Source organism: Streptomyces poriferorum (genome assembly GCF_019399235.1).
Taxonomy (GTDB): Bacteria; Actinomycetota; Actinomycetes; order Streptomycetales; family Streptomycetaceae; genus Streptomyces; species Streptomyces poriferorum.
On record NZ_JAELVH010000124.1, the window covers coordinates 1 to 44633 of the forward strand.

At 70.7% G+C, this 44633-nt stretch carries 48 protein-coding genes, 1 pseudogene and 1 riboswitch; of the genes and pseudogenes, 26 read left to right on the top strand and 23 right to left on the bottom strand.

The window, feature by feature from the left end; translation table 11 throughout:
* From JGS39_RS21535 to JGS39_RS21545, 3 genes are all read right to left on the bottom strand, one after another.
* Positions 1-895: ABC transporter permease (locus JGS39_RS21535; protein ID WP_308120585.1), on the bottom strand; the 895-nt coding region annotated here is incomplete at its 3' end.
* Positions 892-2424, bottom strand: coding sequence for a sugar ABC transporter ATP-binding protein (locus tag JGS39_RS21540; RefSeq protein WP_219570930.1), 1533 nt, complete (start codon positions 2422-2424; stop codon positions 892-894). The genes JGS39_RS21535 and JGS39_RS21540, both read right to left, overlap by 4 nt.
* Complete coding sequence (locus JGS39_RS21545; RefSeq protein ID WP_236063902.1) at positions 2421-3014, bottom strand: carboxymuconolactone decarboxylase family protein; 594 nt, start codon at positions 3012-3014, stop codon at positions 2421-2423. Before JGS39_RS21545 ends, JGS39_RS21540 begins: the two co-directional genes overlap by 4 nt.
* A gap of 187 nt (positions 3015-3201) precedes the next feature.
* On the opposite strand from JGS39_RS21545, the gene JGS39_RS21550 reads away from it, so the two are divergent.
* From JGS39_RS21550 to JGS39_RS21560, 3 genes are all read left to right on the top strand, one after another.
* Complete coding sequence (locus JGS39_RS21550; RefSeq protein WP_219570931.1) at positions 3202-3606, top strand: cupin domain-containing protein; 405 nt, start codon at positions 3202-3204, stop codon at positions 3604-3606.
* Between the two features lie 28 nt (positions 3607-3634).
* Positions 3635-4618: a sugar ABC transporter substrate-binding protein gene (locus JGS39_RS21555; RefSeq protein ID WP_219570932.1), complete on the top strand. Its 984-nt coding sequence runs from the start codon at positions 3635-3637 to the stop codon at positions 4616-4618.
* A 200-nt stretch (positions 4619-4818) separates the two neighbouring features.
* Positions 4819-5532 carry a lysophospholipid acyltransferase family protein gene (locus JGS39_RS21560; RefSeq protein WP_219570933.1) on the top strand — a complete coding sequence of 238 codons (714 nt, stop codon included), beginning with the start codon at positions 4819-4821 and terminating at the stop codon, positions 5530-5532.
* 81 nt (positions 5533-5613) lie between these two features.
* On the opposite strand, the gene JGS39_RS21565 is transcribed toward JGS39_RS21560, so the two are convergent.
* From JGS39_RS21565 to JGS39_RS21600, 8 genes are all read right to left on the bottom strand, one after another.
* Positions 5614-7191, bottom strand: a complete 1578-nt coding sequence (locus JGS39_RS21565; protein ID WP_219570934.1) for an alpha/beta hydrolase — start codon at positions 7189-7191, stop codon at positions 5614-5616.
* A 155-nt stretch (positions 7192-7346) separates the two neighbouring features.
* Positions 7347-8144 (bottom strand): urease accessory protein UreD, encoded by a 798-nt coding sequence (locus tag JGS39_RS21570; protein WP_219570935.1) that lies wholly within the window; start codon positions 8142-8144, stop codon positions 7347-7349.
* Positions 8141-8818, bottom strand: coding sequence for an urease accessory protein UreG (ureG, locus tag JGS39_RS21575; protein WP_219570936.1), 678 nt, complete (start codon positions 8816-8818; stop codon positions 8141-8143). Before ureG ends, JGS39_RS21570 begins: the two co-directional genes overlap by 4 nt.
* A gap of 49 nt (positions 8819-8867) precedes the next feature.
* A complete protein-coding gene (locus JGS39_RS21580; protein WP_219570937.1) occupies positions 8868-9530 on the bottom strand; it encodes an urease accessory protein UreF in 663 nt (220 codons plus the stop codon).
* A 13-nt stretch (positions 9531-9543) separates the two neighbouring features.
* Positions 9544-11265 (bottom strand): urease subunit alpha, encoded by a 1722-nt coding sequence (locus tag JGS39_RS21585; protein WP_219570938.1) that lies wholly within the window; start codon positions 11263-11265, stop codon positions 9544-9546.
* Positions 11258-11569 (bottom strand): urease subunit beta, encoded by a 312-nt coding sequence (locus JGS39_RS21590; RefSeq protein ID WP_219570980.1) that lies wholly within the window; start codon positions 11567-11569, stop codon positions 11258-11260. Before JGS39_RS21590 ends, JGS39_RS21585 begins: the two co-directional genes overlap by 8 nt.
* A 13-nt stretch (positions 11570-11582) precedes the next feature.
* The gene (locus tag JGS39_RS21595; RefSeq protein WP_148015252.1) at positions 11583-11885 is read right to left on the bottom strand and encodes an urease subunit gamma; all 303 of its coding nucleotides are present in this window, start codon (positions 11883-11885) and stop codon (positions 11583-11585) included.
* A 138-nt stretch (positions 11886-12023) separates the two neighbouring features.
* Positions 12024-12653, bottom strand: coding sequence for a TetR/AcrR family transcriptional regulator (locus tag JGS39_RS21600; RefSeq protein WP_219570939.1), 630 nt, complete (start codon positions 12651-12653; stop codon positions 12024-12026).
* A gap of 110 nt (positions 12654-12763) precedes the next feature.
* On the opposite strand from JGS39_RS21600, the gene JGS39_RS21605 reads away from it, so the two are divergent.
* A complete protein-coding gene (locus JGS39_RS21605; RefSeq protein WP_219570940.1) occupies positions 12764-13756 on the top strand; it encodes an ABC transporter permease in 993 nt (330 codons plus the stop codon).
* A gap of 64 nt (positions 13757-13820) precedes the next feature.
* On the opposite strand, the gene JGS39_RS21610 is transcribed toward JGS39_RS21605, so the two are convergent.
* The gene (locus JGS39_RS21610; protein WP_219570941.1) at positions 13821-14105 is read right to left on the bottom strand and encodes a type II toxin-antitoxin system Phd/YefM family antitoxin; all 285 of its coding nucleotides are present in this window, start codon (positions 14103-14105) and stop codon (positions 13821-13823) included.
* A gap of 98 nt (positions 14106-14203) precedes the next feature.
* Between JGS39_RS21610 and JGS39_RS21615 the strand changes: the two genes are divergently transcribed.
* From JGS39_RS21615 to JGS39_RS21625, 3 genes are all read left to right on the top strand, one after another.
* Positions 14204-14839 (top strand): ATP-dependent Clp protease proteolytic subunit, encoded by a 636-nt coding sequence (locus JGS39_RS21615; RefSeq protein ID WP_219570942.1) that lies wholly within the window; start codon positions 14204-14206, stop codon positions 14837-14839.
* 7 nt (positions 14840-14846) lie between these two features.
* Positions 14847-15155, top strand: coding sequence for a hypothetical protein (locus JGS39_RS21620; RefSeq protein WP_219570943.1), 309 nt, complete (start codon positions 14847-14849; stop codon positions 15153-15155).
* Positions 15156-15483: 328 nt separating this feature from the next.
* Positions 15484-15654: riboswitch (cyclic di-AMP (ydaO/yuaA leader) on the top strand.
* 3 nt (positions 15655-15657) lie between these two features.
* Complete coding sequence (locus JGS39_RS21625) at positions 15658-16131, top strand: C40 family peptidase (RefSeq protein WP_219570944.1); 474 nt, start codon at positions 15658-15660, stop codon at positions 16129-16131.
* A 28-nt stretch (positions 16132-16159) separates the two neighbouring features.
* Here the strand turns inward: JGS39_RS21625 and JGS39_RS21630 are convergent, their stop codons facing one another.
* The gene (locus JGS39_RS21630; RefSeq protein ID WP_219570945.1) at positions 16160-16807 is read right to left on the bottom strand and encodes a LysE family translocator; all 648 of its coding nucleotides are present in this window, start codon (positions 16805-16807) and stop codon (positions 16160-16162) included.
* A gap of 72 nt (positions 16808-16879) precedes the next feature.
* Here JGS39_RS21630 and JGS39_RS21635 point away from each other — a divergent pair, with 72 nt between their 5' ends.
* Positions 16880-17797, top strand: coding sequence for a LysR family transcriptional regulator (locus JGS39_RS21635; protein WP_219570946.1), 918 nt, complete (start codon positions 16880-16882; stop codon positions 17795-17797).
* Between the two features lie 22 nt (positions 17798-17819).
* On the opposite strand, the gene JGS39_RS21640 is transcribed toward JGS39_RS21635, so the two are convergent.
* Complete coding sequence (locus JGS39_RS21640) at positions 17820-18251, bottom strand: ATP-binding protein (protein WP_219570947.1); 432 nt, start codon at positions 18249-18251, stop codon at positions 17820-17822.
* Positions 18252-18460: 209 nt separating this feature from the next.
* Here JGS39_RS21640 and JGS39_RS21645 point away from each other — a divergent pair, with 209 nt between their 5' ends.
* Together JGS39_RS21645 and JGS39_RS21650 are read left to right on the top strand one after the other, a co-directional pair.
* On the top strand, positions 18461-19321 hold the full coding sequence (locus tag JGS39_RS21645) for a helix-turn-helix domain-containing protein (protein WP_219570948.1): 861 nt from the start codon (positions 18461-18463) through the stop codon (positions 19319-19321).
* 24 nt (positions 19322-19345) lie between these two features.
* The gene (locus JGS39_RS21650) at positions 19346-19552 is read left to right on the top strand and encodes a DUF397 domain-containing protein (protein ID WP_219570949.1); all 207 of its coding nucleotides are present in this window, start codon (positions 19346-19348) and stop codon (positions 19550-19552) included.
* A 169-nt stretch (positions 19553-19721) separates the two neighbouring features.
* Here JGS39_RS21650 and JGS39_RS21655 read toward each other — a convergent pair whose 3' ends face one another.
* A complete protein-coding gene (locus JGS39_RS21655) occupies positions 19722-20864 on the bottom strand; it encodes an 8-amino-7-oxononanoate synthase (RefSeq protein WP_219570950.1) in 1143 nt (380 codons plus the stop codon).
* 143 nt (positions 20865-21007) lie between these two features.
* Here JGS39_RS21655 and bioB point away from each other — a divergent pair, with 143 nt between their 5' ends.
* From bioB to JGS39_RS21675, 4 genes are all read left to right on the top strand, one after another.
* On the top strand, positions 21008-22195 hold the full coding sequence (gene bioB, locus JGS39_RS21660) for a biotin synthase BioB (RefSeq protein WP_219570951.1): 1188 nt from the start codon (positions 21008-21010) through the stop codon (positions 22193-22195).
* Positions 22188-23492 (top strand): adenosylmethionine--8-amino-7-oxononanoate transaminase, encoded by a 1305-nt coding sequence (locus JGS39_RS21665; protein ID WP_219570952.1) that lies wholly within the window; start codon positions 22188-22190, stop codon positions 23490-23492. Before bioB ends, JGS39_RS21665 begins: the two co-directional genes overlap by 8 nt.
* Before the next feature lies 1 nt (position 23493).
* The gene (gene bioD, locus JGS39_RS21670; RefSeq protein ID WP_219570953.1) at positions 23494-24183 is read left to right on the top strand and encodes a dethiobiotin synthase; all 690 of its coding nucleotides are present in this window, start codon (positions 23494-23496) and stop codon (positions 24181-24183) included.
* 135 nt (positions 24184-24318) lie between these two features.
* Positions 24319-25017 (top strand): class I SAM-dependent methyltransferase, encoded by a 699-nt coding sequence (locus JGS39_RS21675; RefSeq protein WP_219570954.1) that lies wholly within the window; start codon positions 24319-24321, stop codon positions 25015-25017.
* 142 nt (positions 25018-25159) lie between these two features.
* Here the strand turns inward: JGS39_RS21675 and JGS39_RS21680 are convergent, their stop codons facing one another.
* Positions 25160-25552, bottom strand: a complete 393-nt coding sequence (locus JGS39_RS21680) for a fic family toxin-antitoxin system, toxin component (RefSeq protein WP_219570955.1) — start codon at positions 25550-25552, stop codon at positions 25160-25162.
* A complete protein-coding gene (locus JGS39_RS21685; RefSeq protein ID WP_030921856.1) occupies positions 25549-25776 on the bottom strand; it encodes a hypothetical protein in 228 nt (75 codons plus the stop codon). The genes JGS39_RS21680 and JGS39_RS21685 overlap by 4 nt, the downstream gene beginning before the upstream one ends.
* A 353-nt stretch (positions 25777-26129) precedes the next feature.
* On the opposite strand from JGS39_RS21685, the gene JGS39_RS21690 reads away from it, so the two are divergent.
* The 7 genes from JGS39_RS21690 to mug all read left to right on the top strand — a co-directional run bounded on the left by JGS39_RS21690 (position 26130) and on the right by mug (position 33680).
* The gene (locus tag JGS39_RS21690; RefSeq protein WP_236063606.1) at positions 26130-27410 is read left to right on the top strand and encodes a cytochrome P450; all 1281 of its coding nucleotides are present in this window, start codon (positions 26130-26132) and stop codon (positions 27408-27410) included.
* Positions 27411-27616: 206 nt separating this feature from the next.
* Complete coding sequence (locus JGS39_RS21695) at positions 27617-28036, top strand: GNAT family N-acetyltransferase (RefSeq protein ID WP_219570957.1); 420 nt, start codon at positions 27617-27619, stop codon at positions 28034-28036.
* A gap of 222 nt (positions 28037-28258) precedes the next feature.
* On the top strand, positions 28259-29596 hold the full coding sequence (locus tag JGS39_RS21700) for a hemolysin family protein (protein ID WP_219570958.1): 1338 nt from the start codon (positions 28259-28261) through the stop codon (positions 29594-29596).
* Entirely contained in the window at positions 29593-30612 is a 1020-nt protein-coding gene (locus tag JGS39_RS21705) for a hemolysin family protein (protein ID WP_219570959.1), read from the top strand. Before JGS39_RS21700 ends, JGS39_RS21705 begins: the two co-directional genes overlap by 4 nt.
* Before the next feature lie 64 nt (positions 30613-30676).
* On the top strand, positions 30677-31519 hold the full coding sequence (locus JGS39_RS21710) for an SGNH/GDSL hydrolase family protein (protein WP_219570960.1): 843 nt from the start codon (positions 30677-30679) through the stop codon (positions 31517-31519).
* Between the two features lie 135 nt (positions 31520-31654).
* Complete coding sequence (gene purB / locus JGS39_RS21715) at positions 31655-33097, top strand: adenylosuccinate lyase (RefSeq protein ID WP_219570962.1); 1443 nt, start codon at positions 31655-31657, stop codon at positions 33095-33097.
* 19 nt (positions 33098-33116) lie between these two features.
* Positions 33117-33680: a G/U mismatch-specific DNA glycosylase gene (mug, locus tag JGS39_RS21720; RefSeq protein WP_219570963.1), complete on the top strand. Its 564-nt coding sequence runs from the start codon at positions 33117-33119 to the stop codon at positions 33678-33680.
* 101 nt (positions 33681-33781) lie between these two features.
* Here mug and JGS39_RS21725 read toward each other — a convergent pair whose 3' ends face one another.
* The 4 genes from JGS39_RS21725 to JGS39_RS21740 all read right to left on the bottom strand — a co-directional run bounded on the left by JGS39_RS21725 (position 33782) and on the right by JGS39_RS21740 (position 36692).
* Complete coding sequence (locus JGS39_RS21725; RefSeq protein WP_219570965.1) at positions 33782-34219, bottom strand: hypothetical protein; 438 nt, start codon at positions 34217-34219, stop codon at positions 33782-33784.
* 187 nt (positions 34220-34406) lie between these two features.
* The gene (locus tag JGS39_RS21730; protein WP_219570967.1) at positions 34407-34874 is read right to left on the bottom strand and encodes an SAM-dependent methyltransferase; all 468 of its coding nucleotides are present in this window, start codon (positions 34872-34874) and stop codon (positions 34407-34409) included.
* A gap of 133 nt (positions 34875-35007) precedes the next feature.
* Positions 35008-35745 (bottom strand): ABC transporter permease, encoded by a 738-nt coding sequence (locus tag JGS39_RS21735; RefSeq protein ID WP_219570969.1) that lies wholly within the window; start codon positions 35743-35745, stop codon positions 35008-35010.
* A 2-nt stretch (positions 35746-35747) separates the two neighbouring features.
* The gene (locus tag JGS39_RS21740) at positions 35748-36692 is read right to left on the bottom strand and encodes an ATP-binding cassette domain-containing protein (RefSeq protein WP_219570970.1); all 945 of its coding nucleotides are present in this window, start codon (positions 36690-36692) and stop codon (positions 35748-35750) included.
* A 106-nt stretch (positions 36693-36798) separates the two neighbouring features.
* Between JGS39_RS21740 and JGS39_RS21745 the strand changes: the two genes are divergently transcribed.
* The 3 genes from JGS39_RS21745 (at position 36799) to JGS39_RS21755 (ending at position 39919) form a co-directional block, all read left to right on the top strand.
* The gene (locus JGS39_RS21745; protein WP_219570971.1) at positions 36799-38007 is read left to right on the top strand and encodes a sensor histidine kinase; all 1209 of its coding nucleotides are present in this window, start codon (positions 36799-36801) and stop codon (positions 38005-38007) included.
* A gap of 4 nt (positions 38008-38011) precedes the next feature.
* Entirely contained in the window at positions 38012-38662 is a 651-nt protein-coding gene (locus JGS39_RS21750) for a response regulator transcription factor (RefSeq protein WP_136326275.1), read from the top strand.
* Positions 38663-38761: 99 nt separating this feature from the next.
* Positions 38762-39919 carry an ROK family transcriptional regulator gene (locus tag JGS39_RS21755; RefSeq protein WP_219570972.1) on the top strand — a complete coding sequence of 386 codons (1158 nt, stop codon included), beginning with the start codon at positions 38762-38764 and terminating at the stop codon, positions 39917-39919.
* Positions 39920-39965: 46 nt separating this feature from the next.
* On the opposite strand, the gene JGS39_RS21760 is transcribed toward JGS39_RS21755, so the two are convergent.
* Entirely contained in the window at positions 39966-40733 is a 768-nt protein-coding gene (locus JGS39_RS21760; RefSeq protein WP_219570974.1) for a GntR family transcriptional regulator, read from the bottom strand.
* A 551-nt stretch (positions 40734-41284) separates the two neighbouring features.
* On the opposite strand from JGS39_RS21760, the gene JGS39_RS21765 reads away from it, so the two are divergent.
* Complete coding sequence (locus JGS39_RS21765) at positions 41285-42115, top strand: alpha/beta fold hydrolase (RefSeq protein ID WP_219570975.1); 831 nt, start codon at positions 41285-41287, stop codon at positions 42113-42115.
* 489 nt (positions 42116-42604) lie between these two features.
* Here JGS39_RS21765 and JGS39_RS42100 read toward each other — a convergent pair.
* Positions 42605-43066: pseudogene (locus JGS39_RS42100) on the bottom strand (EamA family transporter); the annotation flags it as partial.
* Positions 43067-43068: 2 nt separating this feature from the next.
* On the opposite strand from JGS39_RS42100, the gene pdxR reads away from it, so the two are divergent.
* The gene (gene pdxR / locus JGS39_RS21775; protein WP_219570976.1) at positions 43069-44526 is read left to right on the top strand and encodes a MocR-like pyridoxine biosynthesis transcription factor PdxR; all 1458 of its coding nucleotides are present in this window, start codon (positions 43069-43071) and stop codon (positions 44524-44526) included.
* The last annotated feature ends 107 nt before the right edge of the window (positions 44527-44633 follow it).

Consider the following 44633-nt stretch of genomic DNA (forward strand, 5'->3'; position numbering starts at 1 on the left):
GGGCGCCAGCGCACCCAACACCGGAGGCCCCCAGCTCCAGCGCACCGCCGTGGCCGCCGTGGTCATCGGGGGCACGCTGCTGGCCGGCGGCCACGGCGGTGAGCTGGAGCTGGAGGCCTCCGGTGTTGGGTGCGCTGGCGCCCAGGCGCGAGAGAAGCATCAGGCCGGCCAGTCCGGACAGCCCGCCGGCCAGTGCGTAGAGGGCGAGCTTGCGGGCGGGCACGTTGATGCCGCTCAGCCGGGCGACGTGTTCGTTGCCGCCCATCGCGAAGGCGTCGCGGCCGAAGGTGGTGAACCGCATCGCCAGGCCGACGGCCACCAGAACCACGACGGCCACGATCAGCAGCCAGGGGATGCCCAGGAGCTTGGAGTTGCCGAGCGCGGACATCCTGTCGCCGATGGAGATGCTCATGCCGTTCAGGACGAGCAGGGCGACACCGTCGAGGAGCATGGCCGTCGCCAGGGTGGCGACGAACGGCGCCACCCTGGTGAAGGTCACGACCATGCCGTTCACCAGGCCGATCAGGGTGGCCAGCAGCAGGGTGGCGATCACGGTGACGGTCGTGGACTGTCCATGGGAGAGCAGTTGCGCGGCCACCGCGGTGGTCACGGCGGCGTTGCTGCCCATGGAGAAGTCCATGCCGCCCGCCGTCATCAGCAGGGTGAGACCGCCCGCGATGACGGCGGTCACGCTGATCTGGCGGAGGATGTTGAGGAGGTTCTGCGAGGTGGTGAAGGAGTCGGCCCGCAGAGCGGTGAAGACGATCATCAGGATCAGCACGGCGATCAGTCCGCCGTGGGGTATCCGGCCCAGCGAGCTGAGCGACGGGCGGGGCCGGGCGGTGGCCGGCGCGGTCGCCCGGTCAGGGGCGACGGAGGGGGATTTCAGGCTCACTGCGGCGCTCCTCCGAGGGCGGTGGCGACGAGTTCGTCGCGGGTGATGGCGGTGGTGTCGTACTCCGCGACGGTGCGCCCCGCCCGGACCACGAGGATCCGGTCGGCCAGGCGCATCGCCTCCTCCGCGGACGAGGAGGCGAGCAGAACCGCTACTCCCCGCGCGGCGAGGGCGTCGATGAGGGTGTGGATGTCCGCCACGGCGGCGACGTCCACACCGTTGGTCGGGTCTTCGAGGAAGCAGGCCGTGGGGGCCGTCTCCAGCCACTTGGCCAGCAGGACCTTCTGCTGGTTGCCGCCGGACAGGCTGCCGACCGGCGGGTCACCGCCGAGCGTCACGACGCCGTAGTCCTTGCGGCGGGCCGCGGAGCGCCGGGCCAGCTCTCCCCGTCGGTGCAGCCTCCTTCGGTGGAACCGGTCGTCGGCCAGCATGAGGTTCTCGTCCACGGACAGTCCCGGGACGAGTCCCAGGGCCCGGCGGTCCCCGGTGACGCATCGCAGCCCGCTCCCGAGAGAGGCCGGCACCCGCCCCATCGGAACTGGCGTGGCGTCCACGTGCAGCTCCCCGCTCAGCGGACGCCGCCGTCCGGAGAGCAGGTCGAACAGGTACGACTGGGCGTCCCCGGCGGGACCGAGCACGGCGACGACCTCGCCCTTGCGGACCTGAGCGGTGAAGTCGCGGATGGACCGTCCGTGCGTGAGACCACGGATCGCCAGTCCGATCTCGTCGGCGGGTGCGGGCCGCTCCGGCCGGTGCGACACCACGTCCCGGCCGGCCATCGCGCGTACGAGCTCCCCCGCGTCGAACCCCTCGGCCGGTGCGCTGCGCACCACACGTCCGTCGCGCAGCACCGTCACCCGGTCCGCGAGGCCCAGTACCTCGTCGATGTAGTGCGAGATGTAGACGACGGCGACGCCTTCGTCGCGCAGTCTGCGGACCAGAGTCCTGATCCGGCCGGCGGCCTCCGCGCCGAGGCATGCGGTCGGCTCGTCGAGGATGAGCACGCGTCCGCCGCGCCGGACCTCCCGGGCGACCTCGACCATCGTCTGCTCTGCGACGGTGAGTTCGCCCGCGGTACGCCGTACGTCGATCTCGATTCCCAGACCCGCGAGAGCCTCCCGGGCCCGGGAGAGCATCTGGGGCCGGCTCACGAAGCCGCCGCGTCGGGGCAGGTCGCCGAGCATGATGTTCTCGGCCACGCTCAGGCCCATGACCAGCTCGCGGCGCTGTGGAACGAAGGCGATGCCGAGGTGGCGGGCCTTGCGCACCGTGAGACCGGAGCGGTCGTGCCCGTCGACGCCGATGCTGCCGCCGTCCGCCTGGTGCACTCCGGAGAGGACCTGGACGAGTGTCGACTTGCCGGCACCGTTCATGCCCATGAGGGCGTGGATCTCCCCCGGATACAGGTCCAGGTCGACGTCCTTGAGCGCCGCGACCCCGCCGAAGCCCTTGGTGACCCCGCGGACCCGGACCAGGGGTGCGGAGCGGTCGGCGCCGTGCCCGGTGCCCGTTTCGGTCCGCCCGGTCACGGCCGGTGCCCGTCTCCGTCGCGGGCGACCCGCTCGAAGCCGCGGATGTCCGGGAAGGGGGGCTCGCGGTCGGCCTGGAGGTCTACCTGGAAGGCGTTGAGACACATGCCGAGCATGGTGAAGTTGCCGAGCGCCCCGATGGTGTCGACCAGTCCCTGCGAACCGAAGTGCTCGTGGGCCCGGGCGAAGGTCTCGTCGGACACGAAGTGGTCCTGGAGGATCTCCCGGCAGAACTCGTAGAACGCCTGGTCCGGCTCGTTCCCGAAGACCGGCCGGCGCTGTTCGGCGATCGCCCGGACCGCCTCCTCGGGCACCCCGGCCTCTATCGCGGTGCGCACGTGCGCGTTCCAGGAGTACTGGGCGTCCCAGTTGCGGGCGGCGAGCAGCAGGGTGAGTTCGCGCAGATGCTCGGGAAGGCTGCAGTCGAAACGGGCGAAGGCGCCGAGTGACTCGGCGCGCTCGCACATCTGCGGGCTGTGCAGCCAGACCCGGAACGGCCCCCGTACCGCACCGCGGCGGGCCGTGATGCGCTCGGCCAGCTCCTTCTGGGGCGGAGTCATTTCGTGTTCGGTGAGTACGGGGAGCCTCATGTCGGCGATCCGCCTTTGCCTCGGGCACGGTCCGGTTCCGCCGTGCAATGGTGGCCGACCGTACCCCCGTATCCGGCAACCACATCCCTCCTGACGTGCAAGGTAAAACTGCATGCCGGAGGGCATCACATCCCGGTTCCTGGCCCTAGCCTCGTTCGGCGCAGCCCTGCCGAAAGGAACCTCTCCCATGTCCACCGTCATCAAGGTCGCCGATGTCCCCCTGCTCGACCGTGGCGGCGCCGTCGTCACCACGCCCCTGATCACCACGGTCTCCGCCCGTGGTGAGAACCGGATCACCAGCGGGATCAGCGTCTACCCGGTCGGCTCCGGGGCGCCTCTGCACTCGCACAACTGCGATGAGCACGTCACGGTCCTGGACGGTGACGCCGAGGTGGTCATCGACGGCGAGGTGACCCGACTGGAGCGGTACGACACCACGTACGTCCCCGCGCCCGTCCCGCACCTGTTCCGGAACGTCGGTGACACGCCGTTGCGGATTCTGTGGGTCTACAGCTCGGGACATGTGACCCGGACGTTCACCGGTACCGGGGTGACGGTGGAACACCTCTCGCCGCAGGACCAGATGGGCTGAACAGCCCCACGAAAGGCGGTACTCCCCCGTGTCCCTCCCCTCTGACAGACCGAACGAGCCGGTCGGACCCGGCAGACGCCGCAGATGCCGGAGATCCCTCACCGCATCGGCCGTCGGCGCGGCACTCGTGCTGAGCGGATGCGGTGACAGCTCGGACGCGGACGACCACGCCGTCCGGCTCGGTTTCGTCAACGGCGCCCACACCGACTTCCACACCTGTCTCCAGGGCGCCGTCGAGCTCGCCGCCGAGAACGAGGGCGTCAAGCTCTTCACCGCGAACTCGCAGCAGGAGGCGTCGAAGGAACTGGCCAACATCGGGAAGATGACGTCCTGGAAGGTGGACGCGCTGATCGTTCAGCCCGTGGACATCGGTGCCCTGCCGGCCGACATCTCCCGGGCCCGGAGCGCCGACACGCCCGTATTCCTGACCTCGGTGGTGCCGGAGGACACCTCGGACATCCTCGGGGCGGTCGTCGTGGACCTCGAAGAGGCGGGGCGGCTGGACGCCGGGTGGATCGGCAGGGACGCGAACGGGAAGCGGTCCGAGATCGGTGTCGTCGCCGGCGCGCCGGGCGCCGCCTCCGATCTGCTGGTCGCCGGTTTCGCCGCGGCGCTGCCCGGCAACGCCGAGATCGTGGCGAGCCGGCCCGGCATGTTCGACCCGGCGGTGGCACGGGACGCCGCAGCCGCCATGATCCGGGAACACCCGGGACTGGACTATGCCTTCGTCGCCAACGAGGAGATGGCCTTCGCGGTCCGCGAGGCCTTCGACGCGGCCGGGGCGAAGGGGGTCCGGATCGTGACGGTGAACGGCACCGACAAGGGCCTGGCGGCGATCAGGGCCGGGAAGCTGTCCGCCACGGTCACCAACTCCCCTCTGGTGAACGGGACCATGGCCGTCAGGAACGTCCTGGCGCTGCTCGCCGGGAAGGAAGCGGACCGGATCGACTCCGTGCCCCTGGTCCTCGTCACGAAGAACAACCTGGACCAGGCACCGCAGTACTGCCCCTGAGCCACGACGGTCCCGGACAGGGCGCCCCCGCCGCGTACCATCGGGGATCCAGGTCCGATCCGACGCGGACGACATCACCCCGGCCCGCTCGCGGACGGTTACAGGACGCGCCGCCCGGCCCTAGGCTGTGCACGTCAAGACATCCGCTGACCTGGGAGAACTCAGCCCCGGAGCCGATCCGGCAGAGCTTGGAGCCGCCTGTGTTCTATTACGTGCTCAAGTACGTCGTCCTGGGGCCGCTGTTGCGGTTGTTCTTCCGCCCCGTCATCAAGGGGATGGAGCACATTCCGGCGGACGGCGCGGCGATCATCGCCGGCAACCATCTGTCCTTCTCCGACCACTTCCTGATGCCCGCCATCATCAAGCGGCGGATCACCTTCCTCGCCAAGGCCGAATACTTCACCGGCCCCGGTGTGAAGGGCCGGCTGACCGCCGCGTTCTTCCACAGCATCGGTCAGATCCCCGTGGACCGGTCGGGGAAGGACGCGGGGCAGGCGGCGATCCGGGAGGGGCTCGGGGTACTGGGCAGGGGTGAGCTGCTGGGCATCTACCCGGAGGGCACCCGTTCGCACGACGGCCGGCTGTACAAGGGCAAGGTGGGCGTCGCGGTGATGGCCATCCGGGCGCAGGTGCCGGTGGTGCCGTGCGCGATGGTCGGCACCTTCGAGATCCAGCCGCCCGGAAAGGTCGTGCCGCGCATCAAGCAGGTCACCATCCGCTTCGGCGAACCCCTGGACTTCTCCCGCTATGCCGGTCTGGAGAACGAGAAGGCCGCCATCCGGGCGGTCACCGACGAGATCATGTACGCGATCCTCGGTCTGTCGGGTCAGGAGTACGTCGACGAGTACGCGGCCAAGGTGAAGGCCGCCGAACAGGCGGACAGTGCGGAGAAGCCGCCGAAGCGGAAGCGCTGACGGGCGGGATCGCGACGCACGCGGGGACGGGCCGCCGGTGACATACCGGCGGCCCGTCCCGTCATCCGGATGTTCCGGGTGCTACGGCTTCGGCGTGGCGTGCGGGGCGCACGTCACGTCGCGCCGGTCGGTCTTCCCGGTGAGCAGGTAGCTGTCCACCCGCTCGTTGATGCAGGAATTGACCAGCCCGGTGACGCCGTGCGAGCCGGCGCCCTCCTCGGTGATGAGCCGCGAACCCCTGAAGCGCTTGTGCAGTTCGACGGCGCCCTCGTAGGGAGTGGCGGCGTCACGCGTGGACTGCACGATCAGCACCGGCGGCAGTCCCTTGCCGGTGCGGACGTCCAGCGGGGTCTGCTGCTTGGCCCGCCAGGTCGCGCAAGGCAGGTTCATCCAGGCGTTGGCCCAGGTCATGAACGGGTGGTCCTTGTGCAGCCGGGTGTTGTCGCGGTCCCACGTCCGCCAGTCGGTGGGCCACTTGGCGTCCGCGCACTCGACCGCGGTGTACACGGCGTTGCTGTTCTCGGACCGGATGTTGCCCGCCGTGTCCGACAGGTCGGGGGCGGCGGCGTCGATCAGCGCCTGGGTGTCGCCGGCCCGGTAGGCGCTCCAGGTCCGGGCGGTGGGTGCCCAGGCGGAGTCGTAGTACGGGGCGCTCTGGAAGAAGCCGATGAGCTCGGCGGGGCCGAGGACGCCACCGATTGGGCTCTTCTTCGCGGCTGCGCGCAGCTTCAGCCACTCCTGCTCGACCTTCTGCGGCGTCGTGCCGATGTGGAAGGTGGCGTCGTTCGCGGCGACCCAGGCCTTCCAGTCGTCCCAGCGCTTCTGGAAGGCGATGTCCTGGTTGAGGTTCGCCTGGTACCAGATGTTGTCCTTCGCCGGGTTGACGACGCTGTCGACAACCATGCGGCGGACATGGGACGGGAAGAGGGTGCCGTAGACCGCGCCCAGGTAGGTGCCGTAGGAGACGCCCAGGTAGTTGAGCTTCTTCTCACCGAGCGCGGCGCGGATCACGTCCAGGTCGCGTGCGGTGTTGGGGGTGGTCATGTGCGGCAGCATCTCGCCGCTGCGTTCGGCGCAGCCGTCCGCGTACTCGGCGGCGAGCTTGCGCTGGGCACGCTTGTCGGCCTCGGAGTCGGGCACCGGGTCGGCCTTGGGTGCCTTGACGAACTCCTGCGGGTCGATGCACGAGATCGGCGCCGAGTGGCCGACGCCGCGAGGATCGAAGCCGACGAAGTCGTAGGCCTTGGCCGTGTTCAGCCAGAGTGGGCTCTTCGTGGCGATCCGCTTGGGGAACGCCATGCCCGAGCCGCCGGGCCCGCCCGGGTTGTAGATCAGGGCGCCCTGGCGTTCGCTGCTGGTTCCGGTGCTGACGTGCCGGTCGACGGCTATCTTGATCTGCTTGCCGTCGGGCCGCGCGTAGTCGAGCGGGACGGTGACCCATCCGCACTGGATCGGCGCGGCGATGGCCCAGTCGGCCGGGCAGTCCGCCCAGTCGATGCCGGCCCTGGCCGCGCGTGCCGCGGCCAGCTGGACGCCGCGCGCCTCGGAGCCGTTGTGGTGGCGGCCGTCGGCGGTGGCAGCCGGTGCCGCTATCGCGCCCGCTATGAGCGTGCCCGCGATCAGAGCACCGGCTGAGCCGAACGCTGCTGTGCGTCTCAAGTGGAACCTCCCCCATGGTGAAGCGCCTTCGGGTGCGGCGCAGTTCAGTAGGAACCTCCCGCGGATCCTGTCGCCTGTGAGCCACCTGGGAACAGATCGCACACGCACTTCTTTACCGAATCGATAACCGGACACCGGAGTCCTGCCAGCGGTGTTCAGCCATGCGCGGCGGCCGGTGCGCGGCCGCGCGCGGCGGCCGCGAGTTCCTCCGCCGCCCGGTCCAGCACGGCGCGCAACTCCCGCGCGTCGGCGGCGAGTACGGAAACGAGGACGGCGGGTCCTGCCAGCCGGGTGAGCACGGCGGTGGCGCCCAGCAGCCGGGCGTCCGGGCCCCGGTCATCGAAGGCCGGGTCCACGACCAGCAGTTGTCCGGCCGCTCGGTACCCGCCGAGCACGGCCGGGCCGTCCCAGCCGCCGGGTGCGGCGGGCCCGTAAGCCAGTTGCTGGTCGAGGAGCGGTCGTCCGGCGCGGTGGACGGTGAGTCTGCTCAGGAGCGTTCCGGTGGTCTCGCCGTGCCGGCCCAGGATCTGTTCCTCGCGCAGCACCAGTCGTGCGGTGGTGGCTAGTTCGGCCACGGTGGTCATGTGGAGTTCGCTGCCGTGCGCCGAGATCAGCTGCTCGGGGAGCCAGTGCAGCTCGGCGCCCTCCTCAGCCTTCAGCGTGATGGCGTAGTGGGCCGCCGCCGCTTCGGGGCCGGGCCCGGGGAGGGCGACCGTGGCCGCCGCCGAGTCGACGGTGAGCCGGGCGCCCTGCCCGGCCCGCACCTGGACGGCGAGCCGGTCGCCACCGAGCGGGGCGCTCATCGCGCCCACCACGGTCACGCGTGCGACCCCGGGAACGACGGCTCTCGTCCGGCGCAGGGCGAGCGGCCCGTCGCTCTCCAGGACGGGGAGCGTGGTGGCGCCGCGGGCGTCGCGCACGGCGGTGATCCGGGCGGTGGCGCGGACGCTCACGAGGTCCAGGAGGCGAGCTGCCCCCGCACCCAGTCCGCGACGGGGCCGACGCCTTCGCCCGAGGTGAGCGAGGTGAAGGCGACGGGCAGTTCGCCGCGCTGCTGTGCGGCGTCACGGGCCATCCGGCCGAGGTCGGAACCGACGTAGGGTGCCAGATCGGTCTTGTTGATCACCAGCAGGTCGGACGTGGTGACGCCGGGACCGCCCTTGCGGGGGATGTCGTCGCCGCCGGCGACGTCGATGATGAAGATCTGGGCGTCCACGAGCCCTTTGGAGAAGGTGGCCGTGAGGTTGTCACCACCGGATTCCACAAGGATGAGGTCGAGCGGCCCCACGGTGTCCTCCAGGTCCTCGACGGCTTCGAGGTTGGCGGATATGTCGTCGCGGATGGCGGTGTGCGGGCAGGCGCCGGTCTCGACGGCCTGGATCCGCTCGGGCGGCAGCACGGCGTTGCGCAGCAGGAACGCCGCGTCCTCACGCGTGTAGATGTCGTTGGTGACGACGGCCAGGGACAGCTGGTCGCGCAGGGCCCGGCAGAGCGCTGCGACGGTCGCGGTCTTGCCGGATCCGACGGGTCCGCCGAGGCCGATCCGCAGGGCCCGCCTGGTCCCGTCGGGGCGTGCGGCGTCCGCGCCGAGGGCGGCCGGGCCGGAGTGGGCGTGATCGAGGTGCATGGTGCGGCTCCTGTGCTGTTCGGGCGGTGTACGTCTCGGTGCTGCGAGGTCACGAGGCGAAGAGCCGGACGGGGCGTGCGGCGTGGGCCTCGGCGGCGATGTCGAGCAACGGGGCGGAGAAGGCGGGCAGTTCACCGATGGGTCCGCGTGCGGCAGCGGCGGCCAGCTCGGCGACGTGGTCGAGCTCGGGGGCGAGCCGGGCCAGTACGGCGGTGGCGTCGAAGGGGTTGAGGGAGAGCAGCCGGACGACGGCGGTGGCCGGTCCGCCGACCGTCTCGTACGCGGCGCAGTGTGCGGCGTCCTCGGGTGCGAGCCCCGCCGAGCGTGCGGTGAGGCCGAGCACGACCGGCTGGTGGCCGCCGCGCGGCCGGGCCAGCGCGAACGCGTCGAGCTCCTCGCCCGGCCAGGTCGCGCGGGCGGCCCGCATCAGCTGCCGGCCGAGCTTGCGGGCGACCGCCCGCAGCGCCGGTGAGGGCGTACGGGCGTCGGCGGCCTCGTCCAGGGCCAGCGGGTCGTGGCCGTGGGCGGCCGCCGCGGCGAGCGCCGCGGCGGTGAGCCCGGTCGTGTGCAGACGGCCCCGGCAGAATGCGGCGAGGTCGTCGGCATTGCGGATGCGTCCTGCCACAACGGCCGCCTCGGCCCCGCCGGAGTGGGCGTGGCCACCTGCGGGGAAGCGGCCGTCGGACAGGACGAGGAGGGCGGCACGGCTCATCCCTGATCCGTTCTCAGAAGAGGAAATAGCGCTGGGCCATGGGGAGTTCGGTCGCGGGGGCGGGTTCGACCGGTTCGCCGTCGATCGTCACGGCGAAGCTGTCCGGGTCGACGTCGACCCGGGGCAGCGCGTCGTTCTCCCGCATGTCCGCCTTGGTCACGCCCCGGGTACTGGTGATCGGCACGAACCGCTTTCCCAGTCCGAGCCGCTCCGGCAGCCCGTCCTCGATCGCCGCTGCCGCGACGAAGTTGAAGGAGTTGCCGGCCGGGGCCCTGCCGACCGCACCGAACATCGGGCGCGGCAGGACGGGTTGCGGGGTGGGGATGGAGGCGTTGGCGTCGCCCATCTGCGCGTACGCGATCTGGCCGCCCTTGATGACGAGCTGCGGTTTGACCCCGAAGAAGGCGGGTTCCCACAGGACCAGATCCGCGAGCTTGCCGGTCTCCACGGAGCCGATCTCCCGGTCGAGGCCCTGCGCCACTGCCGGATTGATGGTGTATTTGGCGACATAGCGACGGACCCGGCGGTTGTCGGCGCGTCCGTCGCCGGGCAGTGCGCCTCGCCGCTTCTTCATCACGTGGGCGGTCTGCCAGGTACGCAGCACGACCTCCCCGATGCGGCCCATGGCCTGGGAGTCGGAGGAGATGATCGAGATGGCGCCGAGGTCGTGCAGGATGTCCTCGGCCGCGATGGTCGAGGGCCGGATCCGCGACTCGGCGAAGGCCAGGTCCTCCGGCACGGCAGCGTTTAGGTGGTGACAGACCATCAGCATGTCGAGGTGTTCCTCGATGGTGTTGACGGTGTGCGGCCGGGTCGGATTGGTCGAGCTGGGCAGGACGTACGGCTCCGAGACGACGCTGATGATGTCGGGAGCGTGCCCGCCGCCCGCACCCTCGGTATGGTACGAGTGGATGGTCCGCCCGGCGATGGCGGCCAGAGTGTCTGCGACGAATCCGGCCTCGTTGAGGGTGTCGGTGTGAATGGCGAGCTGCGCCCCGGTCTCCTCGCAGACACCCAGGCAGGCGTCGATGACCGCGGGCGTCGCACCCCAGTCCTCGTGAATCTTGAACCCGAGTGCGCCTGCCCGCAGTTGGGAGTGCATGGCGGCACGGGACATCGTGTTGCCCTTGCCGAGCAGGCCGATGTTGACGGGGTACGCCTCCAGCGCCTCGAACATCCTGGCCAGGTGCCAGGGACCCGGGGTGATGGTGGTGGCCTTGGTGCCCTCGGCCGGGCCGGTGCCGCCGCCGACCAGGGTGGTGATGCCGCTGGAGAGGGCCTCGTCGACGAGGGTCGGCGAGATGAAGTGCACATGTGCGTCGATGGCGCCGGCGGTGAGGAACTTCCCGTTGCCCGCGATGATTTCGGTTTCGGGGCCGATGACGAGGTCCGGATGGACGCCGTCCATCGTGTCCGGGTTTCCGGCCTTGCCGATTCCGGTGATCCGCCCGTCGCGGATACCGATGTCCGCCTTGACCACGCCCCAGTGGTCGATGACGACGGCGCCGGTGATCACGGTGTCCGGCGCTCCTTCGGCGCGGGTGGTGCGCGCCTGCCCCATGGACTCCCTGATGACCTTGCCGCCGCCGAACACCGCCTCGTCGCCGGCGAGTCCGGGCCCGCCGCAGCGGTCCTCCTCGATCTCCACGAGCAGATCGGTGTCGGCCAGACGGATCCGGTCGCCGGTGGTGGGGCCGAACAGGTCGGCGTACACGGCACGGTGGAGTTCAGGCATCGAGCGGGCCTCCGGTCTCGCCGCGCAGGCCCGGGACGATACGCCGCCCGGCCAACGGGACGAGTTCGATGTCGACAGGGACGCCCGGCTCGAAGCGAACGGCCGTTCCCGCGGCGATGTTCAGCCGCAGTCCGCGCGCGGCCGCACGGTCGAACTCGAGGCCGGGATTGGCCTCGGCGAAGTGGTAGTGCGACCCCACCTGAACCGGCCGGTCGGCCGCGTTGAGGACGGTGAGGCGGCTGACGGGCCGGCCCGCGTTGAGCGGCACGGCATCCTCCGCGTACAGAATCTCTCCCGGAATCATCGGCGGCGGCCCGTCAGACGATCGGTTCATGGACGGTGACGAGCTTGGTGCCGTCCGGGAACGTCGCCTCGACCTGCACATCGTGGATCATCTCGGCTATGCCGTCCATGACGTCGTCGCGGGTGAGCACCTTGCGTCCGGACGCCATGAGTTCGGCGACCGTACGGCCGTCGCGCGCCCCCTCCATCAGATGGGAGGTGATGAGGGCGACGGCCTCGGGGTGATTGAGCCGCAGCCCTCGCGCGCGGCGCTTCTCGGCCACGTCGGCGGCCACATGTATGAGCAGGCGTTCCTGCTCGTGCGGGGTCAGTTGCACGCGTCCACCTCACAGTTGTCCGCCCAGTACCGGCCCTGGGCGCAGCGAGACACTAGCGATCTTCAACAGTCCGTTGAAGATCGAACCGGTGTCGCACGGCGAGGTATTGCACGTTAGAGCCGAAGTTTTTCCGGCGCGTTAACTGGCCCTTTGCAGATCCATGGACATCAGCCCGCGCAGGCCGTTCTCGAGGACCTCGGGTCCCGCGTCGCCGAACATCGCGAGTTGGGCGATGAGACCCTGGGCGGTGGCGATCAGCGTGCGGGCGATGTGCTCGTCCGGCACCCCGGCAGCGAGCATCCCGCTCGCGCGGTACTCACCGACCAGTTCCGCCCAGGAGACCCGCAGACCCTCGTACGCCTCACCGAGCGTGGCCGCCAGCCGCTCGCTGCGCAGCGTCTCGGCCCACACCTGGACGATCAGCCCGGCGTACGCCCTCGGGTCCAGCCCTCCCCTCCGCGTGGCGTCGTCGCCGAACAGGGTGCGCACCACGCGGCCGATCAGCACGTCAGGGGTGGGCGGAGGACTGACCCGGGCGGCGCGCTCGAACGCCTGCCGGACCCCGCCGACCGCCTCGCCGGCGATGGCGGCGATCAGGTCCTCCTTGCCGCCGAAGTAGCGGTAGACCGCACCGGCCGACAGCCCGACCTCCTTGAACACGTCCTGCATCGAGGTGGCGTGGAACCCGTCGCGGGCGAAACACCGCGCCGCCCCGTCGAGGATCTGCCGGCGGCGGGCGTCGAGGTGCTCCTGGGATACACGGGCCATGAGGCCAATCTAAAACGAACGTTCCTTCTTGACAAGAGTGCCACCCGGCACGACAGTGACGTCATCACGTAAAACGAACGATCATTCTCTTTGGATTCGAGGTTCCCGTCATGCCCGCTGCCCCGAACCGCCGTTTGGTGGCGGTCGTTCTCCTGGTCCCCGTCGTGGTGGCGCTCGCCCTCTGGGCCTTCGCCTGGCCCGCCGCCCGCATGGCTCCCCGCGATCTCCCCGTCGGCGTCGCCGGCGCCGCACCGGCCGCCGGCCGGCTGGCGCAGCAGCTCGAACAGCGCGACGGCGCCTTCGAGATCCACCGTTACGACTCCGAGGCCGCCGCCCGCACCGCGATCGAGGACCGCTCCGTATACGGCGCGGTCGTCGTCACCCCGAAGGGCCCCGAGCTGCTGACGGCATCCGCCGCCGGCCCCGTGGTCGCCCAGCTGCTGCGCGAAGCGGTGGCCGCGTCCGGGGCTGCGGGCACCGCGGTGCCGGTCACGGACGTGGTGGCGGCACCGGCCGCCGATCCGCGAGGCAGCGTGCTCGGCGCCAGCATCCTGCCCCTGGCGATCGCGGGCGTGGCCGCCGGTTCGGCAGTGACGCTGCTGCGGCTGCGCGGCGGACGGGCGGTCACGGCGCTGCTCGGCGTGGCCGCCCTGGTGGGGATCGTCGCCGCCGCGCTCACCGACAGCTGGCTCGGAGTCATCACCGGTGACTGGTGGAGCGAGGCGGGGACGCTCGGCCTCACGGTGCTCGCCATCGGCGCGACGGTGGCGGGGCTCGCCGCCCTGGTCGGACCGGCAGGTGTCGGCCTGGGGTCGCTGCTCATGGTGCTCGTGGGCAATCCGTTCTCGGGCGTCACCGGCGCGCCGGAACTGCTCCCCCGGCCGGTCGGGGCGATCGGCCAGTGGCTGCCCCCGGGCGCGGGCGGCTCGCTGCTGCGCTCGGTCGCGTTCTTCGACGGACGGGCGGCCGGCGGCCCGGCACTGATCCTGGCCCTGTGGGCCGCGCTCGGACTCACCGCAGTGATCGTCGGCGGCCGCCGACGGCTCCCGCCGCCGGACGCGCCCGAGGCCACGCCGTCACGACAGCCCGCACTCGCGGGCTGAGAGGTCGGCCGTGGAGGCCGTGCATCCCCCGCCGGCGGGGGATGCACGGCCTTCCTGCGTTCCGTCAGTTGCCCGGCCCCTGCTGACCCCGGTGTTCGGCGGCGATCCCGAAGCGGTGCCGTTCGCCCGGAGCGGACGCGGAGGAGCCGATCGAGGAGACCGAACTGATCACCTGCTCCCGCTCCGCCGCCTCCTCCTTCTCAAGTCGCTCCAGGTCAGCGGCCGATACGAGCGCCACCAGGGGCTTGCCATGCCGCGTCACGACCACGCGCTCGCCGCCGTAGACGACTCGGTTGATCAGTTCGGCGAGGTCGGCTCGGGCTTGCGTCACCGGAATCTCATAGACCATGCTCCCATCATAACCTTCTGTACGTCCTGTACATTTTTTACAGAAGAGGTGCACGGGCGCCTTCCCGGCCCCGCGCGCCCCGGAGGAGAGGCCCCGCCATGCACCGCCCCGCCGCCCGCCACGTACTGCCCGAGTTCACCGAGCGCACGTCCCAGGGGACGCGCACGCTCGACCCGTACTCCAAACTCCTCGCCGAACGGGTCGTGTTCCTCGGCACGCCCGTCGACGACACTGCGGCCACAGATCTGGTCGCCCAGTTCATGTATCTGGAGCACGACGCTCCCGACCGGCCCATCTCGCTCTACATCAACTCCCCCGGCGGCTCGTTCGGTGCCATGACCGCCATCTACGACACGATGGCGTTCCTCGCCTGCGAGGTGGAGACCTTCTGCCTCGGCCAGGCGGGAGCCGGCGCGGCCGTGCTGCTCGCAGCGGGCGCACCGGGCAAACGCCACGCACTGCCGGGTGCCCGCGTGGTGGTACAGCAGCCCGAACTCTCCGAGCCGGTACAGGGGCAGCCGTCCGACCTGGAGATCGAGGCGCGGGAACTGGCCCGGATGCGCGACACGCTGACCGGCATGCTGGCCCGTCACACCGGCCGCCCCGCCGAGCAGATCGCCGCCGACACCGAGCGCGATCTGATCCTCGACGCCGAGGGCGCCAAGGACTACGGGCTGGTCGACCACATCGTGCGACGACGCGGGCCGTCGCTGCCCGTGCACCCCGTGAGGTGAATCCGCGATGCAGCCGCCGGAGTTCACACCCCTGCCCGCCCTGACCCGCGCGGAGGGCGAGTTCATCGACCGCTATCTGCAAGTCCTCGACCAGGTGGGCCGGATCAATCCGGCCCACGGTGGCGACACCTACGGCGCCCTGCGTGCCGCCCAGGCGCTGGTCTCGTACGCGGCCGCGCTGCGGAACGCGCTCACGTTGATGCACGAGCGGGGCGAAGACCGGATCCACGAGGTCACGTTGACCCGGGCGCTGCGCGTCCTCGACGGCGAAAGGCGCTCCCGGCGGGTCACCTTGCCGCCCGCCCCACCGAGTTGATCAGCCCGACGGGCCGACACGCCCGACGCGTGGACCGGATTTCCTCGCTCGTTCGGCGTAGACGCTACTTCGCACGAGGGACAACTCAATTTGCGTTTTCGAAGTGGACGATGGGTGAAATCTCCCGTTCCGTGGCTGGTACGGCACCGGTCGGCGGGAATCCGCGGTTTGCCGCAACTTCACCTGTCCACCCGAACGGATCATTGGTGATGAGCCTCACATATAGCTGTTTCACCTCGGAAATCCGGCACTCGGTGAGTCAAGATCCCTGGGACGACAAGCCCCCGCCACCGCGGCGGGGCGGTCCGGGCGGACGCCGAGTCCTGCCGCCGCCCGGATGCCTGGTCGACAGGAGTGGATCGGCAGGAGTGGAGGACCCAGCACAACGGGCCGACCGGACTTCCGGTCGTCCCTAGGGGTGAAGCCGCATCTGCGGCCGGGCGACTTCGCCGGCCCGAACCCGACAGGTCATCCTTCACAGGCGGCTGACGAAGGGTTGCGCATGACTGCGCAGGTTCATGTCCCGTCTCTGCTTGCCCGGGCCGGTACGGCCTCGGTGATGACTCTCGCCGCCGTCGGCGGCACGCTGTTCGTTCCCGGCGCCGTGACCGACGCCCAGGCCGCCACCCATTCGGTGAAGGCCCTCACCATCGCCGCGTCGAAGAAGGGGGCGCCCTACCGGTGGGGCGCCACCGGGCCCAGCCGATTCGACTGTTCCGGGCTGACGCTCTACTCGTTCAAGAAGGCCGGGAAGAAGCTCCCGCGCACGGCCCAGCAGCAGTACAACAAGACCCGCCACATCTCGTCGTCCAAGCGGCAACGCGGCGATCTGGTCTTCTTCCACTCCGGCCGCAGCATCTACCACGTGGGCATCTACGCGGGCAGCGGCAAGATCTGGCACTCGCCCAAGACGGGAGCCGTGGTCCGCCTGGAGAAGATCTGGACGAAGAGCGTCTACTACGGACGCGTCCGTTGAGGCCCCTCCCCCGGCCCGTTCTCCCGCGTCAGTGCAGCAGCGGGCCCGTCACCAGGGCCAGCCCCAGTGCGGTGAGTGCGGCGCCGCTGCCGCCCTCGATCGCCCGGGCGGTGCGCGGCCGCCGTAGCCACCGCCCGAGGCGGTCCACCAGGAGCGCCACGACCGGGAACCAGATCAGCGCCAGCACCACGACGATCGCGGCGAGCAGCAGCGTCCTGGGCAGCGGCGCGGCTCCGGCCGGCACGAACTGCGGCAGCAGGCTGAGGAAGAGCACGGGAGCCTTGGGGTTCAGCGCATTGGTCAGGAATCCCTGACGCAGTGCGCGGCCCGCTCCCATGCCCGCCCGGCCGCCGTCCGCCTCGTCCGGCCCGGGCTCCGCATCCTGCCCGGCGCCGCGCCGGGCCGCGTACAGGGCTCCGAGCCCCAGATAGAGCACGTAGGCGCCGCCCAGGAGCTGGATGATCCGGAACAGCACGGGCACCGCCACCAGCACGGCGGCCAGACCGGCGACGGCGAGCGCGGTGTGGACGAGGAGGCCCCCGGCGACCCCGAGCGCGGTCGCCACTCCTGCTGTGCGCGAGGCGAGGGCGTTCCGTACGACGACGGTGAAGTCCGCGCCGGGCAGCGCGACCATGGCGGTGGCGACCCCGACGAAAGCGGTCAGTTGTGCGTCCATGGGTCCACCCTGGACCGCTGGAGCCTTTAGCGTGTACTTGCAATCTTCTGGGTCTGCCAAAAGGAACGCTTAATGTACGACCCGACACGGCTCGCGGCGCTGGTGGCGGTCGCCGAGGCCGGTTCGATCACCCGGGCCGCCGCACGCCTGGGCTACACCGCTCCGGCGCTCTCCCAGCAGCTCGCCAAGCTGGAGCGGGAGGCGGGGGCGGCGCTGCTGGTGCGCCATCACCGGGGTGCCCGGCTGACCGCGGCGGGCGAGCTGCTCGCCGGACGCGCCCGGCGGGTCCTCGACGAGATGGAGCAGGCCCGTCACGAACTGGCCCGCCTCGCCGGACTCTCGGGCGGGCGACTGCGGGTCGGCACCTTCACCACCGCGGGCATCCATCTGCTGCCCCCGGTGCTGAGCGCGTTCCGCCGGGCCCACCCGGACGTGGAACTGGCCGTCACCGACTACGAGCCGCCGGACGGGGTGGCCGCGGTGGCGGCGGGCGAGGTGGATCTGGCGCTGACCCATGACTACGAGCCCGGACCCGTGGCGCCGCCGCCCTCGGGTGTCCTGGCCGAGCCGGTCCTGATCGAGGAACTGGTCCTGATCACGGCCGTCGGCCAGGTCCTGGCGGACGGCAGCGGGCGGCTCCCGGTGACGGAGCTGGCGGGCCGGCCCCTGATCAGCAGCGCGCCCACGCACCCGCCGCGCCGCGGGGTGGAGAGCGCGCTCGCCGCGGCGGGGGCGCTGCCTGCGGTGGTCTGCGAGTCGCCCGGCTACGCGCTGGTGTGCGCCCTGGTCAGTGCGGGCATCGGGATGGCCGTGGTGCCGGAGATGGTCGCCGCCATGTCGCCGACGCCACTGTCCGTACGGCGGCTGGAGCCGGCCTCGTTCCGCCGGACGATCTCGGTGGTGCATCGCGGGGACCGTGCGAGCCCGGCGGCGGCGACGCTCCAGGCGCTGCTGCGGAACGGATTCGGCCGGGCAGCGGCGCCCGGGTGACCGGGGCGCGGGACGGAGCGGTTCAGTGCTGGACGGGCAGGTGCCACGGCAGCGCGATCCAGACGGTCTTCCCGCCGTCCGGGGTGGGCGTGACGGTCAGCCGGCCACCGTACTCCTTGGCCAGCGAGCGGATGATCACCATGCCGCGGCCGTTGTCCTGCTGCACGGCCGCCGGCAGCCGCTGGGGCCACCGGGGGTGACTGTCCGTCACCCCGAGGCGCAGCTGCTCCTCACGCTCCAGCCGGAGGTCCACGGTGAAGGTGGGTGACTGTCCGAACGTGTGCTGGACCGCGTTGGTCGCGAGTTCCGAGATGATGAGCCGGACGGTCTCGCCCGTGTCCGTGCCGTCGGGCAGTCCCCATTCGGCCAGTACCCGGGCCACATAGCGCCGGGCCGCGGAGACCGAGACCGGCTCGCTCGGCAGGGTGACACGTGCTTCCTGATGGTCTGCCATGGCGAGCCGTCCCTTTCCCACCCGGAAGCGACCCCGCGATCGATGGTCCGGGTTGTGCTTCGCGCCAGATTGCCACTGATGCTGCCCGCTGTAACGACGATCCACCAAGATATGCATATATCTGTCGCTCAAAGCGGTGAACTCTGCCCCGGATGCGCCGTAAGGGCGCCACACTGTCCGCTCGGCAGGGAGTGGGAGGGAGGCACCACATGCAGCACGGCCCTGCGGTGCGACGCCGCAAGCTCGGGGAGGAGCTGCGGAGTCTGCGCCATGCGTCGGGACTCACGAGCCGGGACGCGGCTCGGCTGCTCGGCTGGCACCAGTCGAAGGTCAGCCGGATCGAGACCGGCGTGAGTGGAGTACGGCCCGGTGACGTGACCCGGCTGCTCGACACCTACGGCACCGACGACCCGAAGTTGCGCGAGGTCCTGGAGGCGCTGGCGGGTTCGGCGGGCGGTGGGGGCGCGGGGTGGTGGCACGCCTACCGCGGTCTCATCCCGCCGCAGTACCGCGACTTCATCAGTCTCGAATCACAGGCGCGCACCGCCCGCACCCTGGAGACGTCGGTGGTGCCGGGCCTGTTGCAGACAGCCGGCTACGCCCGTGCGGTGACCCGGGCCTCGCTCGACGGACTGCCCACCGGACAGCTGGACTCCCTGGTGGAAGTGCGGCTGGCGCGGCAGGGGGTCCTGCGGAGCGACCCTCCGCTGCGGCTGAGCGCGGTACTGGACGAGGCGGTGCTGCGGCGGGAGGTCGGCGGCCGCCGGGTGATGCGTGAGCAGTTGCGCCATCTCAGCAGGGTGGCCCAACTACCGCATGTGCAACTTCAGTTGCTGCCGTTCTCGGTCGGTGGCTATGTGGGCCTCACCGGACCTTTCGTTATCTTCTCTTTTCCGACCACTTCTGATCTGGACGTGGTCGTTCTCGACCACTTGACGAGTAGCCTCTACCTGGAGCGGAAAGAAGACCTCGAGGCGTACAGCTCGGCCTTCCGCACACTGCAGGCACACGCGCTGTCGCCGGAGCACTCGTTGGATCTGATCGCCGCGATCGACCGCGACGGTCAGTGAACCCGGACTGCCCGAGGGAGCGTCATGTCGGATTGCCTCGCACAGCACGCGTTACGGTGGCGGCGCAGCAGCCGCAGCACGGGAATGAACAACTGCGTGGAGGCCGCGCCGTTCTGTGGCCGGCGGCTGGCCGTGCGCGACTCCAAGGACCGTTCCAGGCCGCCTCTGCAGTTCTCCGCGACGGCCTGGACGTCCTTCGTCACCGCCCTGAACGGCGACTCCGTCCGCTGAGCCCGCGGCCGGACGCCGCGGACCGGCGGATCCCCGCGGATGAGCCCGGCACCACGGGCCGGCGGATTCCCGACGGACTCCTACGGATCAGCCGGGCGCCACGGACCGGCGGATTGCCGCGAATTCCTACGGATCAGCCAGGCGCCGCGGCCGGCGGATTGCCGGTGGATCAGCCGGCCGGGGCGGTCCGCCGTACGATCGCCACCGCGTCGGCGATCTGCTCGTCCGTCAGATCGGCGCGCGCGGTCAGCCGAAGCCGGGAGACCCCGTCCGGTACGGACGGCGGCCGGAAGCACCCCACCGCGATGCCGGCGGCACGGCAGTCGGCCGCCCAGCGGACGGCGGCCTCCGCCGAGGGCGCGCGTACCGATACCACCGCCGCGTCGGGCCTGACCGCAGTCAGACCGGCTGCGGTCAGCTGCCGGTACAGCGCGGTGGCGACGGTACGGGCCCTGGCCGCGCGTGCCGGTTCGCGGCGCAGCAGCCGCAGGCTGCCGAGCGCGGCACCGACGGCGGCCGGGGCGAGCCCGGTGTCGAAGATGAAGGTACGGGCGGTGTTGACCAGGTGGTCGATCACCCGGGCCGGGCCGAGGACCGCCCCGCCCTGGCTGCCCAGGGACTTGGAGAGGGTGAGCGTGGTGACGACGCCGTCGCCGCCCGCCAGGCCGGCCGCGGCGGGGGCGCCCCTGCCGCCGTCCCCGAGTACTCCCAGGCCGTGCGCGTCGTCGATGAGCAGCGCGGCGTTCTCCGCGCGGCAGGCGGCGGCCAGTTCGGCCAGGGGTGCGGCGTCGCCGTCGACCGAGAAGACGGAGTCGGTGACCGCCAGGGACCTGCCCGGGTGCGCGCGCAGGGTCTTGCGCACGGCCTCCGGGTCGGCGTGCGGCACGACGGCGGTCTCGGCCCGCGAGAGCCGGCAGCCGTCGACGATCGAGGCGTGGTTGCCCGCGTCCGACACGATCAGCGAGCCCCGGCCGGTCAGGGCGGTGAGCGCCGCGAGGTTGGCGGCGTAGCCCGAGGACAGGACCAGGGCTGCCTCGAAACCACAGAAATCGGCCAGTTCGCGTTCGAGCTCGGCGTGCAGTGCGGTGGAACCCGTGACCAGCCTGGAGCCGGTGGCCCCGCCGCCCCAGCGGCGTGCCGCGTCGGCCGCCGCGGCGGTCACCTCCGGATGCCGGGTGAGGCCGAGGTAGTCGTTGCTCGCGAGGTCCAGCAGTTCCGGTTCGGCGGGCCGCGGCCGGAGCGTCCGGACGAGTCCGGCGTCCGCGCGGCGGCGCGCCTCCTCGTCGATCCAGTCGAACGGGGCGAAGGACATGGGTCGGTCCCTTTTGTAGGCAGCTCACAGACCCTAACCGGGGGCGCAGCCGGGCATGGTGTGGCAATGCACACACCCTCTTCCGGCTCTGTTGTCCGGTTCCTCCTTGGCTCGGAGCGGTGCCGTGCGTCAGGATCATCGCCATGGACCTCCTGAACACGCTGGTGGACAAGGGGCTGCGGCGCGAGCTGCCGACCCGTGAAGAAGCGCTCGCCGTACTGGCGACCCCGGACGACGAACTGCTCGACGTGGTGGCCGCGGCCGGAAAGGTGCGCCGTCAGTGGTTCGGACGGCGGGTGAAGCTGAACTATCTGGTCAATCTCAAGTCCGGGCTCTGCCCCGAGGACTGCTCGTACTGCTCCCAGCGGCTGGGATCCAAGGCCGAGATCCTGAAGTACACCTGGCTCAAGCCGGACGAGGCGTCGAAGGCGGCGGCGGCGGGAGTCGCCGGTGGCGCCAAGCGCGTCTGCCTGGTCGCGAGCGGCCGGGGGCCGACCGACCGGGACGTCGACCGGGTGTCGCAGACCATCGAGGCGATCAAGGAGCAGAACGAGGGCGTCGAGGTGTGCGCGTGCCTCGGCCTGCTCTCCGACGGCCAGGCCGACCGGCTGCGGTCGGCGGGCGCCGACGCCTACAACCACAACCTCAACACGTCCGAGGGGACGTACGGGGAGATCACGACCACCCACACCTACGCCGACCGGGTGGAGACGGTCCACCAGGCGCAGGCCGCCGGTCTCTCCGCCTGTTCCGGGCTGATCGCCGGCATGGGAGAGAGCGACGCCGACCTGGTCGACGTGGTCTTCGCCCTGCGTGAGCTGGACCCGGACTCGGTGCCCGTCAACTTCCTGATCCCCTTCGAGGGCACTCCGCTCGCCAAGGAATGGAACCTGACGCCGCAGCGCTGTCTGCGCATCCTGGCCATGGTCCGGTTCGTCTGCCCGGACGTGGAGGTGCGGCTGGCGGGCGGTCGTGAGGTGCATCTGCGTTCGATGCAGCCGCTGGCCCTGCATCTCGTCAACTCGATCTTCCTGGGCGACTATCTGACCAGCGAGGGACAGGCGGGACAGACCGACCTCGACATGATCGCGGACGCCGGTTTCGAGGTCGAGGGTGCGGGTACGACGACGCTGCCCGGCCACCGGGTGGACGCGGGCGGTGGCTGCGGTTCCCACGTTGGCGGGTGTGCGCCCTGCGGCGACGGGCCGGAGGCGGAGACCGCTCCCGCGGAACCTGTCCTCGCGGAAGCCGACGGGGACCGGGCGGCGCGCACGGACCTGGTGACGGTCCGCCGTCGCGGCGCCGGTACGGATCTCGCCCCCAATGCCTGAGCCGCTCTCTCCCGCCGGGCTCCGGGCGCTGGACCGGGCCCATGTCTGGCATCCCTACGGCCCCATGCCGGGCCGACAGGAGCCGCTGGTCGTGGAGTCCGCGTCCGGCGTACGGCTCCGGCTGGCCGAACCGGCTCATGGGCAGCACGAGTTGGTCGACGGGATGTCGTCGTGGTGGTCGGCTGTGCACGGATACAACCACCCGGTGCTGAACGAGGCGGCACGCGACCAGCTGGACCGGATGAGTCATGTGATGTTCGGCGGGCTCACCCACGAGCCCGCCGTGCGGCTGGCCGCCAGGCTGGTCGAGATCACCCCGGAACCGTTGCAGCACGTCTTCCTCGCCGACTCCGGCTCGGTGTCGGTCGAGGTGGCCGTGAAGATGTGCCTCCAGTACTGGCGTTCCGCCGGGCGGCCGGCCAAGCAGCGTCTGCTGACCTGGCGGGGCGGATACCACGGGGACACCTGGCAGCCGATGTCGGTGTGCGACCCCGAGGGCGGCATGCACGAGCTGTGGTCGGGAGCGCTGCCCCGGCAGGTCTTCGCGGACGAGCCGCCGGCCGGTTTCGACGCGGAGCCGGACGCCGCGTACGCGACGCATCTGCGCGAGCTGATCGCACACCACGCCGACGAGCTCGCCGCGGTGATCGTGGAGCCCGTGGTGCAGGGTGCGGGCGGCATGCGCTTCCACTCCCCCGCGTACCTGCGCGTCCTGCGCGAGGCCTGCGACGCACACGGCGTGCTGCTGGTGTTCGACGAGATCGCCACGGGCTTCGGACGCACGGGCAGGCTGTTCGCAGCCGAGCACGCCGGGGTCTCGCCCGATGTGATGTGTGTGGGCAAGGCTCTGACCGGCGGATACCTGACGATGGCGGCGACGCTGTGCACGACCGCGGTGGCCGAGGGCATCTCGCGCGGCGAGGTGCCTGTGCTCGCCCACGGGCCGACGTTCATGGGTAATCCGCTCGCCTCCGCGGTGGCCTGCGCCTCGATCGAGCTGTTGCTCGGCCAGGACTGGGAGCAGGAGGTCAAACGGATCGGGGCCGGTCTTCGGGACGGCCTGGCGCCGGCCGGGGAACTGCCCGGGGTCCGCGAGGTGCGGGTTCTGGGCGCGATCGGCGTCGTCCAGCTCGATCACGAGGTGGACATGGAGTCCGCGACCCGGGCGGCGGTGCGCGAGGGCGTCTGGCTGCGGCCGTTCCGCGACCTCGTCTACACGATGCCGCCGTACGTCACCGGTGACGAAGACGTGGCGCGGATCTGCCGCGCCGTGTGCGCTGCGGCGCGGGAGGGCTGAGATGAGCGTTCTGGTGGTGACCGGCACGGGCACCGAGATCGGCAAGACGATCGTGACCGCGGCTGTCGCGGCGGCCGCCGCGGGCCGCCGCGTGGCCGTGCTCAAGCCGGCCCAGACGGGCCTGGAACCGGGTGAGCCGGGTGACGCCGCCGAGGTGGCGCGCCTGGCGGGCCGTCATGTGACGGCGGTCGAACTGGCCCGTTTCCCCGAACCGTTGGCGCCGGCGACCGCTGCCCGCCGGGCCGGAATGGCACCGGTCCGCCCGTACGAGATCGCCGAGGCCGCGGAGAAGCTGGCGACGGAGCACGATCTGGTGCTGGTGGAGGGTGCGGGCGGCCTGCTCGTACGGTTCGACGACGACGGCGCGACCCTGGCGGACGCGGCACGGCTGCTGGCGGCACCGGTCCTGGTGGTGGCACCTGCCGGGCTCGGCACACTCAACTCCACGGCGCTGACCTCGGAGGCGCTCCGGGCCCGCGGGCTGGACTGTGCCGGGGTGGTGGTCGGCAGCATGCCCGCCGAGCCGGACCTGGCGGAGCGGTGCAACCTGTCGGACCTTCCGGTGGCGGCGGGTGCCCCGCTGCTGGGTGTGGTTCCGGCGGGCGCGGGATCTCTCGCCCCGGCGGACTTCCGTGCCCGCGCCGGGAGTTGGCTGGCCGCCCGGCTGGGCGGGAGCCGACCGCAGGACTGAACGGCGTACGGCACAGGACGGGGTGCGCCTCAGGGGGCAGAATCGAAGGAACCGAACCTTTCCGGCCGAGCGGGCCCGCGGGGCATCACCCGTCACCCGGCCCGCGCGGGCCGGCCCCCGTCGAGGAGGTCCGTCATGCGGTTGCGGAGCACGAAGATCCCGAAAGACGCGGTGCACCACCCCGTCTTCGCCCGTTTCTATGCCCGGATGAGCGTGGCCGCGGAATCCGCGGCGGGCATGGCCGGAGTGCGGGCCGAACTCCTGTCGGGACTGTCCGGGCGGGTCATCGAGATCGGAGCGGGCAACGGTCTGAACTTCGCCCACTACCCGCCCGCGGTGTCCGAGGTGGTCGCCATCGAACCCGAGCGCACACTGAGGCAGTTGGCGGTTCGGTCCGCGCTGCGCGCCGGAATCCCGGTGGACGTCGTACCAGGTACGGCGGAGGCGCTGCCGGTGAAGAGCGAGGCGTTCGACGGAGCCGTCGCCTCCCTCGTGCTGTGCACCGTACGCAATGTGCAGCAGTCGCTGGCCGAGATCCGACGGGTTCTGCGCCCGGGCGGTGAGCTGCGCTTCTTCGAGCATGTACGGGCCGACGGCCGGGCCATGGCGGCCACCCAGCGCGCGCTGGACGGGACCTTCTGGCCGCTGCTGGCCGGTGGCTGTCACACGTCGCGCGACGCGCTCGCCGCCATCGAGGCGGCCGGGTTCCTGGTGGAGACGTACCGGAAGGTCAACATGCCGGAGGGCGGCATCAGGCTTCCCACGTCCTCGTGCGTGCTCGGCGTGGCTCGCCGGTCGGCGGTGGTCGACCGGGGCTCGCAGGGGCTGCGCTGACCGGCACGAGGGCCTCCGGCGGTTCGAACCCCGGCGGGCGCCGCTGCTTCGCACTACCGGCGCCGCCACCGCCACGTCACGCGGTCCCGGACGCGTCAGAGGATCCACCGGCGCACCTCGTCGTCGATGGCCCGGGTGTGTGTCACAGGCTCCACTGGCGCAGCTCGTCGTCGATGGCCCGCAGCTCGTCCGCGATGGCCCGGACGTCCGCCTTGCCCTCCTTGACCAGCAGGGCCAGATCGCGCACTTGTTCCGGCGAGGTGATGACCTTCAGGCCCGACGCGACGAGATAGCCGTAGGCGACGGCCGAGGCGAACATCGCGTTGGATCGCTCCAGCGCGGGCACGTGCAGCAGCAGTTGAAGCAGCGCTGCAGCCCTGGAGTGGGGGTCGCTGTAGACCGGGCTGCCGAAGATCTCCGCCTCGTGCCGCGCGACCGCGGCGACCAGCGCGCCCCAGTCGGTGACCTGAGGGTCGCCGGGGGTCTTGTGCTCGGCGACCATGAGCAGCCAGGAAAGGTGGATCCGGAGGTTCAACGGGTGCCTTTGCGCTCCGGGCCGAACTCCTCGGCGAACACCGATTCGTACTGCTTCATGAAGTCGGCTGCGGCCTCGACGAAGGTGTGGCCGACCTCGCCCGCGTCCTGTTTGACGAGTTCCTCTATGTAGCGGTTCACGCTCATCCCCCTCTGGAGCGCGCGCTGCCGCGCGGCCTCGGCGGTGGCCTCGTCCACTCGAACGTTCAGCTGCGTCTTGGGCACTCCCTCACGCTAGCGCGGGATCGCTAGCACCGGCAAGAGGAACGGGGCCCGGCAGGGCCCCGGGCGGCCTCCCGGAACCCTCCTCCGGACCGCCCGCGGTCACCTCGCACCCCCGCCACCTGGCATATCTCCGCCGCCGGTCGGCCCGGGCGCGCGGGCGCCGTCACACGTACCGTCGAAGGATGAGCGACGGATACCCCACCCGGCCGCCCCCTTCTCCGAACAAGTGGTCATAATTCCTGGTCAGGAAGCCGAAGTCCGCGCAGTCGGCCACGTCCTGGCGGCGAACGCCCGTAAACGCCTGCGAATGCCTGCCAACCGACCAGATCTCGCGACGACTCATGGAGTGCACATTGAGTACGACGTTCCGTTCCCGTATCACCGCCCGGCTCGGGCGCACCTACCTGGCCAGGATCCAACGGCACGGAATCGGCTCCTCCACGATCAAGCTGCTGCCGGAGGAACTGCTCATGCTCCTGCGCCGCGACGCTCTCGATCCCGTGCGCCGGGTTGCCACGACCAGGGCGAGTGCCCCGGTGTCCAGGGTTTCGCTCCCGTTCGGCATGGATGCCTGGGTAGTCACCGGCTACGAGGAGTCGAAGGCCGTGCTCGGCTCCGCCGAGGGGTTCAGTACGGACTTCGCCAACCTCGCGGGCAACGCCGGGATCGCCGCTGAGCAGAGTCCCGGCGGGCTCGGCTTCAGCGATCCGCCGGTGCACACGCGACTGCGCCGCATCCTGACACCGGAGTTCACCATGCGCCGGCTGCGGCGTCTGGCGCCGCGGATCGAAGCCATCGTCGAGGAACGTCTCGACGCGATGGAGGCCGCCGGCGGCCCGGTCGACCTGGTGCACGAGTTCGCGCTGCCCGTCCCCTCGCTCACCATCTGCGAACTGCTGGGCGTGCCGTACGCCGACCGGAACGACTTCCAGCAACTGGCCATGGACCGCTTCGATCTCTTCGGCGGTACGACCGCGCCCTTCGGCGCCATGTCCGCGTCGCTGGACTACTTCAGGGAGGTGGTCAGGGCGCAGCGGCGGAACCCGGGGGACGGGCTGCTCGGCATGATCGTGCGGGAGCACGGCGACAGCGTCGACGACGAGGAACTCGCGGGTCTCGCCGACGGAGTGCTCACCGGCGGCTTCGAGACGACGGCGAGCACGATCGCACTCGGCTCGCTGGTCCTGTTGCAGAACGAGGAGGTCCTCGACCGGCTGCGTACCGACGACACGATGACCGCACCGTTCGTCGAGGAGGTCCTGAGGTATCTCTCCGCGGTCCAGATGGCCTTCCCCAGATTCGCCCGTGAGGACATCGAGATAGCCGGCGTGGTCATTCCGCGCGGCGACATGGTGCTCTGTTCCCTGAGCGGCGCCAACCGCGATCCGGCGTACGTCTCGGACGACGGGGGCTTCGACCCGCACCGCGCCACCCCGTCCAGCCATCTCGCCTTCGGCCACGGCATCCACCGCTGCATCGGGGCCGAGCTGGCACGCATGGAACTGCGCGTCGCCTACCCGGCACTGGCCAGACGGTTTCCCGGCATGCGGCTCGCCGTCCCGCCTCAGGAACTCGGCTTCCGGAAGCTGTCGATCGTCTACGGCATCGACTCGCTCCCGGTGTACCTGAGCTGAGGCGAGCAGCTCCCGGTGTCATGCGTCGAGACGGCCTGCACCCGGTGCACCGGCGGCGCTGAGCCGTACGGCACCCGGCACACCTGCGGCGCCGAGGCGTACCGCACCCGGCACACCCGCGGCGCCGAGGCGGACTGCACCCGCGCTTACGAACGGAGTCGAAAATTCGGTCGCCCGCCGGGATGACGCTCTGCTTGGCTCGTCCTATGAGCGATCTTCACATCCGCTGCGCCGGCCTCGACGACATCGACGGCGTACTGCGGTTCTGGCCCGAGGCCGCAGAGGGTACGAGCATCAGCGACGACCGCGACGGGGTGTCGCGGCTGGTCGTCCGGGACCCGGAAGCCCTGCTTCTGGCGGAGCGGGACGGCCGGCTCGTGGGCACCGTCATCGCCGGCTTCGACGGCTGGCGGTGCCACGTCTACCGGCTGGCCGTGCATCCCGCGTTCCGTCGGCGGGGCATCGCCACGGCGTTGCTGGAAGCGGCGGACGCCCGTTTCACCGCGCTCGGCGGTCGGCGGGCCGACGCCATGGTCCTGGAGGCCAACGAACGGGCACAGCATGCGTGGGCCGCCGCCGGCTACCACCGGGAGGACCACTGGCGCCGCTGGGTGAAGCCGCTCTGACAGCGGACGGGGCGGGGAGCCGTCGGGGCCGGGGCCGAGGTCCGGGAGCCCCGCCGCCTTCCCGGCCTCGCCACTTTGCCGATCCTTTACTATGGGTGCTCCCCCGTCGATTCCTTTTGAAAGGTGTGAGCGTCCGCCCATGGGCGAGCCTCCCAGTAGCCGATATCGCCGAGATCGAGCGATCCTCCTTCCCCTGCCTGATCATGGGACGGAGGTGAACCGATGACCGAAGTGCTTCTACTGCTCGTGGCCGTCCTGCTCTCGCTTGCCTGCGGCGCCTTCGTCGCGGCGGAGTTCTCCCTGACCACAGTCGATCGCGGCCAGCTCGAGCGGGCTGTCGAGCAGGAGGAACGCGGCGCCGCGAGCGCCATGAAGGCGGTACGCAGCCTCACCTTCCAGCTCTCCGGGGCCCAGCTGGGCATCACCGTCACCAACCTGGTCGTCGGCATGCTCTCCGAACCATCCATCGCGAAACTGATCAGCGGCCCGGTCGAGGCCGTCGGACTGTCACCCGGCGTGGCGTCGTCCGTGGCCCTGGTGATCGGCACCGCCCTGTCCACCGTGTTCCTCATGGTGGTCGGCGAACTCGTACCGAAGAACTGGGCCATCTCCTCGCCCCTTGCCGTGGCGAAGACAGTGGCCACCCCGCAGCGGGCCTTCACCGCGCTCTTCCGGCCTTTCATCAGCCACCTCAACAACACGGCCAACCGCATCCTGCGCCGCTTCGGGCTCGAACCGGCCGAGGAGCTGGCGTCCGCCCGCAGCCCGCAAGAGCTGGTGGCACTGGCCCGGCACTCCGCCAAGGCGGGCGCGCTGGAGGCCGACACGGCGGAGCTGTTCGTCCGCACCCTCAATCTGGCGGAGCTGACCGCGGAGAACGTGATGACGCCGCGGGTACAGGTCACCGCGCTGGAGGTGCAGGCGACGGCAGAGGACGTCGCCAACGCCACGCGGGCCACCGGACTGTCCCGGTTCCCCGTGTACCGGGGCAGCCTCGACACCGTCGTCGGCGTCGCCCACATCAAGGACGTACTGGCGATCCCCGCTGAACAGCGCCCTCGCAAGCGGATCTCGGACATGCTGCGCGAGCCGCTGCTCGTGCCGGAAACCCTGACCGTGGACCGGCTGCTGGACCGCCTCTCCGGCAAACTCGCGATGGCGGTCGTCATCGACGAGTACGGCGGCACGGCGGGTGTCGTGACACTGGAGGACATCGTCGAGGAGGTCGTCGGCGAGGTGCGGGACGAGCACGATCCGCACGAGACACCGGATCTGGCACCGGCCGGGGAGGACGCCGACGGACGCACCCTGTGGTCGGCCGACGGCGCTGCCCGCACCGACCAGCTGGAGAGGATCGGACTGCGCGTGCCGGACGGACCGTACGAGACCCTCGCCGGACTGATGGCCACGGAGGTGGGCCGCATCCCGGCCGTGGGTGATTCGATCGAGCTGGCCGGCTGGCGCCTCGACGTGGTGGACGCCTCCGGGCGACGCGCCGCACGGGCGCTGCTGCACGCACCCCTGCCCGGTTCCGACGAGCCGTCGGAGGATGAACGATGACCGCCGTACAGCTCTTCATCGGTCTGCTGACCCTGGTCGTGAACGCCTTCTTCGTCGGTGCGGAGTTCGCTCTCATCTCCGTGCGGCGCAGCCAGATCGAACCGCAGGCCGAGGACGGGAACCGGCGGGCGCGCAGCGTCATCTGGGGTCTCGAACACGTCTCGGCACTGCTCGCGGCGGCCCAGCTGGGCATCACGCTGTGCACGCTGGTCCTGGGTATCGTCGCCGAACCCGCCATCGCCCATCTGCTGGAGCCCGTCTTCGACGCCGTGGGCGTGCCGCACGGGCTGGTCCATCCGATCTCGTTCGTGATCGCGCTGTCGGTGGCGACCTACCTCCACATGCTGCTCGGCGAGATGGTGCCGAAGAACATCGCACTGGCCGAACCCGTGAAGACCGCGTTGCTGCTCGGGCCGCCGCTCGTCACCCTGGCCCGGGCGCTGCGTCCGGTGATCTTCGCGATCAACGCCTTCGCGAACGCCCTGCTGAAGCTGTTGAGGGTGGAGACGAAGGACGAGGTGTCCGCCACCTTCTCGGACGACGAGCTGGCCCGGCTCGTCAAGGACGCCGGCGACGCCGGGCTGGTCGACGACCGCGCGGCCGAGCGGCTGCACCATGCCCTGGAGCTGGGGCGCAGGCCGGTGCGCGATGTGGTTCTGCCGGTGGACCGGGTGATGTACACGCGGGTCGGGACGACGCCCGAGGAACTGGAGCGTCTCTCGTCCGAGACCGGATTCTCGCGGTTCCCGGTGATGGACAGCGAGCAGCGCATCCTGGGCTACCTGCATGTGAAGGACGCCCTGGACGTCGCGCCCCGCGACATGCCCTTCCCGGTGACGGCGATGCGGCCGATCGCCCGGGTGCGGGCGGCGACACCGCTCGACGACGTGCTGACCGCGCTCCGGCGCAGCCGCACGCACCTGGCGGCCGTCCTCGACGAGGACGACCGGCTGGCCGGCATGGTGACGATGGAGGACGTGCTCCGCGAGCTGGTGGGCCGGCCCCAGCCGCGCTGAACCAGACCCGGCAGGCGCCATGTCCGGGAGAGGGCCGGGCGCACCGCGATACGATCGCAGGGCCATGGAAATAAATGCCGAATACACCAGTCTTGTCGCGGTAGGCGATTCGTTCACCGAGGGCATGTCGGACCTGCTGCCCGATGGTTCGTACCGGGGCTGGGCCGATGTCCTCGCCACCCGGTTGGCCACCCGCACCCCCGGATTCAGGTACGCCAATCTCGCCGTGCGCGGAAAGCTCATCGGCCAGATCGTGGACGAGCAGGTGGACGTGGCGGCAGCCATGCAGGCGGACGTCGTGACGCTGGTGGGCGGTCTCAACGACACCCTGCGGCCCAAGTGCGACATGGGCATGGTCCGTGGCCGGCTCGAGGAGGCCGTGGAGCGTCTCGCGCCCTCGTGCAAGAAGCTGGTCCTGATGCGCAGCCCGGGTCGCAACGGGCCGGTGATGGAACGCTTCCGGCCGCGTATGGAAGAGCTGTTCACCCTGGTCGACGACCTTGCCGCCCGGCACGGTGCGGAGGTCGCCGACCTGTACGGGGCGCCGGTGCTGGGCGACCCCGGAATGTGGGACGTGGACCGGCTGCACCTCACCGCCGAGGGTCACCGCAGGGTGGCGGAGGCCGTCTGGCAGACGCTCGGGCTGCCGCCGGAGAACGACTGGCAGGCGCTCCCGGACCCCACGGCCCCACCACGCTGGTCCTCCCGGCGCGTGGACGACGTGCGCTTCGCCCGCCGGCACCTGCTCCCGTGGATAGGGCGGCGTCTGACCGGGCGCTCCTCGGGCGACGGACGCGCGGGAGCACAGTTCAGCGCCGAGCTGGGGCGGGCGTTCTGGGTCACACCCGTGAACGCCGATACGCCGGGTCCCGTGGCCACGTGGCGACGGGTCGGCACGGGCGAGTAGCCGGCCCTCGGGGCACGGCTGCGAGCCCGCCCCAGCCATCTCTGCCGCCGCTTTGCCCCCGGCGCCCGCACTCGTAGCAACGCACAAACCGGGGGCGGCGCCGACCTGCATAAACCGCCAGTAGAATCTGCACACGTGACTGCTGTGTCTGCGAAGCCTCGCATCCCCAATGTCCTGGCCGGCCGCTACGCCTCTACGGAGCTGGCTGTCCTCTGGTCCCCCGAGCAGAAGGTGAAGCTGGAACGTCAGCTGTGGCTGGCGGTGCTGCGCGCCCAGAAGGACCTCGGGATCGAGGTACCCGACGCGGCCCTCGCCGATTACGAGCGCGTCATCGATCAGGTCGACCTGGCCTCGATCGCGGAGCGCGAGAAGGTGACCCGGCACGACGTCAAGGCCCGCATCGAGGAGTTCAACGCCCTCGCCGGCCATGAGCACGTCCACAAGGGAATGACCTCCCGCGACCTGACCGAGAACGTCGAGCAGCTCCAGATCCGGCTGTCGCTGGAACTGATGCGTGATCGCACGGTGGCGGTACTGGCCCGGCTCGGCAGGCTCTCCGGTGAGTACCGCGAACTGGTCATCGCAGGCCGGTCCCACAATGTCGCGGCGCAGGCAACGACGCTCGGCAAGCGTTTCGCATCGGCGGCGGACGAGCTGCTGGTGGCCTACGGGCGGCTCGAGGACCTGCTGGGCCGCTACCCGCTCCGCGGTATCAAGGGCCCCGTCGGCACTGCCCAGGACATGCTCGACCTGCTGGGCGGAGACGCCGGGAAGCTCGCCGAGCTGGAGCAGCGCATCGCCGGGCACCTCGGCTTCGCGCAGGCCTTCACTTCGGTCGGCCAGGTCTACCCGCGCTCGCTCGACTACGACGTGGTGACCGCGCTGGTCCAGTTGGCCGCGGCACCTTCCTCGGTCGCGAAGACCATTCGGCTGATGGCCGGCCACGAGCTGGTGACCGAGGGCTTCAAGCCGGGCCAGGTCGGCTCGTCCGCCATGCCGCACAAGATGAACACCCGCTCCTGCGAGCGCGTCAACGGCCTGATGGTCATCCTTCGGGGTTACGCGTCGATGACGGGTGAGCTGGCGGGCGACCAGTGGAACGAGGGCGATGTCTCCTGCTCCGTGGTCCGCCGGGTGGCGCTGCCGGACGCCTTCTTCGCCTTCGACGGTCTGGTGGAGACCTTCCTCACCGTGCTCGACGAATTCGGCGCTTTCCCCGCCGTGGTCGCTCGCGAGCTGGACCGCTACCTGCCCTTCCTCGCCACGACCAAGGTGCTGATGGGCGCGATTCGCGCCGGTGTCGGCCGTGAGGTCGCCCACGAGGCCATCAAGGAGAACGCGGTCGCGTCGGCCCTCGCCATGCGTGAGCAGGGCACGGAACGCAACGAGCTGCTGGACAAGCTGGCGGCGGACGAGCGCATCCCGCTCGACCGGGCGCAGTTGGACGAGCTCATGGCCGACAAGCTCTCCTTCACCGGTGCGGCGGGCGACCAGGTCACCGCCCTGATCGGCCGGATCGAGGAGATCACCAAGCAGCACCCGGAGGCGGCCGGTTACACGCCGGGCTCGATCCTCTGATGCGCCGGGCGACCGGCGGATGACACCCGAAGAGCTCCTGGCCGCCCGTGACCGCATCGTTCCCGATGTGATCACGGGCGGCCTGCGCGTACTGTTCTGCGGCATCAATCCAAGCCTGATGACAGGTGCCACGGGTCACCACTTCGCCTTTCCCGGTAATCGTTTCTGGCCGGTCCTTCATCAGTCGGGATTCACTCCGCGGCAACTCAAGCCCTACGAACAGTCCGAACTGCTCCGCCATGGGCTCGGCATCACCAACGTGGTCGCCAGGGCCACGGCCCGGGCCGACGAACTGTCCGCCGAGGAATTCCGCACCGGGGGCCGGATCCTCACCTCGAAGGTCGAGGAAATGCGCCCCCGGTGGCTGGCCGTCGTCGGCATCACGGCCTACCGGACGGCATTCGGTGAGCGTCAGGCACGCATCGGACCGCAGGAACGGCAGATCGGCGGGGCCCGCGTCTGGGCACTGCCCAACCCCAGCGGGCTCAACGCCCACTGGACCGTGAGCTCCATGGCCGAGGAGTACGGGCGCCTCCGGTCAGCCGTCGACTCGGACGCCGCGATCCCGACTCCTGAGTCCTGAGTCCTGTGTCCTGAGTCCTGAGTCCTGAGTCCTGAGTCCTGACTACGGAACAGGGATAGCCGGCTGAACCGCCTCTTCGCCCCGCCACCCCAGGACAAGGCTCACGGAGGATCGATCTCGGTCACCACCACGCTGAGCTCGCACCCCGGGCCCTCTTCCTCCAGGTACAGCGCGAGGGCGATCCACCGAGCCTCGATACGCCAGAGCCGGAGGTACTCGCACCCCGCAACGGTTTCGGCCCACGGGTCAGGTATCTCCTCACCCGACATCATTCGCTCCTGAGCACTCCACAGGCTGACCAACTGCGGGTCGCCCCAGCGTGCGCCGAGCACGGTGATCAGTGCCTCGTGCTCCGCCAAGCACTGTGCACGGTGCTCCAGCCGCCCCGCCTCGTCGTCGTCCCCGTGCTCGTCGTCGGCGTGCAGAGACGCCGTGTGGTAGCCGGGCCCGCTGACTCCCGAACCCGACCGAATGCGATCCGCGGGAAAATCTCGGGTGCGCATCCCGTCGATGAGGCGGAGGTGATGTGCGGTGGTCATGCCGTCAGTAAACCGTCCGGCACTGACAACGAAAGTCTCGCCCTACACTTTGAGAGGTTTTCAGCCCCTGCGCAGGCACCGCCATCGCCATCGCCGACGCCCCGCGTCACCTCCCCGTCACCGCCACCTGAGCCCCCTGCGCGACGGGGCTCTGCCGGCAAGCGCGGACGAGTTCATGGCACAGGCCCTACGGCTGGAAGTACTCCGACATCAAGTCGCCGACCCACTCCGGCTGCTTGACGTCCACCGGGCGGAACTCCGCCATCGTCGGCTTCAGGTCAATGACCGGGGTACCGCAGACCGCGTCGAGGCCCACCACCGTCAGTTCGCGGCCGTCGACGGATTCGATGGCGCAGCACGTCACCCCGATGCGGTTCGGCCGGCGGGGGCCTCGGCCGGCGAACACACCGACGGGCGGGAGGTCGGAGCGGCCGCGGTACGGGCGCGGTTCACGGTAGTCGTCGCGTTCGGGGAACTGATCGAAGATGAAGAGGACCTCCACGTGGGAAAAGCCCTCCAGTCCCTGGAGACACGCCTCACCGAAGCGCTCGTCAATGGTGATCGTGCTGCGGACGGCACCCCAGTTGTCCGTGTGCTGAACGTCCTTCCGGTCGTTCCGGACCGTACCGATGGGCGTGACCTCGAAGCTTGGCATGGGACGGTTCTATCTCCTCGGTCTGTGCCGTGCCATGGGACTGACGTATTCGGTCCACTGGCCTCCCGCCCAGCGTCACGTCCTGTGTGTTACCCAACGTCACGTCCTGCATATCCCCCGGGCTCACGTGGTCCTAGGCATCCCGGCGTCGCAGTGCCCACCAACCGGCCAGCAATGCCGCCCCCGCCCATGCCGCGGTCACGGCAAGGCCTGTCCAGGGCCCGATGCTGCTGTCCGGGTACTGGTGCAGCACCAACTGTCCGGCCCGGTCGGGAAGATAGTCGGCCACTCCGCCTGCGACGTCGCCGACGACGAACGACACGATCAGGATGAAGGGAATGAGCAGGCTGAGCACGGCGACGGCACTTCGCAACAGAACGGTCAGCCCGGCGGCGAGGAGAGTCATCAGAGCGAGATATATGCCGCTGCCGACAGCAGCCCGCAGCGCGCCCGGCTCTCCCAGCCCGATGGCATAGTCCCCCATGAACAGTTGCCCGACGAGGAATGAGCTGAAGCTGGTGACCAGCCCTACGGCTAGAGCCGTGCCCCCGATGAGCGACATCTTGACTGTGTAGAAGAGAGTGCGGCGCGGAACCGCAGCCAGCGACAGACGCAGCGCACCGTTTACGTATTCGGACGAGATCGCTGTGGCTCCGAAGCTGATGGCCGCGATCTGACCGAAGTTCAGGGCGTAGAACGCGCCGAAGACGAGATCCGCGTCCGCGTTGTCCGCTTCGGCCTGGCCGACGGTGGCGAAGCTGAGGACCGTGACGGCCATGGTGGCGAGGAAGACAGCCGTCAGGGATCCGGCGACGGAGCGCAGCGATCTGATCTTGATCCACTCGGAGCGCAGGACTGCGGCAGCCGTCATGATCAGGCCTCCTGTCGGGTGGTGCGGGTATCGGATGCGGACTCGAACTCCGCTGCGCCCACGGTGAGATCCAGGTAGGCCTGTTCCAGCGTGGTCTGCTCGTCAATGAGCTGAAGAACAGGAATGCCTTCCGCGGCGGCGAGCGTACCGATTTCGGCCGCTCTCGCCGCCTCGACGGTCCAGAACCCGTCCTGGCCGTGCTCGGCCCGGAGTCCCTTACGCGTCAAGGCCTCGCTGAACCGGGGCGAATCGGTCTTGGTCACCCGTACTCGCACCCGGGGCCTGCTCCGGGAGTCGAGGAACTCCTGCATCGGCATGTCGATGAGCAGGCGGCCCTGTCCGAGGACGATCAGATGGTCGGCGAACGACGACGTCTCGTTCATCAGATGGCTGGAGACCAGCACGGTGCGACCCTCCCGCGCCAGCCGCTTCATCAACTCCCGGACCCAGATGATGCCTTCCGGATCCAGGCCGTTCGACGGCTCGTCGAGCATGATCACCTCCGGGTCACCGAGCAGTGCCGCCGCTATGCCGAGACGCTGGCGCATACCGAGGGAGAACGTCTTGACCCGCCGGCCCCCGACGCGACCGAGTCCGGCCTCCTCCAGCACTTCCTCGACCCGTGCCCGCCCCAGACCATTGCTCGTGGCCAGGGTGAGCAGGTGGTCGCGTGCCGTTCGCGAGCCGTGGGCAGCCTGCGCGTCGAGCAGCACGCCGACCCGGCGAAGGGGGTCGTTCAGAGCGGCATATACGCGCCCGCCGATCGTGGCGGTGCCGCCCGTGGGCCGGTCCAGGCCGAGGACGAGCCGCATGGTGGTGGACTTGCCCGCCCCGTTCGGCCCGAGGAAACCGGTGACCCGGCCGGGCCGCACGCTGAACGTGAGTCGGTCCACGGCGCGGGTCGCACCGTAGTCCTTGATGAGCTCGTTGACATCGATACTGGTCATGTCCCCAGCCTGGCCGCGGCGCCGGCGGCGGTCCTCCCCCGCCGGTGTGGATCATCTCCCTCGCGCGGGGGAGCCGTCGCGCGGAACTCGCTGGCACGATGGCTGCATGTCCAGCTTCCTCCGCCCGTTGACCACGCCGGTCACCTACACCCGGTGGCTGCATCTGCTCCTGCCCGGCGCCGCTGTGAGTGTCTGGCTGTTCATCTCGACGGACACGCCCTGGGTGCCCGTTGTCCTCGCAGCTCTGGTGGGGTTGATTCCGGGGATGCGCCTGGCCGAGGGCATCCAGGCACAACTGCTGCTCACTCCCGACGAGCGAGGTGACCCCGCGGCAACAATCTCGGTCACTCCCTCCACGTCGTGGTCCGAGCGGTGGCGGACATCTCTATGGCTGGAGGTGCGCCTGCTCTGTGCCGCACTGGCCGGCATGGCAACGGTGTGGCTGTTGGCCACGGCGGTCGATCTCATCCGCTCGGCGGTGGGTTCGGAACCGAGCGCCGAGTGGTTCGCCGCCGGGCTGGGCACGCACTGGTGGGCCGCGCTCCTCGCTCCGGTTCCCCTGGTGATGCTGCTCGCCATCGTCGTGAGCTGTGGAGAGCTCATCACCGCTGCTGCCCGGTGGCTGCTCGGGCCGACCCGGAAACAGCGGATGACCGCGTTGGAGGAGCGCACGGAGCAACTGCTCGAACGCAACCGGATAGCGCGCGAGCTCCACGATTCGATCGGACACGCTCTGACGGTCGCCGTCGTTCAGGCAGGCGCCGCCCGGGCGGCACACGACCCGGAGTTCACCGAGCGGGCGCTGGCGGCGATCGAGGAGACGGGCCGTGATGCGCTGGACGATCTGGAACGGGTGCTGAGAGTGCTGCGCGAATCGGGTGAGCCGACGGGTCAGCAGCCCTCGCTGAGCGAGGCGGACCGGCTGCTGGACTCCGCGCGCGGTTCCGGCGCCGAGGTCGATGCTGACCTGTCCGGTCCCCTGGAACAGGTACCGGCGTCAGTGTCCCGCGAGGGATATCGCATTCTCCAGGAGGCCCTCACCAATGTGCTGCGCCATTCCGGATCCGTCGCGGTCCGGGTCCGCGTCCGGGTCCGCGTCACCGTCGCCGACGGCCGGCTCGAGCTGGAGGTGACGAATCCGCTCATGAGTTCGATCGATACACCCCTCGCGGGTTCGACCGATGCCATGGGGCGCGGAAGCGGGCTGAGGGGCATCAGGGAGAGAGCCGCGCTGCTGGGCGGCAGCGCCAGAACGGGACCACACGAGGGGGAATGGAGGGTGCACGCGAGCCTTCCTCTGTACCGCATACGCTGACCGAATGCCGGTTACCGTTCTTCTCGTCGATGACGAACCCCTGGTCCGCGCGGGACTGCGCGCGGTTCTGGAAGCCCAGCCAGACATCGAGGTGGTCGGTGAGGCGGGTGACGGCGCCGCGGTGATCCCGTTGGTGCGTCAGCTGCGGCCCGATGTGGTGGCGATGGACGTCCGGATGCCGCTCATGGACGGCATCGAAGCGACTCGGGTGGTGCTGCGGACCGTGCCCGATCCGCCGAAGATCCTGGTGGTGACGACGTTCGAGAACGACGAGTACGTCTACGAGGCGTTGCGGGCCGGCGCGGACGGCTTCCTCCTCAAGCGGGCCAGGCCGGCCGAGATCGTGCACGCGGTGCGGCTGGTGGCGGAGGGCGAGTCCCTGCTGTTCCCCGCCGCGGTAAGGCAGCTGGCAGCCGAATACGGTACGAGCAAGGCGCGGGAGGCCATGGAGCGGGCTTCCCTCACCGAGCGCGAGGCGGCTGTTCTGCGCCTGATGGCCCGCGGGCTGTCCAATGCCGAGATCGCGGCCCGGCTCGTGGTGGGCGTCGAGACGGTGAAGTCCCATGTCAGCGCCGTGCTGGCGAAGTTGGGTGCCCGGGACCGCACCCAGGCGGTCATCGCCGCCTACGAGTCCGGATTCGTCGCTCCGAGCTGATACCGGGTGTTCCCGGGCTGCCTCGCCGCCCATGGTCGCCCAGTCCCCGGGCAGCGAGTACGATCCGCCTGACATGCGCACGAGCTGGGAGGACACACCGTGGGCCGGCTGACCGGTGGGGACCCGTCGTTGCTGCGACGGATCAATTCCGCGGTGGTGCTGCACGCCCTCCGGGGCGCGGAATCCCCGACCCTTACGGACCTGACCCGGATCACGGGGCTGTCCCGGCCCACGGTCGAGGGCGTCGTGGAGGGACTGTTCGAGGCCGGACTGGTCGTCGAGTCCGCCCCGGACGGGGCCGAGGCGCGGCGTCAGGGGCGTCCGGCCCGCCGGTTCCGGTTCCGGGCCGAGGCGGGACACCTCCTCGGCATCGAGATCGGCCCGCACCGGGTCTCGGCGTTGTTGTCGGGGCTGGACGGCCGGATCATCGGCGCCGGCTCTCGCGAGGTGTCGGAGACCGCCTGCGCGGACGACCGCCTCGACAAGGTGCGGACCGTGGTCGCCGACGTCCTCCGGCGGACCGGCGTGGCCCGCAGCAGTCTTCGGGCGGTCGGCGTGGGCAGCCCCGGCATCGTGGAGGCCGACGGCACCGTCCGGCTCGGGACCGCGCTGCCGGACTGGACGGGGCTGGCGCTCGGTGAGCGCCTGAGGCGCTCCTTCCGCTGCCCCGTGCTCGTGGAGAACGACGCGAACGCGGCGGCGGTCGCGGAGCACTGGAAGGGTGCGGCCACGGAGTCCGATGACATCGTGTTCGTGCTGGCGGGTCTGAGCCCGGGCGCGGGTTCTCTCATCGGCGGACGGCTGCACCGCGGTTTCGGCGGTGCGGCCGGCGAGATCGGTGCCTTGCACCTACTCGGCCGTGACGTCACACCGGAAAGACTGCTCTCGACAACGGACACACCCCTGGACCCGCTCGACGAGCATGCGGTCGCCGCGGTGTTCGCCAAGGCACGGCGCGGCGACGAGCAGGCCCAGGCCGCCGTCGAACGGTTCATCCAGCGTCTGGTGCACGACGTGGCGGCACTGGTCCTGGCGCTCGATCCGGAACTGGTGGTCATCGGAGGCTGGGCCGCCGGCCTGGACGGGGTGCTGGATCCGCTCCGCGGTGAGCTGGCCCGTTACTGCCTGCGGCCCCCTCGGGTGACCCTGTCGCTCCTGGGCGAGGCCGCCGTGGCCACGGGTGCGCTGCGGCTGGCGCTCGACCATGTGGAGGAGCAGCTCTTCGCCGTGGAGGGAACGGTGACGGCCCGCCGCTGAAGGCGGCGGGCCGTTCGGTGCACGCAAGGAGCGCACGGTCATCCGGTCAGGATGCCTGCTGGGTCCGGTCGTCGTGGCTGATCTCCAGATCGCCCGAGTCACCGAAGGTGAGGCGGCAGGTGTCGGCCCGGTATGTGGCGACGGAGACGGCGGCTGTGCCGCCGGCCGCGAGGTAGCGGGTCGTCACGACGAGGACGGGGGCGCCGGGGAGCCGGTCGAGCTCCTTGGCGTCGTCCGCGCGCGCGGAGCCGAGCTCCACGGAACGGTCCTGACCGTCGAGGCCGAGCCGGTGCAGTTCACGTACGACACTGCGGGCCCTGGCGGGACCGGACGGGGTCTCTATCGCCGAGAGATCCGGAACGGAGGCCGCCGGTACGTACAACAGCTCCGCCGCGACCGCCTGTCCGTGCGTGAGGCGAATCCTGCGCACGATGTGGACGGGCTCGTCACCTGCCACGTCGAGCATCCCGGCCACGGCGGCCGGCGCGGCTGCCGTCCGGCAGTCGGCCGACTGCCAGGCCTCGCCCGCACCGCCCCCGGTCCAGTCGTGCTGAGCGGTGGAGACGGCGACGCCCACGCGCGGCGGGGCGACGGTGGTGCCCACTCCGCGGCGGCGTTGCAGCCTGCCTTCGAGTTCGAGCTGTTCCAGGGCCTGCCTGAGCGTGGCCCGGGCGACGCCGAACCGGGCGGCGAGCTCGCGCTCGTTGGGAAGGATCTCCCCCACCGCAAAGTCCGAGTCGAGTGCCTCACTGAGCACGGTCTTGAGGTGCCAGTACTTCGGCTCCTGCACCGATTCCAGCTGCGTGGTCCCCACCCTGTCCTCCGCAATCGCCCAGCGGCTTTTCCGCGACGTTATTTATTAAAGGTTCCTGTCTTAACGTTGAGACCATAGGACGGCGCACCCCCTTGGTCAAGACCAATCCTCGGGCCACGGGGCCGCGAAGCGGCGATCAGCCGTGCAGCGTTCACAGGACGTTCGCGGAAGGCGGGGCGCAGACAGCACAAAGCCCCACGTCCGGGAGGGTGCGCGGGGCTTCCTTGCCTGCCAGGTCGACCATTCGGTGCGGGCGGCCGGGCACATCACCCGGGGAAATAGACCTATCCGTCACTCTGCAAGCAATGCGGAGTTTCCGTCGACATTAAGGACGATAGACATATATCGGTCGGATCCGTCCCGCGCATCCATCTGGAATGCGAGCGATCGGCCGACCTGTCGCCGCGAAGCCGGCTCGCCGCCGCGCCCGCGTGTCCGGTTCGCGCACCCGCCCCCTTGAACTACAAGCTACTTGGCGGTAATTGTTGCTGACGGAATGTCTGAGCCGCTTGGCAAGGACCCCTCGTGTCGCCTCACCCGGGAGCAACTCCATGGCCACCACGGTCTCGTTCACCGTCGAGTCACCCCGAGGACCGCGGACCGTGTCCGTGGCGTACGAGCGGTCGGGCTCCGGTGAGCCCCTGCTGCTGCTCCACGGCATCGGCCACCACCGGCAGGCCTGGGACCCGGTGATCCCGGTCCTGGCCCTGGAGCGGGACGTCATCGCCGTGGACCTGCCCGGCTTCGGCGCCTCTCCGGGGTTGCCGGATGACGTGGCGTACGACCTGACGACCGTGGCGCCGCTGCTCGGGACCTTCTGTGAGGCGATCGGGGTGGACCGTCCCCACGTGGCGGGGAACTCGCTCGGCGGGCTGCTGGCGCTGGAGCTGGGCCGCGAGAAGCTCGTGCGCTCGGTGACCGCGCTCTCGCCCGCCGGCTTCTGGACGGATCCCGAGCGCCGGTACGCGTTCGGAACGCTCCGCGCGATGCGGCTCGCGGCGGAGTCGATGCCGCTGCCCCTCATCGAGCGGCTGTCCCGGACCGCTGCCGGTCGCACCGTCCTGACCAGCACCATCTATGCCCGGCCCGGGCGGCGCTCACCGGAAGCGGCCGTCTCCGAGACTCTCGCCCTGCGACGGGCGTCCGGTTTCCACCGGACGCTGACCGCCGGAAGGAACATCCGGTTCTCCGACAACGTGCCGGGGCTACCGGTGACCATCGCCTGGGGCGGCCATGACCGGCTGCTCCTGCGACGCCAGGGCATCCGGGCCAAGCACACCGTCCCCGGTGCCCGGCTGGTCCGGCTGCCCGGCTGCGGTCATGTCCCGATGAACGACGACCCGGCTCTGGTGGCGCGGGTGATCCTCGACACCAGCCGCTGAGTCCGCCACCCGCTCGCGGCCCCGCCTGCTCAGGGCCCCCGAGCCGATCGCCACTCCGGCCCCGACCAGGCAGCTGCCCGCCGCCTGCGCGAGGCCGTACGAGCCGGAGCCGACGAGCGGGGCGGTGAGCGCGGCTGCGACGGGGATGAGACCCGAGAACAGCGTGGCCCGCTCGGCTCCGATGCGCTGCATGCCGCGGTACCAGCAGACGAACCCGATCACGGTCACCACAGCGGCCTGCCAGAGCAGCGCGACCGCCTCGCCGGTCGTCGGCACACGCACGAATCCCGCACCGTCGACCAGCAGCCCCAGGACCGTGGACTCCACCGCGGCGATCGCGCACACCGTGGCGGACAGCAGCTTGGGTCCCAGCGGACGCAGCACCGGTACGGCGATGACCGCGAAGCCCACCTCACCGGCCAGCGCACCGACGGAGAAGACGATGCCGGCCGTGTCGGTCTGCCCCCAGCCCTGAACGGTGAACGCGCCGATCGCGACCAGCGCCGCGGCGCCGAGAACGGCGCGGGTCGGCCTGCGCCCGGCCGCCAGCGGCACGAGGACGGCCACGAGGATCGGTGCGCATCCGACGAACACGCCCGGAACAGCCGGCTCCGCGGACCGTTCGGCCGCCAGGACGGCAAGGTTGAAGCCGATCATTCCCACGGCGGCGAGCAGGGCCAGGCGGCCCCACTGCCTGGCGGTGAGCCGACGGAGTACGTCGGCGGGCCGGGGCTCACCGGCCCGGTTCAGCAGGGGCAGGAGCAGCAGGGCGGCGAGGCCGTAGCGCAGCGCCTGCCCCCCGGCGTACGGATAGTCGCCGAGGACACTGTTGGCGGTGAAGGAGGCACCTACGAGGACGGAGGCGAAGGCGGCGAGAGACGCGCCACGCAGATAGGTCACATTCATGGCTTCGACGCTAGGCGCCCGGGCGGTCCGGTTTAAGGTCCACATTTATGACGTCTTCGGGGACCACTTCTACGCCCGGTACGGACGGCGGTGCGCGGGAGTCCGTCTCGGCCGCCTGGGAGCTGCTCCTCCCGGCCGCTTCGGCTCCGGCCCGTGGGCGCGGGCGGGCGCTGCAGTCCGCACTGCGGGAAGCGGTCCGTTCCGGCCGCCTGGCGCCGGGTACACGACTGCCGTCGAGCCGCGCGCTCGCGGCGGATCTCGGCGTCTCGCGCGGCCTGGTCACCGAGGCCTACGAGCAGCTGACCGCCGAGAGCTACCTGCGCAGCGGGCACGGGGCGGGGACATGGGTGAGCGGCTCGGTGCGGGCGGCCAGGGGCGGTGCCCGCGATCTCGCTCCCCGCGCCCCCGGCACACGCGTCGACTTCAGACCGGGCACGCCGGATCTCTCGCTCTTCCCGCGCAGTGCCTGGGCCGCCACCCACCGTTCGGTTCTCGGCCGGCTGCCGCACAGCGCACTGGGCTACCCGGACCCGCGCGGGCTGCCGGAACTGCGTGATGCGCTGGCCGCGCTGCTCACACGGCGCCGCGGGGTGGTGGCCGACCCGGAGCGCCTGCTGGTCTGCTCCGGCGTCGCCCAGGCAAGCACCCTGCTCGGCTTCGTCCTGCACGGACGCGGACTGACCACCGTCGGTGTCGAGGACCCCGGGAGCCCGGAGCACGCCACCCTCTTCTCGTCGGCGGGCCTCTCCACGGAGCGGCTGCCGCTCGATGACGAAGGACTGGCGATCGGACCGCTCGTGCGCTCCGGCGTGCGAGCGGTCGTGACCACGCCTGCCCATCAGTTCCCCACCGGAATCGCGTACTCCGCCGCTCGTCGCAGCCGGCTTCTGGACTGGGCCAGGGAGACGGACGGCGTCATCGTGGAGGACGACTACGACGGCGACTTCCGCTACGACCGAGCGCCCGTCGGCGCCCTCCAGGGCCTCGACCCCGAGCATGTCGCGTACACCGGCTCGGTGAGCAAGTCCCTGGCGCCGGGTCTGCGGCTCGGCTGGCTGCTGGCACCCGCGTCGATGACGGACGAGATCGTCGACCGCAAGCGGACCATGGACATGGGCAATCCGGCCGTCGACCAGGCCGTGCTCGCCGACTTCATCGTCCGGGGAGGCTACGACAGGCAGTTGCGCCGCTGTCAGCGCGCCTACCGGGAGCGTCGTGACGTGCTGACGACCGCGCTCGCCGAGCATTTCCCGGGCGCCGAGGTCAGCGGTATCGCGGCGGGACTGCACGTGATCGCCCGGCTGCCCGAGCGGTACGGTCCCGAGGCCGAGTTCGTGAGCCGCGCGGCGGAGGCCGGAATCGCCCTGCGACCCCTCGACGACTGCCGCGACCCACTGTCCGCCGACGCCTCCGTGAGCCTGGTGATCGGCTACGCACACCTGCCACCGGCGGACATCTCACACGGGGTCCGCCTGCTCGCTGCATGCCGACGAGACGGGCGCTGACCGGGCTCCGGGACCGGCGGGGCGGGCTGCCGGGACCGGCGGGGCGGGACACCGGTACGGACGCCGACCGGACTCCGGCACTGGCGGGGCCGGCTGCCGGGCCAGGC

Coding starts and splice junctions, on each gene's coding strand:
- JGS39_RS21610 (WP_219570941.1), bottom strand. CDS start 14,105: ATGGTCTATGAGATTCCGGTGACGCAAGCCCGAGCCGACCTCGCCGAA.
- JGS39_RS21590 (WP_219570980.1), bottom strand. CDS start 11,569: ATGATTCCGGGAGAGATTCTGTACGCGGAGGATGCCGTGCCGCTCAAC.
- JGS39_RS21700 (WP_219570958.1), top strand. CDS start 28,259: ATGACCGAAGTGCTTCTACTGCTCGTGGCCGTCCTGCTCTCGCTTGCC.
- JGS39_RS21655 (WP_219570950.1), bottom strand. CDS start 20,864: ATGTCCTTCGCCCCGTTCGACTGGATCGACGAGGAGGCGCGCCGCCGC.
- JGS39_RS21650 (WP_219570949.1), top strand. CDS start 19,346: ATGTCGGATTGCCTCGCACAGCACGCGTTACGGTGGCGGCGCAGCAGC.
- JGS39_RS21550 (WP_219570931.1), top strand. CDS start 3,202: ATGTCCACCGTCATCAAGGTCGCCGATGTCCCCCTGCTCGACCGTGGC.
- mug (WP_219570963.1), top strand. CDS start 33,117: ATGACACCCGAAGAGCTCCTGGCCGCCCGTGACCGCATCGTTCCCGAT.
- JGS39_RS21665 (WP_219570952.1), top strand. CDS start 22,188: ATGCCTGAGCCGCTCTCTCCCGCCGGGCTCCGGGCGCTGGACCGGGCC.
- JGS39_RS21600 (WP_219570939.1), bottom strand. CDS start 12,653: ATGGCCCGTGTATCCCAGGAGCACCTCGACGCCCGCCGCCGGCAGATC.
- JGS39_RS21745 (WP_219570971.1), top strand. CDS start 36,799: ATGTCCAGCTTCCTCCGCCCGTTGACCACGCCGGTCACCTACACCCGG.
- bioB (WP_219570951.1), top strand. CDS start 21,008: ATGGACCTCCTGAACACGCTGGTGGACAAGGGGCTGCGGCGCGAGCTG.
- pdxR (WP_219570976.1), top strand. CDS start 43,069: ATGACGTCTTCGGGGACCACTTCTACGCCCGGTACGGACGGCGGTGCG.
- JGS39_RS21635 (WP_219570946.1), top strand. CDS start 16,880: ATGTACGACCCGACACGGCTCGCGGCGCTGGTGGCGGTCGCCGAGGCC.
- JGS39_RS21545 (WP_236063902.1), bottom strand. CDS start 3,014: ATGAGGCTCCCCGTACTCACCGAACACGAAATGACTCCGCCCCAGAAG.
- bioD (WP_219570953.1), top strand. CDS start 23,494: ATGAGCGTTCTGGTGGTGACCGGCACGGGCACCGAGATCGGCAAGACG.
- JGS39_RS21765 (WP_219570975.1), top strand. CDS start 41,285: ATGGCCACCACGGTCTCGTTCACCGTCGAGTCACCCCGAGGACCGCGG.
- JGS39_RS21740 (WP_219570970.1), bottom strand. CDS start 36,692: ATGACCAGTATCGATGTCAACGAGCTCATCAAGGACTACGGTGCGACC.
- JGS39_RS21615 (WP_219570942.1), top strand. CDS start 14,204: ATGCACCGCCCCGCCGCCCGCCACGTACTGCCCGAGTTCACCGAGCGC.
- JGS39_RS21605 (WP_219570940.1), top strand. CDS start 12,764: ATGCCCGCTGCCCCGAACCGCCGTTTGGTGGCGGTCGTTCTCCTGGTC.
- JGS39_RS21705 (WP_219570959.1), top strand. CDS start 29,593: ATGACCGCCGTACAGCTCTTCATCGGTCTGCTGACCCTGGTCGTGAAC.
- JGS39_RS21735 (WP_219570969.1), bottom strand. CDS start 35,745: ATGACGGCTGCCGCAGTCCTGCGCTCCGAGTGGATCAAGATCAGATCG.
- ureG (WP_219570936.1), bottom strand. CDS start 8,818: ATGCACCTCGATCACGCCCACTCCGGCCCGGCCGCCCTCGGCGCGGAC.
- JGS39_RS21640 (WP_219570947.1), bottom strand. CDS start 18,251: ATGGCAGACCATCAGGAAGCACGTGTCACCCTGCCGAGCGAGCCGGTC.
- JGS39_RS21645 (WP_219570948.1), top strand. CDS start 18,461: ATGCAGCACGGCCCTGCGGTGCGACGCCGCAAGCTCGGGGAGGAGCTG.
- JGS39_RS21620 (WP_219570943.1), top strand. CDS start 14,847: ATGCAGCCGCCGGAGTTCACACCCCTGCCCGCCCTGACCCGCGCGGAG.
- JGS39_RS21580 (WP_219570937.1), bottom strand. CDS start 9,530: ATGAGCCGTGCCGCCCTCCTCGTCCTGTCCGACGGCCGCTTCCCCGCA.
- JGS39_RS21675 (WP_219570954.1), top strand. CDS start 24,319: ATGCGGTTGCGGAGCACGAAGATCCCGAAAGACGCGGTGCACCACCCC.
- JGS39_RS21585 (WP_219570938.1), bottom strand. CDS start 11,265: ATGCCTGAACTCCACCGTGCCGTGTACGCCGACCTGTTCGGCCCCACC.
- JGS39_RS21695 (WP_219570957.1), top strand. CDS start 27,617: ATGAGCGATCTTCACATCCGCTGCGCCGGCCTCGACGACATCGACGGC.
- JGS39_RS21710 (WP_219570960.1), top strand. CDS start 30,677: ATGGAAATAAATGCCGAATACACCAGTCTTGTCGCGGTAGGCGATTCG.
- JGS39_RS21750 (WP_136326275.1), top strand. CDS start 38,012: ATGCCGGTTACCGTTCTTCTCGTCGATGACGAACCCCTGGTCCGCGCG.
- JGS39_RS21630 (WP_219570945.1), bottom strand. CDS start 16,807: ATGGACGCACAACTGACCGCTTTCGTCGGGGTCGCCACCGCCATGGTC.
- JGS39_RS21625 (WP_219570944.1), top strand. CDS start 15,658: ATGACTGCGCAGGTTCATGTCCCGTCTCTGCTTGCCCGGGCCGGTACG.
- JGS39_RS21730 (WP_219570967.1), bottom strand. CDS start 34,874: ATGCCAAGCTTCGAGGTCACGCCCATCGGTACGGTCCGGAACGACCGG.
- JGS39_RS21725 (WP_219570965.1), bottom strand. CDS start 34,219: ATGACCACCGCACATCACCTCCGCCTCATCGACGGGATGCGCACCCGA.